Here is a 54,837-nt window from a genome sequence, read left to right on the forward strand (position 1 = left end):
TCCAGCTCGATGGCGCCCTTCTCCATCTTCGACACCCAGCCCTGGGTGTATCCGAGAGCGGCGGCGACGTCAGCCTGCGTGAGCCCCAGCCGGAGACGCGCGCCTCGCGCACGCTCACCGATGGTCTGCGCCTCGTCCATCACGACACCGCTCCGAACGTAGCGGTGTACGCAGACAGGAAGTCCAGCATGATGGCCCCCATGTTCGTCCTGTGGCCGCACTCAGGACGGTAATGCCCCGTTAGCCCCGGGGGCCAGCCATGGCCCCACCGACGGGGGGTAGTTCGCCGTTCGGCCCCGGCCCGGTCTCGCGCGCTGGCATACTCGCGGACCGTGGCGCGTGTCGCCGCCGCGTACGCCGGCCCTGTCCTCGTCACACCACCGCCCGACCTCCACGACGTCGGCGGCCTCCTGACGTTCCTCCACTGGGGGCGGACCGCACGGGCCTCGGCCGCGCACAGCACAGCCGGGGCCCACTATCGGCCACCACCAACCGCTCTCCGCCCGCCGCGCGCCGACATCGGACGGCGGCAGCCACGCGGGCAGCGAGAGGGCGGGGGACGCGGTGAACGCGGTGGGATCGGGCCTGTCGAGCGCCTTCAGGGGCCCTGGAACTCGCCGAGGCCGCACTCGATCGGGCCCGCGGCCTTGGCCCGTGCACCCTGGCCATGTTCGAGGTCACCCGAGCCCGCGCACTCGCGAACGCCGGCCGCCGCACGGAGGCGACCGCGCAACTCCGCGCGGCGCAGGACTCCGTGATCCGTGGCACCGAAGACGACATGCCGCACTGGGTAGCGCTGTGGGGGTCCGCCCGCGCGTGCGTCTCCAGCCACTCGGCGAAGACTTTGAGGGCGATAGGAGACCACGCCGGAGTGGAACGGCACTACGCCGCCGCCCGCCGCCGCCCGGCGCGCGAGTACCAGCGCATCACCGCGCTGACCGTCGCCGCACAGGGTCGCGAGCAGGCCCACCAGGGGCATGTCGAGCAGGCGTGCGCGACGTGGGGCCGCGCGCTGGACTACCTCGACGGGGTGAGGTCCGCGCGCGCGATAGAGGCGGTCGCCGGAATGCGGAACACGCTCCGGCCGCTGCTCCGTCGAGGCGCGCGGACAGCCGCCGAACTCGACGAGCGTGCGCGGGAATGGGAGGCGACGCACGCCTAGGTAATGATTTTGTTCGGGTCACCTACGGACCACAGGAAGACGCCGGCCCCGTAGGGTGACGTCATCCCCTCCATCAGACCAGCTCCCTGCCGGCCCTGCCAACGCGGACGGAAAGGCAGGGCCTCCCGATTTGCGTCACCCGGATGGCGCACTGATCCTGGCAGAGACAAAGGATCGAATGTCGAATTCAGCTTTGTTCTCATATGGAGGGAACGCCATGCCCAACTGGAGTGATGTAAAGCCGGTTCCGGACTGGTTCGGCTGGGAGGACCAGGGTGCCGGTGTGGCGCTCGGTAACATCAGCGGGCGCGGCGATTCGGACATGCTCGTTTTCCACATCGACAATCCGGCGGGGGAGAACCACGGCTACTACCGCATCGGCTGGAACATTCAGGGCGACTCCAGCGTCACGGGGTGGAGCGACGTGAAGCCGATCCCCGGATGGTTCGGCGCCGAGGACCAGGGCGCGGGTGTCACGCTGGGGGACGTCAACCGCAACGGACGGCAGGACATGCTCGTCTTCCACCTGGACAATCCGGGTGGGGACAACCACGGCTACTACCGCATCGGCTGGGACCTCGATCCCAACGGGAACGTGGGCGCGTGGAGCGACATCAAGGCGGTTCCCGACTGGTTCGGATGGGAGAACCAGGGTGCCGGCGTCGCGCTCGCCGACATCAACGGAAGCGGCCGCCAGGACCTGCTGGTGTTCCACGTCGACAATCCGGGTGGTGACAACCACGGTTACTACCGCATCGGCTGGGATCTCGACGACAACGGGAACGTGGCCGGGTGGAGCGACATCAAGCCGGTGCCGGGCTGGTTCGGGTGGGAGAACCAGGGCGCGGGCGTCGCGCTCGGCAACATCAACAACAACGGGCGCATGGACATGGCCGTCTTCCACGTCGACAATCCGGGTGGCGACAACCACGGTTACTACCGCATCGGCTGGGACCTGGACGCCAACGGGAACGTGGCCGGGTGGAGTGATGTCAAGCCGGTGCCGGGCTGGTTCGGCTGGGAGAACCAGGGCGCCGACGTGGCCCTCTGGGACATCGCCGGAAACGGCGGCTCCGACATGCTGGTGTTCCACGTCGACAATCCGGGTGGCGACAACCACGGTCACTACCGCATCGGCTGGGACCTCGAACCGGCCTAGGAGATGCGTTGGACCAGTCGGTCGTCGGTCGGCACGCATGGTGCGTGTGCCGATCGACGACCGATGCGCCGTGGGCGCGGATCGCGGATCGCGGAGCGAGCCGTTGCCGGCGGGGCCGGCTCTGCCGGGCCGGGACGCGCGGCGCCGGGACGCGCGGCCGGCGCCCCGGCGCCCCGCGGCCGGCGCCCGCCCCCGTGGCGACGGCTCACGTGACCAGCTCCGCCGTCGTGCTCGCGACGAGGCGGCCCTCCTCGAAGCCCTCCAGCCGCGCGAAGCGGGCGGAGGCGGCGTCCGGCACCGTGACGTCGACCCGGTCCTCGGCCAGGTCGAGCGACGCCCGTGGCCGCTGGTCGAGGTAGACGTCGATCCGGTCGACGTTCTCCGCCCGCATCTCCAGCCGCAGCGCGCCGTCGGCGGCGGTGGCCCTGGCGAGGGACACGGCGTGCGGCTCCTGGGTCGTCAGCAGCCGGCCGGCCAGGTCGAGGAGGTCGGCGTTGCCCTCCAGCAGGTCCCTGCGGGTCATGCGGTGCAGCCGGTCGGGCACGACCCCGAGGTCCTCCACCGGCGTGCCGGCCAGCAGGCCCACCCGCAGGGTGCGGCGGATCGACACCCGCATCCCGGCGCCCTTGGGCAGCGGCGCGTACGGCGACTCCTCGTCGCCCGCCAGCAGGTCCGACAGCAGCTCGTGGGTCCAGACGTTGGCGCCGCCGGCGCCGGTGTTCTCGTCGGTGCCGAGCACCGGGCCGATCCCGTGGTCCTGGAAGCCGGCCGCGAAGATGTCGGTGGCCGAGTAGCACCGGGCGTTGGTGACGAGCACGACGGGCCCGAAGTACTGCTGTCCGACGGAGTTGGCGCCCTCCTCCGGGGTGATCGGGAAGGCCCCGGAGAAGGCGGCCCCGGTCTCCAGCGCCTGCTCCATCGAGGGCACCCAGGCGCCGAGGTCGATGGCGGGGTCTCCCCGGTGCCTGGCGCAGATCCTGAGGTTCAGCGGGGTGTTGACGAACTGCACCGGCTCGGGGGTGATCCGGTGTGGCGTGAGCGTCTGGAGGGCGAACTCGGCGGCGTGGATGTGCCCGCCGCCGTTGTCGCGGACGTCCACGATCAGCCCGTCCTGCGGCAGCTGGCGGATCAGCCGGACGAACTCCGCGACGAAGCGGCCGGGGCTCTGGACGTTGAACGTGAAGATCCGCACGTGCCCGAAGGTGCCTGACGCGGTGCGGACGGTCCGCGCCCGGAAGACGCCGGGCATCGTCGTGGCGACCTCGCCCTCGCCGAGCGAGGGGGCGGGCTCCTCGGCCGCGGCGGCGTCGCGCTGGGCGACGACGTGGGGGGCGAAGAGCATCACCTTCGCCCGGTTCGTCTCGTCGCCGTCGAGGTCCATGCCCTGGAACACGACGGTCTCGGGGTCCGCGCCGACCAGCGGCGGCAGGTTCTCCACGACCCGCCAGTTCTCGCGCAGCTCGCGCGGCGTGCCGGCCTCGTCGACGTAGGAGACGGTGACCCACTCCTCGAACGGCGGAAGGTGGATCATCAGCGGGCGCACGGTCAGCGACTGCACGCCGCGACTGCGCCGGGCGGCGGTGTTGCTCCCGGCGAAACGGGCCGCGTTCAGGTCGACGGCGTCCGCGATGGGGATGCCGTTCCAGTGCGTGATCTCCACGCCGGGGGTGAACCCGGGCGCGGTGAAGCCCTCGGCGACGCGGGTGACCAGGACGCGGGTCCGGTCCCCCTCCGCGCAGGACTCGACCAGGAACGGCAGGAAGGCGATCCGGCCGGCGAACGGCTCGGGCAGCAGGTAGTTGGTGTGGAGGTCGCGCAGCGAGTGGAAGATCTCCGACAGCTCGGCGTGGAACATCCACTCGCGCGGCATGGTCCGCTCCGTCTGCCGTTCGAGCCGCCGGCGCAGCAGCCGCAGCCGGTGGACGGGGTTGACGGCGTGCATCGCGGCCTTGAGGGGCAGGTGGACGTAGTTCTGCTCCACGAGGACGAGCGCCTGGTCGACCAGGGTGCGGCGGTCCTGGAGCGTCAGGGTGCCGGCGCGCCGCAGGAAGGTGTCGAGCCGGCTCGCCCCGAGGAGGTGGTCGCGGACCGGCTCCGCGGCGTTCTCGACGAACGGGGGAGCGGTCTCCTCGGCTGGGCGGTTCATGGCGTGCCTCCTTCTCGCTGGCCCGGCGAGCGTGGGCGTTCCGGGTCTCTCGGCGGGAGCGCCCGGCCGCCGGTCGGCGCCGTGGGCGTCGCTCCGCGAGGCGTCCGGCGTCCGGCGTCGTCCGGACGTGGGCCGTCCGGTGCGCCCGCCGTGCCCCCTCACGCCACCCCCTGCCCGGGGCCCCGGCGGGGGCCCGGGTGGAGCCGTGAGTGGCAGGGATGCGCGCCCGCCGTGCTGTGCGATGCCTCACGCCCTGGTCACGCTCCGCGTCGCGTGTGCCTCGTCCCGTCGCGGCTCCCGCCTGTGTCGGTTGCGTCCCCTCTTCCGATGGTGGACCCGCCCCGAGTCCTGGCCAAACGGCGGCCGGGACGTCACGTGACGTGCCGGGACGTTGCCCGTGGGGCACCCCCGCCGTCCGGTCCCCTCCCGCGGCGCGGCGCTCGGTCCCGGGCGACGACCACGGGCCCCACAGAATCTGACATGGCGTCATTTCGTGGACATGGGCGCGTGCTTGCCCCGCGAGCGGGGAGCGGCACGGTGCCCGCCCACCCTGTTGACGTGAGCATGTTCGCTCGCTTGGCTTGATTCGGCGCCCCGCTCGGGGAGGCGCCGCTTCAGTATCTGCGAACGGAGAAGCGTGTCCAGAACACGACAGCTCGTCCGACCGAGGCGGCTGGTCACAGCGGCCCTCGCCGGCGCTGCCCTCACCGCTCTACTCGCGTCGACCCCATCCGCCATCGCCATCGCCACCGACAGCCCCGCCGCCGACGCGGCCCCCGTCGCCGCCGCCTTCGAGGCGGCCGCGGCCGAGTACGACGTCCCGCGCGAGCTGCTCGTCGCGGTCGGCTACGGCGAGACCCGCCTCGACGGCCACGACGGCGAGCCCAGCCACGCCAACGGCTACGGCGTCATGCACCTGGTCGACAACCCGACCCACGAAACCCTCCGCACGGCGGCCGCCGAGACCGGCATCCCCACCGCCGAACTGCGCTCCGACACGACGGCGAACATCCACGGCGGCGCCGCCGTGCTGCGTGCCTACGCCGACGCCCAGGGCCTCGACGAGGCGGAGCGGAACGACGTCGACGCCTGGTACCCGGTCGTGGCCGCGTACGGCGGCGCCGACACCGACGCCACCGCGCGGCTGTACGCCGACGCCGTCTACGAACTGCTCGCCGACGGCGTCAGCGCCCCCGTCGAGGGCGGCGAGACCATCGAGCTGACCCCGAGCGAGGTCGACCCGGAGCGCGGCCGGTACGCGACCGCGGACTTCGGGACGCTCAGCACGGACTACGGCCCCGCCCGGTGGGTGCCGGCGGACCCGAGCAACTACACGACGGGCCGCTCCTCCGCCATCACCGCCGTCGTCATCCACGTCACGCAGGGCTCCTACGCCGGCGCGATCAGCTGGATGCAGAACCCGTCCTCCGACGTCAGCTCCCACTACGTCATCCGGTCCTCCGACGGCGAGGTCACCCAGATGGTGCGGGAGCGGGACACCGCCTGGCACGCCCGTGGCGGCAACGCCTACTCCGTCGGCATCGAGCACGAGGGCTGGGTCGACGAACCGTCGTGGTTCACCGACGCCATGTACCGCTCCTCGGCCGCCCTCACCCGGCACCTCGCCGACCGGTACGACATCCCGAAGAACCGGCAGCACATCGTCGGCCACGTCGAGGTGCCGGGCAACGACCACACCGACCCGGGCCCGCACTGGGACTGGTCCTACTACATGCAGCTCGTCGGCGGCTCCAACGACCCCGCCCCGCCCCAGCTGAACTTCACCTCGTACTCGACGCTCCGCGAGGGCTCCACCGGCAACCAGGTGCGCGCGCTCCAGTACCTGCTCAACGCCAACGGCTTCAACGCCGGCACCGTCGACGGCGACTTCGGCCCGACCACGGAGGGGGCCGTCCGCTCCTTCCAGACCAACCGTGGCCTCGGCGTCGACGGCGTCGTCGGGCGGCAGACCTGGACCGCGCTGCTGTCGGCGGGCAGCCGCCCCACCCTCCAGCAGGGCAGTACCGGCGCCGACGTCTCGCGTCTTCAACGCGCGTTGACCGCGGCGCTCGGCCGGTCGATCGCGATCGACGGCATCTTCGGCTCGGGCACCGCCCAGGGCGTCCGCGACTACCAGTCCAGCCGGAACCTCGGCGTGGACGCCATCGTCGGATCCCAGACCTGGACCGCGCTCCAGGCCGGCCGCTAGCCGACCACCCCTCCCGCGGGGGCCGCGTGTCGGCGCGGCCCCCACGGGCCTTCCGCCAGGCTCCGCCCGCTCCCCCGCCACGCCGCCGGGTCAGGAGGTGTAGGCCGTCTCCTGGATGCCGTACAACTCCGCGTAGCGGCCTCGCGCGGCCATCAGCTCCTCGTGGGTCCCCGCCTCCACCAGCCGCCCGCCGTCCAGCACCAGCGTCAGGTCCGCGCCGGTGACGGTGGAGAAGCGGTGGGAGACGATCACCGTGATCGCGCCCGTGCGGCTGGCGGCGGCGCGGACGTGCGCCATGTGCCGCTCGAAGATCTCCTGCTCGCTGGGGGCGTCCAGCGAGGCCGTCGGCTCGTCGAGGACGAACAGCAGTGGCTCGCGTCGCATCACCGCCCGCGCCAGCGCCGTCTTCTGCCACTGCCCCTCCGACAGCTCCACCCCGCCGAGCCGGCGGCCCAGCTGCGTCGCCATGCCGTCGGGCAGCCGCGCCACCACCCGCTCGGCGTCGGCGGCGCGCACCGCGTCGGCGACCCGCTCCTCGTCGGCGACGTGCGGGAGGTCCCCGATGCCCACCACCTCGGCGAACCGCGTCTCGAAGCGCCCGAAGTCCTGGAAGGCGCCGCTGGAGCGGGCCCGCCAGCCCTCGGTGTCCAGCTCGGCCAGGTCCGTGCCGTCCACCCGGACGGTGCCCGCCGTCGGCCGGTAGAACTTCTGGAGCAGCTTCACCAGCGTCGTCTTCCCCGAGCCGTACTCGCCGACGACCGCCACCACCGAGCCGGCCGGCAGCGTCACGGTGACGGAGTCCAGCGCCGGGCGGTCGGTGCCGGGGTAGACGTAGCTGACGGCGTCGAACGTGATGCCCTGGGTGAGCCGCCGCGGGGCGGGCGCCCGAGCGGCGGACCGGGCGCGCTCGCGCTCCGCCGCCACGTACTCCCGCAGCCACAGGTACGGCTCGACCAGCCGGCGCGCCCCCGCCGCCTGCGAGACGCGCTCCACCGTGAACCGCACCGACTGCTGGAGCGTGGTGGCCAGGGTGATGGCGAGCACCACGTCGCCGACGGTGCCGCGGCCCGTCGCCGCCAGGTGCGCCACCAGCGCCAGCGCGCCCACGAAGCCGGCCGTGAACAGCGTCCAGCCGCCGAACTGCCACACGGCGGCGGCGGTCTGCGCCCGGACCCTGCCGCGCCACACCTCGTCCCAGGCGGCGGCCTGCCGCCTGGCCAGCTCCTCGCCCGCCCCGGCGACCCGGATCTCCTTGCCGCTGTCGGCCGCCGTCGCCAGGTCGAACAGGTGCCGCTGGAGCCGGAACGCCTCCGCCGTCTCCGTCTCCGCGCGCGCGACGATCCGGTTCCCGACCTGGTCGCACGCCAGCGGCGCCGCGGCGAACGCGACGAGGAGGAGCAGCCACGGGTTCACCCCGGCCAGCAGCCACAGCGACAGGCCGAGCTGGCCGAGGGTGAAGACGACGCCGACGCCGGCCCAGGCGGCGGCCATCAGGCCCCAGGCGGAGCCGCGCACCACCGTCACCCGGTCCAGGAAGTCGGCGCGCTCCAGGTGCTCCAGGCCCTCCAGCGTGAGCAGGTCGCGGTGGAGGCGGTCCATCAGGTCGGTCAGGCCGACCCGTTCGACGACGAGGATCGTCAGGTTGTCCGTCAGCTCGCGCAGCACCGCCATCACGCCGTACGCCGTGGCCGCGCCGAGCGCGGCGACGACCGCCACGCCCGCGTCGCCGCGCAGCGCCGCGTCGACCGTCTCCCGCAGCGCGACCGCGACGCCCGCCACCCCGCCCACGGTCGCCGCGTGGAGGACGAACATCAGGGCCGTCAGGCCCCGCTGGCGGCGCCACGACAGCGCCATCAGCTCCCGCCACAGTCCCAGGTACCGTCCCACCGGCTACTCGCCCTCCTCGATCCGGTCCTCATAGCCCCGGCGGAAGCGCTCCGCCTGGATCGCGAACAGCTCCGCGTACCGGCCGTCCCGCGCGATCAGCTCCTCGTGCGTGCCCGACTCGGCGATGCGGCCGTCCTGGAGCAGCACGATCCGGTCGGCCTGCCGCACCGTGGACAGCCGGTGGCTGATCAGCACGACGCTCGCCTCGGCCCGGCGCCGAGCCAGCCGGTCGAACACCTCGAACTCGGTGCGCACGTCGAGGTGCGCGGTGGGCTCGTCGAGCACCAGCAGCGAGGAGCCCGTGCGCACCGCGTACAGGGCGCGGGCGAGGACCACCTGCTGCCACTGGCCGCCGGAGAGGTCCACGCCGTCCGTGCGGGTGCGGGCCAGCGGCGTCTCCCAGCCGCGCGGAAGCCGCTCCAGCACCGGGCCGAGTCCGGCGTCGCGGGCCGCCGCCTGAAGCGCCTTCTCGTCGCGGGGCACGGCGGCCTGGCCGAGGACGACGTTGTCGGCGGCGGAGAGGTGGTAGCGCACGAAGTCCTGGAAGACGACGGTGATCCGGCGCCGCCACGCGTCGGGGCCGAGCTCGGCGAGGTCGGTGCCGTCGACGGTGATCCGGCCGCCGGTGGGCCGGTACAGGCCGGACAGCAGCTTGATGAGCGTGGACTTGCCCGCGCCGTTCAGGCCCACGATCGCGAGCAGTTCGCCGGGACGGATGGTGAGGTCCAGGCCGTCGAGCACGGTCGCCGACGCGCCCGGGTAGCGGAACGACACGCCCTCGAACCGCACCTCGGGCGGACCGCCCGCGGCCCGGCCCCGCGCCGAGGGCGCCGGGGACGCTGGGCGTGCCGGGGATGCCGGAGGCGCCGGGGGGCCGGCGTGGCCCTCCCGGGCACGGGCCGGTGGCGGCGGCCCGTCGTCCCCGGCCACCAGCGCGCGCAGCTCACGCCCCGCCCGCAGGGTGGCGATCCCGCCGTGCGTGTTGCGCGGACTGACGTGCCACGTCGACTCGTAGACCGCCCAGGAGGCGGTCAGCACGGCCGTCAGCGCCGCCACCGACTCCGCGCCGTCCGCCGCGTCGCCCGCCACCACCGCGAACGCGGCGGCCAGCGGCCCGGCAACGAGCAGGAACGTGATCCACTGGAGGCGCGCGTTGCGCACCTGCGCGGCCCAGACCGGGGTGAACATGGCGCGGACGTGGGTGCCGATGCGCCGCACGGTCCACTCCTGGAGGCCGAACACCCGCAGGTCCTTGCCCTCGCCCGGCTGGACGACGGCCTCCTGCCAGGTGGCGCAGCGCAGCCCCTCCGCGGACTGCGCCAGCCAGAACCGGCTGAACGCCTCCTGCTGCCTGCCCCGCAGCCACGCGCCGAACAGGGCGGGCAGGGCCACGGCGGGGACCAGCCACCAGGCGTGGCCGGCCAGCACCGCGCACGAGGCGGTCACGCCGCAGACCAGCGAGGCGAGTTGCAGCTGTTCCAGCGCGCCGTGCGCCGGGGTCCGCTCCGTCCACGACTGCGGGTCGGCCCTCGCGTTGCGCACCAGCCGCTGGGCGTGGGGCTGTTCGAGGGCGCCGATGGTGGCGCTGCCGGCGACCGCCCGGACGAGCCCGGCCCGGTGCGCGCCGTTGATCCGCGCCCCGACCAGCGTCTCCAGCGGAGTGGCGGCCGTCCCCGCCGCGTGGCCGACGAGCAGCGCCACGCCGAACGCCACCAGCGGCCCCGCGGCGACGTCGAACAGCTCCTGCGTCGAAGCGCTTGCCACACGCTCCACCAACGTCGCGGTGGTGACCGCCACGGCGGCGGGAACGAGGGAACTCAGCAGGTGGAGCGCGAGAAGCGAGAGAACCAGCGGCCACCCCGCGGTGCGCAGTGCGCGGAGCAACAGCATCCGTCCAGCCAGACGTTGACCCACCCGACCCCCCAGTCGTTGAAGCGCTTCGACTTCACCAGCCTCCCCGACGGGTCATGCTCGGGTCAACCGAATTCGCGCGGAGGACAGGGCCGCCGGCCGCGCGAGGCGGGCGCGGCCGGCGGCCGTGGGTTCCGTGGGGCGGGTCCCGGTCGTGACGCCCGCTCAGGAGGCGGAGAGCTCCGCGCGCACCGTGCGGGCCGCGGCGACCAGGTTCTCCAGGGAGGCCCGCGTCTCGGGCCAGCCGCGTGTCTTCAGCCCGCAGTCCGGGTTGACCCACAGCCGTTCGGCCGGGATCGCCGCCAGGCCCGTGCGGAGCAGGGCCGCCGCCTCCGCCGCGCTCGGCACGCGCGGCGAGTGGATGTCGTACACGCCGGGGCCCGCCTCGCGCGGATACCCGTGCGCGGCCAGCTCGCGGGCCACCCGCATGTGGGAGCGCGCCGCCTCCAGGCTGATGACGTCGGCGTCGAGGTCGTCGATCGCCTGCACGATGTCGCCGAACTCGGCGTAGCACATGTGGGTGTGGATCTGGGTGGCGGGCCCGGCGCCGCCCGTGGTGAGCCGGAACGCCTCGGTGGCCCAGGCCAGGTAGGCGGGGCGGTCCTCGGCGCGCAGCGGCAGGGTCTCGCGCAGCGCCGGCTCGTCCACCTGGATGACCGGGGTGCCGTCCGCCTCCAGGTCGGCGACCTCGTCCCGCAGCGCCAGCGCCACCTGACGGGCGGTCCGCGCGCGCGGCTGGTCGTCGCGGACGAAGGACCAGGCCAGCATCGTGACGGGGCCGGTGAGCATGCCCTTGACGGGGCGGTCGGTGAGCGAGCGGGCGTAACGCGTCCAGCGCACCGTCATCGGCTCGGGCCGCGCGACGTCGCCGACGAGGATCGGCGGGCGGACGTAGCGGGTGCCGTAGGACTGCACCCAGCCGTGCCGCGTGGCGAGGAAGCCGGTGAGCTGTTCGGCGAAGTACTGCACCATGTCGTTGCGTTCGGCCTCGCCGTGCACGAGGACGTCGAGGCCGGCCCGCTCCTGGAAGGAGACCACCTCGCCGATCTCGGCCCGAACGCGTTCCTCGTAGGCCGCGGCGTCGATCCGGCCCGCCCGCAGCGCGCCCCGCGCCGCGCGCAGCTCGTCGGTCTGCGGGAAGGAGCCGATGGTGGTCGTCGGCAGCAGGGGCAGGCGCAGCCGGGCGCGCTGGGCGGCGGCCCGTTCCTCGTACGGCAGCGAGCGGCGGGCGTCGGCCGGCGTGACGGCGGCGGCACGGGCCCGGACGGCCGGGTCGTGGGTGAGGGAGGAGGCGGCGCGGGAGGCCAGGTCGGCGCGGTTGGCGGCGAGTTCGGCGGCGATGGCGTCGGTGCCGTGCGTGAGGCCCCGCGCGAGGGTGACGACCTCGGCGGTCTTCTGGTGGGCGAACGCGAGCCACCGCCGGATCTGTGGGTCGATGTCGCGCTCCACCGCCACGTCGAGCGGGACGTGCAGCAGCGAGCAGGAGGCGGCCACGTCGACCCGGTCCGCGAGGCCGAGGAGGGTGGCGAGCGTGCTGAGGGAGCGGGCGAGGTCGTTCACCCACACGTTGCGGCCGTTGACGACGCCCGCGACCAGGCGGCGGCCGGGCAGCCCGCCCACGGCGGCGAGCGCGTCGAGGGTGTCGGCCGGCGCCTCGGTGAGGTCGAGGGCGAGCCCGTCGACGGGCGTGCCCGCCAGCACGGGCAGGGCCTCGCCGAGCCTGCCGAAGTAGGAGGCGACCAGCAGCTTCGGCCGCCTCGTGAGCCCGCCCAGCGTGCGGTAGGCGCGCCCGGCGGCGGCCAGCTCGGCGGGGGTGCGGTCCTGCACGAGCGCCGGCTCGTCCAGCTGCGCCCAGTCGGCGCCCGCCTCCCGGAGGGCGGCGAGGACCTCGGCGTAGACCGGCAGCAGCCGGTCCAGCAGCGTCAGCGGGTCGAAGTCCGGCGCCACCCCCGGCGCGGGCTTGGCCAGCAGGAGGTAGGTGACCGGGCCGACGAGCACGGGGCGCGGCGTCAGGCCCAGCGCGAGCGCCTCGGCGAGCTGACCGAGCTGCTCGGAGGCGTCGGCGGTGAAGACGGTGTCGGGGCCGAGCTCCGGCACGAGGTAGTGGTAGTTGGTGTCGAACCACTTCGTCATCTCCAGCGGCGCCACGTCCTGGGTGCCGCGCGCCATCGCGAAGTAGCCCTCCAGCGGGTCGGCCGCGACGGCGGCGCGGTGGCGTTCCGGGACGGCGCCCACCATGACGGTGGTGTCGAGCACGTGGTCGTAGTACGAGAAGTCACCGGTGGGCACCTCGTGCACGCCGGCCTCGGCCAGCTGCCGCCAGGTGGCACGGCGCAGCTCGGCGGCCGTGGTCCGCAGGGCGTCCGCGTCGACGCGGCCCCTCCAGTACCCCTCGATCGCCTTCTTCAGTTCACGGCCGGCTCCCTGACGGGGGTAGCCGTACACGGTGGCACGGGCCGCCGCGGCTGCGGGCTTGGCTGTCACGACATCTCCTTCGCGAGACGTTTCCCTGATCCCGGAACGAGACGGGAGCGCGAAGGAGACGGCCGGCGGCGCGGCCCGCGCGCGGTGCCGCGCGGCCGTCCACCGGGTGCGCCTCGCCCGGAACGTCGTCCTCACGCGCGGGGCGCACGGCCCGGACCCGGGGTCCGGGGCTCCCCCGACCCACCCGCGAGGTCCGGGACGTCCGCACGCGGATCGGCCGCGCGCGGGCAACGGGCAGGTCTTCGGACTCGCGGGCGCGTCCCTCCTCGACGGAAGGACACCTACTGGCCGTCGCTTCCCAGGCCCGGCCGGGCCCAGTGCGTGTGACGGCGGTCGTTCCCACTCACCGCTGCGGGGCAGTCCCGGATTCCCACCGGGTTCCCTCTTACGACGCCTCCCGCCTGGCGGACGGGGCGAACCAGCTGCACGGGCAGTGTAAAGGCTGTCCCGCAGTCCCCGGCGGGCTCACGACGCCCTGCGACTTCCTCCCCCAGACCCCTCCGGGGTCCGGGCGGTGCCCCCAGCCGCGTTGTCGTCGAAGCCCCAGGAGGCGGGGTCGCGCCCCGGGCGGAAGGTGTGGCAGGGTCCTCACGCCCGTCGACACCGAGCCAGCCGACCGTCGGAGGTGACCCATGGGCGGCAGCGCGGGGAACGGCGGCCCGGCGAGCGGGGCCGTGTGCGTCGGATCCGCCGTCGGACGCGCCGTCGGGTCCGGCGTCGGGTCGGTCGTCTGATGGGCGCGGCGGTGTCGCCCTCCGCGGGTGCCCCGAGCGGCCGTGCCCCCGCCGCCGCAACGGGCCGGGTCCTCACCGGCGCGCACCGCGCGCTGCTGGTGGCCGGATTCCTCGTCAACATCGGCACCTTCGCGGTCTACCCGTACCTGGCCGTGCTGCTGCGGGAGCGGCTGGACGTCGGGATGGCGCAGGTCGGCGTCGTGCTCGGGGCCGCCACGCTCGTGCAGTTCGCCAGCGCGCCGTTCACCGCCGCGTTCGCCGAGCGCGTCGGGCTCAGGCGCTGCCTGCTGCTGGCCACCGTCCTGTACGCCGTCGGCGCGGCGACGTACCTGGCCGGGGCGGACCGGCCCGCGCTGACGGTGCTCGCGCTCTTCCTCAGCTGCGGCGCCGGGTCGCTCTACTCGCCCGCCTACCGCGGCTACCTGGTGCAGGGCGCGACCCCGGAGCAGCGCCCGCGAGCGGTCTCCGCGGGCAACGCCGCCGGCACCCTCGGCATCGCTCTCGGCCCCGTGGCCGGCGCCCTGTTCCTCGACGACCCCGGCCGGCTGTTCGCCGCGACCACGGTGCTCTACGCCGTGCTGGCGGTCGGTCACGTCCTCCTGCCACCCGAGCGGGCGGAGCCGTCCGAGCCGGCCGGGTCGCCCGAGCCGGCCGGGGAACGGCCGGCCGTCGAGCCGTTCCGGCGGGTGCTCCACGGTCTGGCGGTGACGCCCTTCGCCGTGACCGTTCTCACCCATTACGTGTACATGCAGTTCTACCAGTACCTCGCGGTGTACGCGGAGGGACGGCTGAGCGCCGCCGTCCTCGGCGCGGTCATGATGGGATACGCGCTCGGCCTGGCGGTGCTCCAACCCCTGACGGCCGGGTGGGTCGGCCGGACCCGCCACGCGACCGCGATGGCGGTCGGCTTCTCCTGCATGGCCCTCGCCATGGTCGCCTTCGCCACCGGGCGGACGGCGGGCGTCGCGCTCGGCGCCGTGGCGATGAGCGTCGGCAGCGCGGTGCTGTTCCTGCGCAACGACCTGGAGGCGCTGGCGCGTTCGCGGCGTTCCGCCACCGTCACCTTCGGCCAGCAGCGCCTGGCGGTGGGCGTGGGCGCGCTGCTCAGCGGGGTGGTCGGCGGCACCGTGTACGGCGTGTTCGAACGGGCGGAGCTGCTGGCCGGGTTCTGGCTCGTCGTGGCCGCGCAGTGCGTCCTGCTCCCGCCGCTGGTGCTGGCCGTGGCCCGCGGGGGTGCCCGCCGGGCCCGTCGGGCGGCCCGGCGCTGAGACGGCCGGGCGCCCGGCGCGCGGTGCCCGCCGCGCGGTCCGAACCCCGGTCAGGGCAGGGTCGGCCTCGGCTTCTCGTAGACGGTGACGTAGTTGCCCTCGGCGCGGAACGGCTCACCCCGCCAGCCGCCCCACCGCTCACGGCGCTCCAGCCCTGCCAGACGGGCCATCAGGTCGAGTTCGCTCGGCCAGGCGTAGCGCATCGACGCGGGCGCCAGGCGGATCCCCTCGTTGCTGATCAGCACGTGGTGGCCGTCGAAGCGCTGCTCGACGGGGTCGTGGCGGACGGCGACGAGCCGGACGTGGTGGAGGCCGACCTGCTGCGTCTCGACCGTCTGGTTGCGGCCGTAGCGCGCCACGTCCGGCATCGGGCACTCCAGGACGAACCGGCCGCCGGGCAGGAGGCGGCGGGCGACGTTGGCGAAGCAGCGCACCTGCTCGTCCTGGGTCATGAGGAAGAAGAACGTGGAGAACACCACGAACACCATGGCGAACCGGGCGTCGGTCTCCGGTTCGACGTCCGCCATGTCGCCGATGGTGACCGGAATCCGCTCGCCGCCCGGCTTGGCGCGCATGCGCGCCACCATCGCCTCCGACGCGTCGATCCCCCACAGGTCGACGCCCTCGGCGGCCAGCGGGATCGTCACCCTCCCGGTGCCGACCGCGAGTTCGAGCACCGGCCCCTCGGGCCCCTCCTCGATCAGCTCGACCAGGCGACGGACCGCGTCCGTGGGGTCGAGCCCGGCGTGCCACTCGTCGTAGACGTCGGCGTTCAGCTCGCCGTAGGTCTCCGGTCCGATGTTCTCCATGAGGCGTCCTCCCGGGAGTCGGTTCAGCGGGCGACGTGCGGTGCGGAACCGCGGCGCGCGGCGCCCGCGGCAGTCGGGCGCGCGGTCGGTCACGGCACACCCAACAGGTCGGCCCGCCAGCCGGAGAAGTTCCGCCGCCGGCCGGCACGCGGCCGTCCGACGGGCGCGAACCGGCCACGCGGCCCGGCCGGGGGGAACCCCTCCGCCCTCCGGCACGACCACCGTTGACGACGACGGGAACGCCCTCCGGGATTGGGGACACCTGATGCGACCCACACGTGCGGCATGCCCTTACCCCTTCCGCGAGCCGACCGCGCTGGCGCTGGAGCCCGAGTACGCGCACCTGCGCGAGCACGAACCGCTCAGCCGCATCTCCCTGCCCCACGGCGGCGACGCCTGGCTGGCGCTGCGGCACGAGGACGTCCGCACGGTGCTGAGCGACCCACGGTTCAGCCGCGCCGCGCTGCTGACCAGGGACGTGCCGCGCATCTCGCCGCGCCGGCTGACCGACCCGACGCTGCACACCGTGGACCCGCCCGAGCACAACCGGCTGCGTCGCCTGGTGTCCGCCGCGTTCAGCCCCCGTCAGGTCGAGCGGCTCACCGGATACGCGCAGCGCGTCACCGACGGCCTCCTCGACGCCGTCGAGGAGCAGGGACCGCCCGCCGACCTGGTCGCGGGCCTCGCCCTGCCGCTGCCCGTCGCCGTCATCTGCGAGATGCTCGGCGTCCCCGTGGCCGACCGGGACCGGTTCACCGGCTGGATCGACGTCGCCCTCGCCACGACCGCGTTCTCCAGCGAGGAGATCCACGCCGCGTTCACCCGCCTCAAGGACTACCTGGCCGAACTCGTCGCGGCCCGCCGCCGCGAGCCCTCCGACGACCTGCTCGGCGCGCTGGTCCAGGCACGGGACACCGAGGGCAGGCTCAGCGAGGACGAGCTGGTCGTCCTCGGGGTGACGCTCCTCTACGCGGGCCTGGAGACCACCTCCAACCACATCGGGAACTTCGCCTACGTCCTGCTGACCCGTCCCGACGCGCTCGCCGCGCTGCGCGCCGACCCCGACCTCCTGGACGGCGCGGTCGAGGAACTGCTGCGGTACACGCCGATCGTCACCTCCGCCGGCTTCACCCGCATCGCGCTGGAGGACGTCCCGTTGGGCGGCGTCGTGGTGCGCGCGGGGGACGCGGTCATGGTGCAGATCGACGCCGCCAACCGCGACGAGCGTGTCTTCGACCGGCCCGACGAACTGGACCTCACGCGCCGGCCCAACCCCCACCTCGCGTTCGGCTTCGGCCCGCACTACTGCGTGGCGGCGCAGCTGGCCAAGGCCGAACTGCGCGTCGCCGTGGGCTCGCTGCTGCGCCGCTTCCCCCGGCTGCGGCTCGCGGCCCGGGAGGAGGAGCTGTCCTGGCGGAGCGGCCGGATGGTCAGGGGCCTGGACCGGCTGCCCGTCGCCTGGTGAGCGCCGTGCCGCGGGCCGGAGCGCGGCCCGCCTCGGCCATCTCCCCCTGGCCGGGCGGCCGATGGGAGGATGAGGAGGCCATGGGCGCAGCCGGGAGCCGACCGAGCAGACTGCTGAGGGCCACGATGTTCGCGGCCCTGTGCGTGCTGCTCGCCGCCACCGGCCACATGCTCGCCCTCGGGGCGCCGCTGCCCTGGTGGGCCCCGGCCGTGGCGCTGCCCGTGGTCACGCTGGGCGCCTGGCTCCTCGCCGGGCGGGAACGCGCCGTCCCCGTCGTCACGTCCGCGGCCGTCGTCACCCAGCTGGCGCTCCACCTGGTCTTCTCCCTCGTCACCGCGGCGTGCCAGCCGGCCGGTCACCTCCCCGTCGCCGGGGGCTGGTGGAGCCGGCTGCGGTGCGTCCTCGCCGGCGGCCTCGGGGAGCGGGCCACCGGGACGGCGGCCGTCCCGGCCCAGCACGTCGAGCACGCCGCGCAGGCGCCCTCCGTCTACGGCATGGCCGCCGCCCACCTCGCCGCGGCGCTGCTCTCCGGCCTGTGGCTGGCCCACGGGGAACGCGCCGCCTTCCGCATCGCCCGAGCCGTCGGCGCCCGGCTCGTGGCTCCGCTGCGCCTGCTGTGCCGCCCACCGCTTCCCGTCCAGCCGCGCCGGGTGGCGGCGTCCGGCAGCCGCCGCCGGCCACGCCGCGCGCCCACCCTTCGCGTCGTCAGCACGCGGGGGCCGCCGCCGGGGGCCGCTGTCGCCTGACAGCAGGCGTTCCTGCCGGTCCCACCTCGGCAGCGGCAGCCGGCCCGTCCGTCACGGAGCCGGCTCTCCACCCCCCACGGGCGCGGCACTGCCGCGCAACCTCCGCGGGTCCGCGTCCGGTGACACGAAGGACCTGGTGTGTTGACGATGCCCGCCCCGACCCTGACCACCTCGCCACCCACTCCGCCACCCACTCCGTCGCTCACTCCGTCGCCCACCCCCCAGCCCGTCTCGCCACCGCCCGCCTCCGACCCCTCCGCTCCGCCCCGGCCCTCCACCGCCGGGCGCCGTGCCGACTCCGCCGACGAGCCCGTCACCCTGCTCGCCCTGGCCGCCCGCACCGGCGACCCCGTCGCCGTCGAGTCCTTCGTGCGGGCCCTCCACCGCGACGTGTGGTGCTACGTCGCCAAGCTCGCCGACGACCCCCGACTGGCCGACGACCTCGTGCAGGAGACCTTCCTGCGGGCGCTGCGCGGCCTGCACCGCTTCGAGGGCCGCTCCTCCGCCCGCACCTGGCTGCTGTCCATCGCCCGCCACACCGTCGTGGACAGCCTGCGCCGCGCCTCCGCCCGCCCCCGGCTCTCCGACCGCGAGGACTGGCAGCTCGCGGTCGAACGGTCCCAGCCGCGCGGCCTGCCCGGCTTCGAGGACGGCGTGGCCCTGATCGAGCTGCTGGCCGCGCTGCCGTACGAGCGGCGCCGCGCGTTCGTGCTGACGCAGGTCCTCGGCATGAGCTACGAGGAGGCGGCCCGCACGTTGGGCTGCCCGATCGGGACCGTCCGCTCCCGGGTGGCGCGGGCGCGGGCCTGCCTGGTCGCGCTGCTGGCCGACGCGGAGTCGGCCCACCCCGCCGCCCGGCGCGGCCCGGTCCCGGTCTAGGCCGGGCCTCACCCGCCGTCCGCTTTCGCCCGCCGCCCGTGTGCGGTCACGGACACGGGAGCGCCGCGGGTCAGCGTGCGGCCGGCGGCAGGGGGAAGCGGAACGCCGCGCCGTCGCCACCCAGCTGGAGCCACAGACGCTCCGGCTGGGTGACGACGCGCAGCGCGAGCGCCGCGCAGCCGGGACAGCGCGCCGTCAGCCCCGGCTCGGGCCCGTAGACGTGGAGCTCCGCGACGGTCGACGGGCGCCGGCAGGCGGGGCACATCCGCCACGCGACGGTGGGGTCGACGGCGAAGACGTCGGCGAGCGGGCCCGCCAGGGCGTTGCCGTCCACGTAGGAGTGCGGGCGGGGTTGCTGGTCCATGACGCTCCCTCGGGTCGTGTGGGTCAAGCGGGTCGGGCGTGGGGGCGGAGGTCAGCCGAAGCGCTCCGTGCGGATCCGGTCCGGGGGGTGGCCGTCGCGCAGCAGCAGTCCGCTGACGTGCTCCACGAAGCCGGTCGGCCCGCAGACGTAGCAGCGCGACTCGTCGGGCGGGAGCAGGCCCCGGAGGTCGTCGGCGGTGACGCGCCCCGCCGGCCGGGCCGCGCCGGGCGGCGCCAGGCGGGTGTGGACGACGCGCACGGGCACCTCGGCCCGGAGGACGTCGAGTTCCTCGCGGTACCAGACGTCCGCCTCCCCGCGCGCGGAGTACACCAGGGCGCAGGCCACGTCGGCGCCCGTCCGACGCCGGTCCCTGAGCATGGCGATGAGGGGGACGACGCCCGATCCGCCGGCGACGAGCAGCGCTGGTCGCCGTTCCCGCCGCGGCTGCCAGACGAACCAGCCACCGAGCGGGCCCTTCACCTCGACCAGCGCGCCGAGCGGCAGGACGTCGGCGAGGTAGGGGGAGACCTCGCCGCCGGGCACCGCCTGCACGCCGAGTTCGAGGCGGCGGCCGTCGGACGGCGCGGCGAGGGAGTAGCTGCGGACCGCGTGGTAGCCGTCGGGGGCGGTGAGGCGCACGTCGACGTGCTGGCCCGGCAGGTGCCCCGGCCAGCCGTCCACCTCGAACCGCAGCGTCCGGCCGGTGGCCGTCTGGTCGGTCCGCTCCACCAGCCGGGCCGGCAGCCATCCGCGTCCCACCCGCCCCGCCCGTCAGTCGCCCTGGTGGCGCTGTTCGCGCCAGGGGTCGCCGTAGTCGTGGTAGCCGGCGGTCTCCCAGAAACCGGGCTGGTCGCGGACGGTCAGGCGCAGCTCCCTGACCCACTTCGCGGACTTCCAGAAGTACAGGTGCGGGATCACCAGGCGGGCCGGGCCGCCGTGGTCGGGGGCGAGCGGCTGCCCGTCGAAGGTGTGCGCGAGCCAGGCCCGCCCGCCGGTGACGTCCCGGAGGGGGAGGTTCGTGGTGTAGCCGTCGTAGGACCGTGCCAGGACGAACTCGGCCGCCGTCTCCCTGCCGTCGAGGAGGGCGCCGAGGAAGACGTCGAGGGAGACGCCCACCCAGGTGGTGTCGAACTTCGACCACCGCGTGACGCAGTGGATGTCGGCCGTGGGGCTCTCCTGGGGCAGGGCCATCATCTCCTCCCACGACCAGCTGAGGCCGCGTCCCGTCTCGTCGGAGACGGTGAAGGTCCAGCTCTCGAGCGGCACCTGGGGGGTGGGGCCGGCGCTCAGCACGGGGAAGGACTCCGTCGGGTACTGGCCGGGCGGGAGCCGTTCCTGGAGCGTGCGGGCGCGTCCCTGGAAGCCAGGGGAGTAGGTCTCCATCGCCTCACTCCTCGCGTTCGGTCGTGGTCGTGGCGGGCGTGGCCGTGACGGACGTGGTCGTGACGGGGTGCCGAGCGCCCGGGCACGGGCCCTCCCGACCGATGGTCCGGGTCCCGGGGCGCACCGCAACCCGGGCCACGGGGCGCCGAGGCCCCGTGGCCCGGGAGGCGTCCGGGCGGGGGCCGCCGACCGATCGGCCGCCGAACGGGTGAGGACGCCTCAGCCCGTGGGCTCGGGCCGGCGCGTCGTCCGTCGCAGCTCTCTCATCTCCCGCGTCACCGCCCAGGCGTCCGCCACCGGACCCATGTGGCCCAGCTTGTCGGGGTTCATGACGGAGCGGATCGCCCGGACCCGGCCGTCGGCCACGTCCAGCGACAGGGCGCAGAGGATTCCGCCGTCCCGGTCGCGGAGGAGCGCGCCCGGCTCGCCGTTGAGCCGCCGCGGCTCCACCGCGACGCCGATCCCGAGGAACGGCGGGACGACCGCGGCGAGCAGCGTCGCGACGTCGTCGGCGCCGACGATCCGCCCGGCCCACCGGGGGCCCTTGCCGCCGCCGTCGCCCACCAGGTGCGCGTCGGCGGCCAGGAGCGCCCGCAGCCCGGCCACGTCCCCCGCCGTGTAGGCGTCGAGGAACCGCCGCGCGAGCTCCTCACGCTCTCCGCGGTCCGCCACGAACCGGGGGCGGCCGGCCGCCATGTGACGGCGGGCCCGCACCGCGAGCTGACGGCACGCCTCCGGGGAGCGCCCCACGGCGGCGGCGATCTCGGGGAAGCCGAAGCCGAACGCCTCCCGCAGCACGAAGACCGCCCGCTCCGGGGGGCTCAGCCGCTCCAGCAGGAGCAGCGCCGCCGTCGACACCGTGTCCGCCAGCTCCGCCGAGCGCTCCGGGTCCTCGTAGGGGTCGGTCAGCAGCGGCTCGGGGAACCACGGGCCGACGTACTCCTCCCGCCGCACGCGCGCCGACCGCAGCACGTCGATCGCGACCCGGGTGACGACGGCCGACAGGAACGCCCTGGTGGAGGTGGGGCGGGTCGCGGTCGCCTCCCAGCGCAGCCACGTCTCCTGGAGGGCGTCCTCGGCCTCGCTCACGCTGCCGAGGATCCGGTACGCGATCGCGAACAGCAGCGGGCGCAGCTCCAGGAACTCCTCGGTCCGCCTCGTCACCTCCCCGGCCGCCCTCGTCGTCCGGCTCACGCGAGTCCCTCCCGGAAGCCCTGCCGCCACGACGGGTAGTGCGGCTCCCAGCCGAGCTCACGCCGGGCCTTGGCGTTGGAGAAGCCGCGTCCCTCGGTCATCATCGTCACCGCCACCCGACCGGCCACCAGGCGCGCCAGCCACCGGGGCACCCGCACCGGCGGCTTCGCGCCCGCGCAGCGCGCGAGGTGGGGAAGCCACTCGCTGGCCGGCGCCGGCTCGTCGTCCACGATGTTGAACACGCCCGTGGCCCGCTGCTCCACGGCCAGGACCGTCGCGCTCGCCGCGTCGTCAAGGTGCACCCACGAGCAGTAGCCGGTGCCGCCGCCGACGAGCGGGAACTGGCGTCGGCGGACCATCTCGACCTGGTCGTCGCTCGCGCCCGGCCCGTAGAACCCGCCGTAGCGCAGCACCGCGCCCCCCGCCCCGACGACCACGTCCTCGACGTGGCGGATCGCCTCCGCCACCGCCTGCGCGGCCGTCCCCGTCTGCGGGTCCAGCGGGTCCTCCTCGGTCTTCACCCACCCGCCCTCACGCAGGCCGTTCCACGCGGCGTAGCTCTGCGCGACGAGCGTGGTGACGCCGCTGGCCTCGGCCGCCGCCACGAGGTGGTCGGTGCCCTCGATCCGCAGTCGGTTCGTGGTGGCGAACCAGCGGTCGATGTGCCGCAGGTCGGGGGTGCCGGCGATCGCGGTCATCTGGTGGACCACCGCGTCCGGCCGGGCGAGGGCCACGGCCTCGCCGACCGACGCCGCGTCCAGCCCGTCCATCACGACGGCGTCCGCGCCGAGCCGCCGCAGCAGCTCCAGCCGGTCGGTCCCCGTCGTCGTCGCCGTGACGTGGTGCCCCCTGGCCACCAGCAGTGGCACCAGGCGCCGCCCCACCACCCCGCTCCCGCCCGCCACGAACACCCGCACGACCCTCACCTCTCCCGTTCGACGACCGCCTGTCGTCCCGAGGACGAGACGGCCGGCGTGTCTGTGACACGGGGGACGAGGACGGCGGGGCCACCCACACCTCGTCCACGCCCCCATCATCTCGCCGCCGTGCCGACCGGGCACCCCGGACGGCTCGGACGGGGACTGGCGTGGGATGGGATGGGATTGGATGGGGGGATGCGGATCGTTCCCCTCGAGGATGGCTTCGTGGAGCAGGCCGCGGCGCTGCTGAGCCGGGCACACGCCCCCGCCGCGGCGGGGGCGGAGGAGGGCGCGGGCGGCTGGGACATCGCGGACGCGGAGGTGGCCCGTCGTGCGGTGGCGGGCTGGTGGGGAACGGGGCCGGCGGTGGCGGCCGTGCGGGACGGCGGGCTCGTCGGCTTCATGGCGGCCGTGGCACCGGCGTTCCCCGGCGAGCCGACGGCCCGCGTCCGCCTCACCCAGCACGCGAGCGTCGTTGCCGACCGGCGCGCGATCTACCGCGCCCTGTACGAGGCCCTGTCCGGTCAGCTGACCGCGATCGGCGCGTTCAGCCACACCGTCGCGGTGCCGGCGGGCGCGCGGGACACGGTCACTTGCTTCTTCGAGCTCGGCTTCGGGGTCGACCAGATCAGGGGCTTCCGGCCCGTCCCCGACGCGCGCACGCCCGAGGCGCGCCCGCCCGCCCCGCGAACGCCCGACGGGGCCGCCGCCGTCCCGGGGGTCCGCCTGCGCCCGGCGCGCGGGGCGGACGTGGACCGGCTGCTGGAGCTGACCGTGGAGCTCCAGCACTTCCACGCCCTGCCACCGGCCCTGCGCCCCGCGCTCGTCGATCCGCGGGCGATCCGCGACGGCTTCCTGGCGGCGCTGGGGGACGACCGTCAGCTGCTCCTCGTCGCCGAGCGGCGGGGCCAGCCCGTCGGGATGATGCAGGCGGGTCCTGACAGCAGCCACACCGACGCGGCGACGATCGGCATCGCGGTGGTGACCGCGTCCTCCCGCCTGGCCGGGGTGGGCAGCGCGTTGCTGTCCGGCGTGGGGGAGTGGGCGAGGGAGCGGGGCTTTCGCCGGTACGGCGCCGAGTGGACCTCGGCGAACCGCGTCAGCGACGCGTTCTGGCGCGGCCGGGGCATGGTGCCCACGCAGCTGAAGCTCACCCGGCTGATCGACTCCCGCGTCGCGTGGGCCGACGCCGCGATGACGTACGACACTTCACCCCGGGCCCGCCCGCGTCGCGCCCGGCCGAGGACGGCAAGGACGGCGTCGCCGGCGCAGGCGGCGAAGGTGACGTGGCCGGCGCGGCCGGGGAGTTCGGTGTGGACCGGGCGGGCGGCCGGTGAGGCGGGGGCGCGGGCGCGGGCGCTCGGGCTCACAGCGCGAGCGGCGCGTCCGGGGGGTCGGCGAGCTCCGGCTCCCTGGCCGACAGCGTCCAGCTGACGGCGCGGAAGAAGCGGGTGTGGTCGGTGCCCAGGTCGTCCTCCTCGGGCCCGGGGGGCAGCGGCGGCCCGGCGGCCGGGGGATCGGCGGCGGCCTCCTGCCAGTAGGGGGAGAAGTACGCGAGGAGGCGCTCCTCGACGGCGGCGACCAGCTCCGGCTCGCCGGCCTCGGCGGCCTCGGCGAGCCGGGCGCGCAGCGTCCCGCACACGTCCGCGTACATCTCCCGCGTGTACTCGTTGGGGAACTGCCGCCCGGTGTCCTCCTGCCGCACGTGGTACACGAGCGCGTGTAACGCCGCCCGCGCGTAGCGGTCGAAGGCCCGCGCGCGGTCGCCCTCGTGCCAGGCCACGTCGCCGTAGGTGCGCGTCACCAGCACCCGCAGCTCGTAGTCGTCGGCGAGCTCGGGGACGACGGCGTCCAGCAGGCGCCGGGCCCGCGCCGGGTCGGCGCCGCCGTCGGCCCACAGCGCGGCCTCCTGCCAGACCGCCCAGGCGCCGATCCACAGCTCGTCCTCCTCCGTGGCCACCTCCGCGCCCGTCCGGTACCACTCGGCCGCGACCCGCCGGTCGCGGTCGCCGCCGTCGCCGCCGCACCACACGACGTCGCCCATCAGGCAGCACATCAGCAGGTGGACGCGGCGCAGGTCGGGGTCCACCGGCACCCGGCCCCGGCTGATGCCGAGCTGGAGGCGGATGCTGTTCATCGCCTGGGCCGCCTGGCGCCAGCGCTCGGGGTCGCGGCCGGGCCGCTGGTTGCGCCGGCCGGCGACGTAGCCGCGGCGGAACGTGTCGAGCCAGTCGATCCAGCGGGCGGGGAAGCGGTCGGCGACGGCGGCGCGGTAGCCCATGACCAGCTGCTCGCAGTTGCCCGAGGGGCCCTCGACCTCCATGTCCCACCACCAGAACGCCTCGAAGAACAGGCGGATCATGGCCCGTTGGGCGCCGGGGAAGGCGTCGCGGTCCAGGTGCGCGGCGTAGTACAGCCACTCGCGGGCGTCGCGCCGCCACTCGGGGTCCTCGTAGCGGGTGCCGGAGGCGTGCGGGGACACCGGGTCGTACGGCTCGTCGAAGTTGAGGCCGCGGCGGTAGTGGCGCTCCGCGACGGCGTGCAGCCGGGCGTACCGCTCGGGCCGCTCGGCCGCGAGCCGGCGGGCGTGGTTCTCGCGGAGGTAGTCGTGCAGCCGCCAGCCGAGTTCGAGGTCGTCGTCGAAGCGGGTGATGACGGTGGACCGCGCCAGCCAGTCGTGGACGCGCCGCGCCGCGTCGGCGTCGATCCCCTCCTCCGACAGCACCCCGAGAAGCACCTTGACCGTGCAGCGGCGCAGCACGACCAGCAGGTCGAAGACCTCCACGGGGCGGCCCACGAGGTCGGAGGCGGCCTGGTCGACGAAGGTGCGGACGGCCTCGATCGACCCGCGCCGCGCGTCGCCCTCCCACGCCGTCTCGCCGCCCAGGACGCGGGCGCGGACGGCGTCGGGGTCCGCGTCGGTGGGCAGCGAGCCGGCGACGATGTCGGTGCAGGTGCCCACGCCCAGCGGGTGTCCGCCGGTCGCCCGGTGGACGGCGTCCGAGGCGGCCGTGGCCGCGTCGGGGGACCAGCCGGCGGACGTCAGGCGCTCGGTGACGTGGGCGCGGGTCTCGCCGGGCTCCATCATGCCGAGGCGGACGGTGGTCATCCCCGGCGCGGTCACCCGCTGCTCGGCGACCGGACGGCGGGCGTGGACCACGACGGCCGTGGGCAGGCCGTCGAGGACGGTGGTCAGCCAGACGCCGGTGGCCGTGTTGAGGATCTCCTGGAGGTCGTCGACCAGGAGGGCGAGCGGGCGCTGCCGGGCGACGCCGTCCAGCACGGCGAGCAGCTGGTGCTGCATCAGCGCCAGCCGGTCCAGCGGCGTGGCGACCTGGAGGTTCACGTTGCCGACGTTGTCCAGCGCGGAACGGCGGGCGCCGCTGATCCTCACGCGGCTCAGGCCGTCGATGCGCACGGGCGTCAGCCGCGCGCTCCGCGCGGCGAGGACGGCCTCCTCCAGCTCCTCGCCGTACTCCGGGGTGATCGGGGGAGCGATGTCGCCGTCCGGGAGCGAGGCGGCGCGCACGTCCGCCGCCATGGCGTCGATCAGGGCGCGGCAGGCGCTGTAGTCGGCCATCTCGCGGACCGATCCGGCGGTGATGCCGACGCCGAAGGCGGGCGCCTGGGCGGAGATGAACAGGGTGAGGAAGCCGGCGCGCCGCAGGTCGTTGGCGAGGCTGCTCAGCAGGATGGTCTTGCCGCAGCCGCTGTCGGCGACGACGTCGACGCGGGCGCCGCGGCCGGGGGTGCGGGCGGCGTCCAGCACGGCGTCGCGGGCGGCGCGTTGGGCGTGGGACAACGGCAGCTCGGCCGGTGGCGGCGGGTCGGCCGGAGGGTCGGCTGGCGGGTCGGCCGTCGCGTCGGCCGGCGGGTCGGTCGGCGGGTCGGCCGGCGGCCGGCCGGGCGGCGTCGGGTCCGGCGCGGGCCCGGTGGTGGAGGGTGCCGCGCCGGCCGCCGGCGCGGAGCCCGGCGTGGCCGTGGGCACGGAGTCCGAGGTGGCCGCCGACGGGGAGGCCGGCCCGGTCGTCGGCGCCGCGCCGGCCCGTTCCTCGGGTGCCCCCTCGGCGCCCGCCTCGCCGCGCCCCACCCCCGCGAGGCCGACGCGCCGCAGCACCCGCCCCGCGACGCGGCGCAGCCGCACCCGGATCACCCCGCCCCCGGGCCCGGTGCGGCCCACGTCCTCGATCCGGCCGCCGGTGACGCGGCTGACGGACACGTCGACGCGCCCGCCCGGCCCCTCGGCCACGCCCACGTCCGACACGTCCGTGTCCCGTAAGCGGCTCAGCGAGACGTCGACCCGCGGCGCCGTCGGGGCCGCCGACGCCCGTGGCGAGCCGGCGCCGCCGCGGACGTCCGTGAGCCACCACGCGCCCAGCGCTATCAGCAACACCGCGCCCACCGCGCCCGCCACCAGCGGGAACGCGGCGCCCGTCAGCACGCCCGCGGTGCCGAGGACGATGCTGGTCCCCAACGAGACCAGCAGCGCGGGATACCCGCGCAGACCCCGGGCCACCTCCTGGAGGCCGCCCCCCAACTCGGCCGCCGGCTCGGCCACGGCCGGCAGGGGCGCGGCGCCCGCCGCCGCCCGCGCCGCCGCGTCGGCGAGCGCGGCCGACGCCGGTTCGGGAACCGCGGGCTGACCCGGCGTCGGTTCCGGGGTGGACGCGGGGGGTGTGGTTCCGCCGTCAGACGTGGGCATGGCCGCCTCCTCGGGAGTACCGAGCCGAGTGTGCCGACGCGCGGTGGTGGTCCCGGTTTCCCCCCCGGGATGTCTCGCGCCTCACGCGCCCGACGCCACCCACCGTATCGAGTGGGGGACTTGTGCCGCTACGGTGAAGGACGAACCCCTTGCCGGAATCGGGTGCTCCTGGGAGCGTTTTCCGGAACAGCCTCGGGGGCGAGGCGGCGGCGCGGAAGGGCGGCCAGGGGTGGGAGAGATCGCGGACGTCGGCACGGGCGGGGAGCCCCACGTCAGGCCACTCGACGGCGCCGGCCGGGAACTGGACGCCGTCTACCGGGAGTTACTGGAGCCGTCGTTCCGGGCGGACGAGCTGGACCCCCTGGAGGAGGTGCGGGAGGCGGTCGCCTCCGGTGACACCACGGGGTGGGTCGCGGTGGACCCCGACGGCCGTCCGCTGGCCGCCGCGCTCGGCGAGTGGGACCCGGAGTTGCGCGTCGGGCTGCTGGCCTGGGTCGCGGTGCGCCCGGGGCTCCGAGGACACGGCGCCGGAGGCCGGGTGCTGGACGCCGCGCTGCGGGCGTGGCGGGCCGCCTGGGACCCGTGCCTGATCCTGGCCGAGGTCGCCGACCCGGCGCACCACGCCGCGGGCGAGGCGGCGCACGGCGATCCGACGGCGCGTCTGCGGTTCTACCTGCGGCGCGGCGCCCGCGCGTTGGACGTGCCGTACTTCCAGCCGGCGCTCGGCGCCGGCAGGCGGCGCGTGGACGGCATGCTCCTGCTCGTCCTCCACGCCCACCCCGACCTCGGCGGCGCGCGGCCGGACACGGTGGACGGCGCCGTGCTGCGGGCGTACCTGGAGAGCTACCAGACCTCGGCCGAGGGTGCCGTGGCCACCGACGAGCGCGCCCGCCGCCTGTGGCGGGCCGTCGACCGCCCCGGCGGCGTCCCCTTCCGCGACGACCTCGGTGACCTCGGCGGCCCCACTCCGCCGGCCCCTTAGCGGCCGACGGCGGCCCGCCGGAGAACGGGCTGTTTCAAGTCCGCGCCTCCGGTTACCCGTTGTGCGCGGACAACGGAACAGGGAGAAGACCAATGGCTACTCACGTCTTCGAGGAAGTACACATCAGCAAGGGTGTGCGGCCCCTCGCCCAGCACGGGTACGTGGCCGTTGAGGACGGAAGGCTCCACCTGCTCGGCTCCGACCGTCGTCTGATCGCCAGCTCGCGGGTGAGCCATGTCAGCGCGTCACCGGCCCGGTTCTCGGGCGGCAGGACGGTCGCCGTGCGTGTCAACGGCACGCGGTACAACGTCTCCCCGCGGTGGGGCGAGCGCGCCGGTCACCTGGTGCGCCCGGGACGTCCGGAGCGGGTGGAACGCGCCTCCGAGGAGCTGCTGCGCGTCGTGGAACGCGAGGGCGGCACGGTGGCGGACCACTGACGCCGGGAGCGGACGGCCGCGTCGAGAGTGCCCGCGGGTGACGACATCCCCCCGCCGGCACGGCGCGCCCGAGGCGTGGATCGACAGGAGGCCGTCACGGGTGGACAAGGACACACCCGCCTCCCCCGGCGATGCTGGACCCGTCCGAGAGTGCAGGGCCTGACCCCACCCGGGGTCGGGCCCCGCGCGTGCCGTCGGAACGCCCCGGCCTGGGAGCCCGTGGTGCCCCGGCCGGTGGCGCGTCCGGTGGTTCGCCACCGCGCCACCGGCCGGGGTCCGTGGTCGGTCGCGCCCTTCCCCGCAGGGCGTCCCGGCGGCGGCGGTTAGCGGCGGCGGGCGGCCGGCTCCAGCGCGGACGTGCTCGTCTGCCACATGTTGTCGGCGACGTTGACGGTGTGTCCGGGCGGCACGATCGCGTCGACGCGGTCGAGCAGCTCCGTGGACAGCTCCACGCCGTCGGCCGTCAGGTAGGACTCCAGGTGCTCGATCGTGCGCGGGCCGACGATCGCGGAGCTGACGGCCGGGTGGCGGATGACGAACGCGAGCGCCAGCTGGATCAGCGACAACCCGGCCTCGTCGGCGAGCGCGCCGAGGGCGTCGGCGGCGTCGAGCTTCGCCGCGTTCGCCGCCGAGGTGGCGTCGTAGGCGGCGGCGAAGAGGTTCCTGCGGGCCGCCGACCCGGGGCCGGCGATCTCCCGGCCCCTGCGGTACCCGCCGGCGAGCCAGCCGCCGGCCAGCGGGCTGTAGGTCAGCACGCCCATGCCGTACCGCTGGCAGGTCGGCAGCACGTCGTACTCGACGGCGCGGGTCAGCAGGGAGTACGGGGGCTGCTCGGTGCGGAACCGTTCGCGGCCCCGGCGCTCGGCCGTCCACTGGGCCTCGACGATCTCCGAGCCGGCGACCGTGGAGGCGCCGATCATCCGGATCTTCCCCGCGCGGACGAGGTCGGAGAGCGCGCCCAGGGTCTCGTCGACGTCGACGGACGCGTCGAGGCGGTGGATCTGGTACAGGTCGATCCAGTCCGTCCCGAGCCGGCGCAGGGAGTTCTCGACGGCCTGGGTGATCCACCGCCGCGAGGTGCCGCGCTGGTTGGGGTCCTCGCCGAACGGCAGGCCGCCCTTGGTGGCGAGGACCACGCTCTCGCGCCGTCCGCCGGAAAGGGCCCGGCCCACGATCCGTTCGGACTCCCCCTGGGAGTAGAAGTCGGCGGTGTCGACGACGTTGATCCCGGCGTCGAGGGCGCGGTGGATGATCTTCACCGCGTCGTCGTGGTCGGGGTTGCCGAAGGCGCCGAACATCATCGCGCCCAGCGACAGCGGGCTGACGACGACGCCGGTGCGTCCGAGAGGTCGGTGCTCCATGAGGGCTCCTCGAAACGCCGCGCTCCGTGCGCGGCGGACAGGTGGGTAGAATCAGGCCGACCAGAAACGGAGAGCCTGTCCGTTCAGCGTAACGGATAACCTATCCACTTAGGAAGTCGATGCCCCAGGACCCCAGGCCCACGCCGCCCCGGCGCGCCGACGCCGAGCGCAACCGCGGCAGGATCCTCACGGCCGCGCGCGCCGCCTTCGCCGAGTCCGGCGCCCAGGTCTCGATGGCCGAGATCTCGCGCCGCGCCGGCGTCGGCATGGCGACGCTCTACCGCAACTTCCCCGGCCGCAGGGAGCTTCTGGAGGCCCTCTACGTCGACGAGGTCGACGCCGTCTGCGAGGCGGCGCGGACCGTCGAGGGCGAGAGCCCGGGGGAGGTGTTCGTGGCCTGGCTGCACCGCTTCGTCGCCTTCTCCGCCAGCAAGCGCCACCTCGCCTCCGAGCTGCTGGCGCAGGCGGACAGCGACGCCGCCGTCTTCGCCGACAACCGCTCGCGGGTGCTGGCCGCCGGCCGGCCGCTCCTCCTCGCCGCCCAGCGGGCCCACGACGTCCGCGACGACCTCACGTTGGAGCAGATCCTCGACATGATCATCGCCGTCGTCCGGATTCCCGGGGAGCCCGACTACGTCGACCCCATCCTGCGGGCCGCGCTCGACGGCCTCGGCGCGGCGGACCACGGGGACCGCTAGCCTCGGGGACCCACCCCGCCGGCCCGGTGCCGCCCCGCCGGCCCGGGGCGCACCGACGGGAGGAACCGCATGGAGCACGCCGAACTGACCCGACGCTTCGCCGGACTGACGACCGCGCACCTCGCCGACGCCTGCATCCGCGCCCGCGTCCCGGTCCGCTGCGCGCCCACCGCCGTCCGGGCCGTCGTGCCGGGCAGCCGGCTGGCCGGCCGGGTCCTGCCGGCGCGGCACGCCGGCAGCGTCGACGTCTTCCTGGAGGCGTACGAGAGCGCCGCCCCCGGTGACGTGCTGGTCGTCGACAACGGCGGACGCGTCGACGAGAGCTGCGTCGGCGACCTCGTGGTGCTGGAGGCCCAGGCCGCCGGGCTGAGCGGCATCGTGATCTGGGGCCTGCACCGCGACACCGCGGACCTGCGCGCCATCGGCCTGCCCGTGTTCAGCACCGGCACGCTGCCCACGGGACCGCGGCGCCTCGACGCCCGCGCGGCCGACGCCCTCGCGTCGGCGACGGTCGGCGACTGGACGGTGGACCGCGCCGACCTGGCGCTGGGCGACGACGACGGGGTGCTGTTCGTGCCGGCCGCCCGCGCGGAGGAGGTCCTCACCCTCGCGGAGGGCATCCGCGACACCGAGCGCCGCCAGGCCGACCTGGTCCGCTCCGGCCGCACCCTGCGCGCCCAGCTGTCCTTCGCCGACTACCTGACGCTCCGCCGGGAGAGTCCCGACCTGACCTTCCGCGCCCACCTCCGCTCGGTCGGCGGCGCCGTCGAGGAGTGACCGGTCGATCCGGGCCCGGCGATCCGGGGCCGGAGGCGGTCGGTCAGCCCGCCGACCCCCCGGCGATCGGCTCGACGCTGTCCAGGCAGTCGTCGACGAGCTGCCGGTCCGCGTCCGACTGGGCGACGCCGAAGACGAACGACAGCCTGCCGTCGGCGAGCTGGAGCAGCAGGAGCCGCAGGTAGGCGGCCGTCCCGTCGTCCTCGTCACCCGCGAACCGCGCCCACACGCCGGCCGCCGGACGGCCGTGGACCGTCATACGCCGCGCGCGGAACTCCCTTCCGTGGACGGTCGGCGGCGCCAGGTACTCGAGGTTCACCGACTGGTCCGCCAGCCACTCGGCGGCCTCCAGCAGCCCGTCCTCGTCGGGCGGGTCCTCCGGCAGCCCCTCCCACAGGCCCACCCAGATCCCCCGCTGGTCCAGCATCCCCGCGAACCAGGCGTCGGCCTCGGCCTCGGCCTCGGCCTGGTGCTCGTGCTCGTGCTCGTGCCCCGGCCCGGGGCCGTCCTCGTCGGTGTCGAAATGCGGGTCCCACGGGTCCCGCGCCACGGCGATCCCCTCCCCGGAGGGCGACGGGATCGCCGTCGTGGTCGGAGACCAGCCGTCTTCGTACCCGCCCTCGCCCTCGCCCTCGTCCTCGGGATCGTGAGGGACGATCCGCCACCGTGGCGGGGCGACGAACCGAAGCCCGGCCCGACGGTCCTCGTGCCCCGTACCGCCCGCCCCGCTCATCCGCTGCCTCCTCGTGCCACGACTCGGTGTGCGAACGACCACCGTCCAGCCCAGCACCCCACGCGGTCAACAGGCGAGTCGACGGGAGGAGCGGGCGGCGAGGGAGGCGAGCGGCGCGTCACCGGGTGGCGGGCCGCCCGTCGGCGAAGAGGCGGGCGAGGGTGTGGAAGGCGAGCTTGGGCTCCCAGTGCCAGCCGTGCTCGAAGCCGTCGGGGGAGTGCCACAGGGCCTTGACCAGGGTGTAGTTCGCCATGTCGAGGTCGTAGCGCGGCTCGGGCCAGTGCGGGCACTCGGGGTTGACGAACGTGTAGACCATGGCGGCGTACAGGTCCATCGTCGCGAAGGCGCCGAAGACGTCGGTGAGGTAGCGGGCCTGCGTCTCCTCACTGCGGACCAGGCCGCCGACGATCTCCGGGCGGGGCTTGCTGTAGTCCACCACGTTCCACCCCATGCCGCCGTCCTCGGTGGCGCCCTCGTACGCGCAGGCCCCGAACTCGGCGATGGCCAGCGGCTTGCCGAGGCGGCGGAACGGCGCGAGGTCGCGGACGTAGTCCTCCCGGCGGGGATGGTGGGCGTAGTAGTCGAGGCTGACCAGGTCGAACAGGTCCCAGTCGACGATCTCCGCCGCCTCACCGGGCTCCGCCGCGTACGTGAGCGCGCCACGGAAGACGGAGCGGCCGGTGGCCGCGGCCTGCCCGATGACCTCGTGCAGCCGCCGCACCATGTGCTCCGGATCGAAGTTCCCGGACATGAGGTTCTCGATGCGCTCCATCACGTCGGCGCCGGGCACGATGCCGGGGACGTAGAGCAGGAACTCGCAGCCGACGCTGAGGTCGACCGCCGCCCCCTGCCGGCGCAGCCGCTCGGCCTCCCGGCCGGCCTCCGCGAGGTGGTCGAGGATGTCGGCCAACGGCACGTCCCCGAGCCGTGGCTGTATCCACACGTGCAGCCCGCGCTCGGCGGCCTCGGCGGCCGTGGCCGCCAGGCGTTCCACGCCGCTGCCGAAGACCGACACGGAGGTGGCGTGCAGATCCTCCGCGATCACCCGCAGGTCCGTGCACATCCGCCGCCGGCTCCAGCCCACGCTCACGTCGTACGTCACGCCCCGGTACCGAGGTCCGGGGGCCGGGGCGGGGTCGGGGTCGGAGGCCCCCGCCGTCGCCCCGGCCGTCGCCGCCGTGACCCCGACCGCCCCGGCCGCCACACCGGCCAGGCCCGCCACGCCCGTCAGGAACCGTGCCCTGCTGATCTCTCCACGCGTCATGTCAGCAGTCTGCGAGGCGGCGACCGGCCGCGTCGTCTCCCGAACGTCCAGAACAGGGCCGACCAAAGTCGACGGTCCGTCAGGGCGGGGCAGTACCAAAGACCCCACGCCGGGGTGGGTGATAGGTCTACTGCCGTGACCGAAGAGACCGAGCCGCTTCCCGGCCTGGAATCCACCGAGAGCCAACAGCTGCCCCCGGTGGTGTGCCGCCTGTGCGGCCGCCCCCTCCACGACCGGGTGGCCCGCCAGTGGCGCCTCGGCCCCGAGTGCAGGGAGAAGCTCGGCGTGAGACTCGCCCTGGATCCGGCGGCACACGAGGTGGAGCAGGAGGCCCTACCCGGCATGACGTAGGGATTGGCGGAGGCGGTGGACTTCCTCGCGCCTGGCCTGGATCTCCGCCTCGGTGATGGGACCGTGCTCGGCTTCGGCGGCGGTGATGAGCTCGTTGAGGTGGTCACGCTCGATCTGCCGGGCGACCGCCTCGGCGACACCACGCGGCATGCCGGTCGAGGACATTGCGGTGGGCTCGCTCATGGCTCTCTCCTACCGGATGACGCTCCGACGGGCGTCGAATCACTACGGCGCACCCTCGCGGGCGCCGTGGGTTGTGGGCCGGACCTACAGGAGGTGGTCGGCCTTGCCTGCCTTGATGTCGGTGATGAGGGCGCGGAGGGCGTCGGTGGTGTCGGTGAGGTGGTGGTCTTCCTGGCCGTTGACGGCGATGTAGGCGTTGCCGTCGGTGTCGGTGCCCACGCGGAAGCAGGAGCTTCCCTCGGCGCAGAAGGGAGCTTCCCAGGTGATCTCGGGCATGAACGTCTCCTCACAGTGGACGTGCGGCTTGGTGGATGAATCCGCGCGGGCGCCGTGGGTTGCGGGCTGGACCTACAGGAGGTGGTCGGCCTTGCCTGCCTTGATGTCGGTGATGAGGGCGCGGAGGGCGTCGGTGGTGTCGGTGAGGTAGTGGTCTTCCTGGCCGTTGACGGCGATGTAGGCGTTGCCGTCGGTGTCGGTGCCGATGCGGAAGCAGGAGTTCCCTTCGCCGCAGAAGGGAGCTTCCCAGGTGATCTCGGGCATGGGTCTGTCCTCACAGTTGGTTTGCGATTTTACGAATGAAGTCGCGGGAGGAGGCCGGGGGCAGTGCCAGCTCTTCCAGCCAGTCGAACTGCTCGCGGTACTTCGCGAGCTGACTCTCGGCATACAGGAACGTGGGCCCGTGCATGGTGTCGACCTGGACCGTGTCGAGTTGGGGAACAGCACCTTCTGTGTACATAGCATTCTGTCCGGCGCCGGGGAAGGCGCCATGTTCGAACGGCAGCACCAGAACGGACACGTTGTCCCGCTCGGACATGGTCAGGAGATGTTCGAGCTGGGCACGAGCGACCTTGGGGCCCCCGAACTGCATACGAAGAGCGGCCTCATGAACGATGGCCACATAGGGGGTTGCCGCTTCGCCCGTGATCACCTGCTGGCGTTCTGAGCGGTGTGCCAGTCTCAGCGCGACCTCGTGCTCGGGGAGTCTGGGGACCACGACGCGGAAGATGGCCGTCGCGTGTTCGGATGTCTGGAGCAGGCCAGGGATGTGCACCGTGTTCGCGACCCGCATCCGCGTGACGAGTGATTCCAGCTCGGCGATGTCGAGCATCCCCTGCGGAAGGCTGCCTCGGTAGCGCTCCCACCACCCCGACGTGGGCTGGGACATCGCGACGAGCGCTTCGACGTACGTCTCATCCCTCACGCCACAGTTGCAGGCAAGGGTGCGCAGCCGGTCTGCGTTGATGTTCCGGACGCCCGACTCCATGTTGGAGATCTTGCCGCGGTCCACGCCGAGAAGGCCGGCCGCGAACTCGGCGGACATTCCGGCTGCGACACGCATACGCCGCAACTCGCTGCCCAGCCGCTTCTGCCGCTCGCTCGGCGTCCTTTTCGTGGACATTCCGCCCTCCTTCTCAGGTCACGGCGTCCCCTCACTCGGGCGCCAGGTCACCCATAAGAGGGTAATGCGCCATGTGGGGATGGTTAATTTACCATGACGCCTCTACGGTCAGTATCGAGCACGCTACACACGCCAGTGCCGGAAGTGCACCGCGCGAGCCTGCCCGTTCGCCCTGGGACGGGTGTGCCCGCGTTCAGGGCGGCGAGCCACCGGCATCTGGAGCACCGAGCCCCCCTTCAAGCGCACACGGAGTTCGCCATGCCCGACATCCCGCCCCTGCCCGTCCACTGGCAGTTCCCGGCCCGGCCGGCCTCCGTCGGCCTGGCCCGACGTGCCGTCGTGCAGGCGCTGCCTCCCGGCCTGCGGCCCTGCCTGTCCGACGACGTGAGGCTGTTGACGTCCGAACTGGTCGCCAACGCCGTCCAGCACGGCAGCCGGCGGGCCGACGACGTCGTCGAGCTCGTCCTGTGGTCCGCCGACGGCCACTGCTGGCTCGCCGTGTCCGACACGGGCGCCGGGCTTCGCACGCCCACGGTGACCCGTCCCGGTGCCGACGCGGAGACGGGGCGGGGCCTGCTGCTCGTGGACCGGCTCGCCGCCGCGTGGGCGGCCAGGCCCCGTGCCGTCGGCGGCACGTCCGTCGTCGCGGGGCTGCCGTTGCACCGGGAACGGTGACGCGGAGACGTGGTCACGTCCCTACGCGGCGGGACGTGACGCCCGACCGTCGGGCGGGTAGTCGGCGGGGGGCGCCCGCGCGGGCGACGCGCGAGGCTACCGGTGAGTCGCTCGTACTGATAGACGAAGAGACCATGAACCGATCATCCGCCGCACGGACCCTCGTCGTTCTCGCGTCCACCGCCCTGCTCGCCGGGCTCACCAGCACCGTCTCCGCCCAGGCGGACCCGGAGCCCAAGGCTCCCGAGGACTTCGTCGTCCTCTCCGACGTCGACCCGACGATCCTGCACGACATCCGTTACCGCACGGCGTACAACTTCATCGGCGAACCCATCGACGGGTACCGGCAGCCGCTGTGCATCCTCACCGAGGACGCCGCGAACGCGCTGGTCGAGGCGCAGGAGATCTTTCTGGAGCAGGGGTACAGCCTGAAGGTCTACGACTGCTACCGCCCGCAGCGCGCCGTCGACCAGTTCGTGGCGTGGGCGCAGGACCTCGACGACCAGCGCATGAAGGAGGACTTCTATCCCCGGGTCGACAAGTCGAGGCTCTTCGCGGACGGTTACATCGCCGAGCGCTCAGGGCACAGTCGCGGCAGCACGGTCGACCTCACCCTGGTCGAACTACCGGCGGCCGAGCAGCGCCCGTACGTGCCCGGGGAGCCCCTGACCGACTGCGCCGCCCCGCGGGACGAGCGCTTCCCCGACAACTCGATCGACATGGGGACCGGCTACGACTGCTTCGACACCCTCAGCCACACGCTCGATCCCCGGATCCAGGGAGAACAGCGGGCCAACCGGCTCCTGCTGCGCGAAACCCTCGAAGCCGTGGGCTTCGTCAACTACGAGCACGAGTGGTGGCACTACACGTACCAGCCGGAGCCCTACCCCGACACCTACTTCGACTTCCCCGTCCACCGGCGCTCGGTGACGCCCTGACCGTTGGCGCCCTGACCCGGGGGCGTCCGGATGCCGGTTCGGCTGGCCCTGGCCGCCGCTCGTCGGCTTGCCGTGTCTGACACTGGCGCCCGGTCCCGCCCGTCCACGGTGGCCCGTCCCGGTGCCGACGCCGAGACGGGACAGGGCCTGCTGCTCGTGGACCGGCTCGCCGCCACATGGGTGGCCAGGCCCCGTGCTGTCGGCGGCGGCACCTCCGTCGTTGCGGGGCTTCCGTTCAGCGAGACGGATGACCCGGCGCGGTCGCGGAGCCGGGCTCGTCAGGCGTGACGGCGTTGACAGGTCGTTCGTCAGACCTTCTCGACGCGCACGGGACGGTCCACGAGCAGCTGGGTCATGTCGTCGGTGTCAGAGGTGAAGAGGGTCGTCTCGGCTCCCTGCTCCGCTTCCCGTCTGGCGACGGCCGCCAGGACGGCGTCGATGGCGTACTTGTGACCGTGCAGGCCGGCGTTTCTCAGCATGTCGCGCGCCATCGAGAGCGTCTGGTCGTCCGTGTGGACGACGCGGATCCGGGACAGCGTCCAGCTCCACAGTGCCTGTCGCGACCCTTCGCGTGGGTTCCACGCCTCCAGGGTGGTGAGCGCCGAGGTGACGATCGGGATGTCGAGCTGTGGAGCCGTCTTGATGAGTGCGGCCATCTCCCGGTCACCTCGCACGGCTTGGGAAAGAGCCTCGGAGTCGAACACGAAGACGCGCTGTCGCGCCCTGCGCACTCCTGCGCGGCCAGTGCGGCTCACGCGGCTGCACCCGGCCGCAATCGCTGCTGGTCGTGCCAGTCGTCGATGGCGGCGATACGGTCCAGAGCTGCCCGCTGCTCGTCATCCGACACAGCGCCGTGCTCCTCCTCAAGGCGCTCCGCCAGTTCGCGCAGCCGATCCATGGCGTCCTGGTGGGCGGCGGCGGCCGCGATGTAGCTGGACACCCCCCGTGCGTGGACGCGCTCCTTGATCGATTCCACCAGCTCTTCCGGCACGGTGACGGTGATCTTCCGAGTTGCCATATTGCAAGTATGGCAGCTGTTCCGTAGTCCGGCGGTCACGGCGGCGACGAACGGCCGCCGCTCACCGCCTGGCGGCGCTCAGGGGTGCGCGCCGCCCGCGCCGCCCGCCGCGCGTGCCACGCGGGCCGCGTGGACGCCCGCGCCGTAGCCGTTGTCGACGTTGACGACGACGATGCCGGCCGAGCAGGAGTTCAGCATCGACAGCAGCGCCGCGCGCCCGCCCGCGCCGGTGCCGTAGCCCGTGCTCGTGGGGACGCCGACCAGCGGCGTGCCGCTGAGGCCGCCGACCACGGAGGGCAGGGCGCCCTCCATGCCGGCGACGACCACGAGGCAGTCGGCCTCGTCGAGGCGGTGGGCGACGGCCAGCAGCCGGTGCAGGCCGGCGACGCCGACGTCGTCGATCCGTTCGACGCCGGCGCCGTGGACCCGGGCGGTGGTCGCCGCCTCGGCCGCGACGGGGCCGTCGGAGGTGCCGGCCGCGACCACGAGGACCAGCCCACGGGGCTGGGGCAGCGGGCCGAGCACGGCGGTGCGGGCGACGTCGTCCACCTCGGCGTCGGGCAGGTGCCGCCGCACCTCGGCGAGCGCGGCCGGGTCGAGCCGGGTGGCGAGCACCGCCCGGTCCGGGTGCCGGCGGTGCAGCTCGCCGAGGGCAGTCGCCACCTGGTCCGGCGTCTTCCCCGGGCCGTAGACGACCTCGGGGTCGCCGGTGCGGCGTGCCCGGTCGAGGTCGAGGCGGGCCCAGCCGAGGTCCGCGATCGAGGCGTCGGTCGGGGCGCCGTCGGTCGGGGTGGCCGGGCCCGCGGTCGGGCCCGAGGCCGGGCTCGCCGTCCGGTCCGGGACGGACCCGGGGAAGACGTCGTGACTCATCTCACTCCTCGGTGGCCGTGAGGTGGAAGGCCGGGCTGGACAGGCGCGGCACGGCCAGCACCCGTGGCGCGCGGCCGAGGATCGCCGTCGCCTCGGCGAGCGCCTCCTCGACCGTCGCCGTGGTGCGCGCGCCCATGCCGCGCGCCAGGCCGGGCCGGCGGGCCCCGGCGACGTAGACGGCCGCGCTGTGCTCGCGCGCGATCCCGCCCATGTAGATCATCGAGAACGCGTGGAAGGGGTGGTAGCCGTAGTGGTGACGGTACCGGTAGATCCACTCCGGGTCGGTCGCGAGCTGCTCCTGGCGCTCGCGCATGTCGGCGGGGTGCTGGCACTCCTGGAGCAGCTCGTAGGCCGCCGCGTACGGCGGGAACTCCAGGTCGTTGAACCACCCGTCGCAGACCGAGGCCGCGATCACCACGGGCTTCTCCACCAGCGCGTTCTTCGCCCGCACGACGCTGGCGCCGATGGCCTGCATCATCAGGATGGGGTTGGAGCCCATGCCGGCGCCGTAGTGGAAGTTCCGCGGCACGCCGATGACCAGCACGTCCGCGCGCGGCCCGGGGATCCTCAGGTCGGTCCGCGCGGTGGCCAGCGGCCATGACGCCCGCTCGACCTCGGGGATGGAGCCGGCGTAGACGCCGAGCTGCCGGGAGCGGCTGTCGAGGACGGCGTCGACGGAGAAGAACGGCCGGGGCATGGCCGCCTCCATCCGCTGCCCGATCGCGGTCAGCTGCTCGCGGAAGCGGCTGGTGGTCGACGCCGGCACGAAGTCGTCGCGGTAGAGGCTGCGGGGCGCGTGGTGGCTGGCGATGGAGCGCCAGGTGGTCAGCCCGGTGCTGGGCATCTTGTAGCCGCCGCTGAACCCGCCGTAGGGGTTGCCGGCGGTGTGGCCGACCAGGATGGACAGGTCGGACTCCGCCAGCGCCGTGTTCATGCCGACCGGGTCGCCCAGCTCGGAGGTGCCGAGGTCGAGGATGCCGTTCGGGTCCTCGGCGTCGTGGTTGACGAGGTTGGCCTCGGGCACCGCGTCCACCACCGCGCGGCCGAGGTAGTCGACGAACTCCTCGCGGCGGTTCTTGCGGTGCAGGCCGATCGCGCAGACCAGCCGCACGTTCTCGCGGCGCACGCCGGCCTTGTCGAGCTGCTCCAGCAGCGCCGGGAGCACGACCTTGCGGTGCGCGGTGGCCTGGGTGCCGCCCTTGACCCGGTCGGGGAAGGCGATCGTGACGGTGCTGCCGGGTCCCACGAGCTCGCTCACGGGCTCGGAGCCCAACGGCGCCGCGAGGGCCTCGCGGGTGGCCGCGACCGGATCCGGCAGCGGGTCGGGCTCGTGGGTGGCGGTCTCGGGCCGCACCACGACCGTGTCGTCGGGCAGTTCGGCGGTCAGGTGGCCGTCGCCGTACTCGAACTCGACCTGCATCCGTTCGACTCCTTTGCGCAATGGGTTGCCGGATCTACACATTACATGTAATTGTCGTCGCCGCCGGCGCTGACGCCGACTGCCCGACCGAAGGACCTTCCCCGTGACGAAAGTGTTGAGCCGGATTCTGTTGCCGGCGAGTGGATTCGCTCTCCTGCTGGCCGCCTGGTACGTGGTCGCGTTCGCCGACGTGCTGCCGGAGGGCCAGATGCCCCGCCCCGACGAGGTCCTCACGGTCCTCGCCGACCGATTCGCCGAGCAGGACCTGTGGCGTGATGTTCAGCTCAGCGTGCTGCGCGTGCTGATCGGCGTCGCGGCGGGCAGCGCGATCGCGCTGCCGGTCGGCTTCCTGCTGGCGTGGTACCGCCCGCTGCGCATGATGTTCGACCCGGTGATCAGCTTCTTCCGGGCGCTTCCGCCCATCGCCCTGATCCCGCTGGTGATCGTCTACCTCGGCATCGGCGAGCAGGCGCGCCTGTCGATCCTGATCTACGCGGCGTTCTTCGCCTCCGTGGTCGTGATCTACGAGGGCATCGCCGCGCTCGACGAGATCTACATCCGCGCCGCCCGCGCCATGGGCGCCTCCCAGTGGGAGCTCTTCTCGCGGGTCGTCGTCCCGCTGGCGATCCCCCAGGTCCTCGTCGGCATCCGCGTCGCGCTCGGCGTGTGCTGGGCCACGCTCGTCGCCGCCGAACTCATCGCGGCACGTCGCGGCCTCGGCGCCACCATCCAGGACGCCGCGAACTTCTTCCAGATCGACATGGTCTACGGCGGTGTCGTCCTCATCGGCATCTGTGCCCTGGTCATGGACCGGGCCCTCGCCCTCGTGATGAAGCGCGCCGTCCGCTGGCAGGAAAGGGTGGCCTGATGGCTGCGAACCACAACGACAAGATCCGCTTCTCCGACGTCCGGATGGGCTTCGGCGCCGGGAAGACGCGCAAGGAGGTCCTCGACGGGGTGTCCTTCACCGTCCGCGAGGGCGAGTTCGTGAGCGTTCTCGGCCCCAGCGGCTGCGGCAAGTCCACCCTGATGACGATGGCCGCCGGCTTCTCCCGTCCCGACGGCGGCGACGTCGTGGTGGACGGCCGCGAGGTCACCGGCCCCCACCGCGACCGGGGCGTCGTCTTCCAGCAGTACGCCGTCTTCCCCTGGCTGACCGTCCGCAGGAACATCGCCTTCGGCCTCACCCTGCGGGCCAACAAGCACGACAGGGCGGAGATCGAGACGATCGTCGACCGCTACGTCGGCCTCATGGGCCTCAAGGGCTTCGAGGACACGCTGCCCAAGGCCCTCTCGGGCGGCATGCGCCAGCGGGTGGCGATCGCCCGCGCCTACGCCACGAACCCCAGCGTGCTGCTGATGGACGAGCCCTTCGCGGCGCTGGACGCGCAGACCCGTGAGTTCATGCAGGAACTGCTCCACACCGCCAACCAGGAGGAGCAGCGCACCGCCATGTTCATCACCCACTCGGTCGAGGAGGCGATCTTCCTCAGCCACCGGATCGTCGTGCTCTCCAACCGGCCCACCCGGGTCCACGAGATCATCGACGTTCCCGTGCCGATGCCTCGGGACGCGTCGTCGCGCACCTCGCCCGAGTTCATCGAGCTCCGCCGCCACCTGGAGGAGGTCATGCGCGGCATGTCCAGCTTCGCCCCCGCCGAGGTGGCCAAGTGATGCGCCGGCGCCTTCGTGCCCGCGCCGCCCTCGCCGCGGCGCTGGCCCTGCCGCTGGCCGGCTGCGGGCTCCTCGACGAGGGCGGGCTGAAGTCGCCCGACGCCCCCGCCGGGGCCGAGACGGTCAAGATCGGCTACCTGCACACCATCGCGGTGGACGACAAGCTGACCTACGGCGTCACCGAGGGCCACTTCGCCGAACAGGGCGTCAACGTGGAGGCGATCGAGTTCGACACCGGCATCGCCGTCAGCCAGGCCCTGGTCAGCGGCGACATCGACGTCGCGATCATGGGCGGCGTGACCTCGAACTTCCCCGCCCGGGGCCAGGGCCGGATCTTCATGGTCAACTCCTTCGAGACGGCCACCGCCCGGCTCTACGTCCAGGGCGACTCGGGCATCGAGAACGTCGAGGACCTCAGGGGCCAGACCCTCGCGCTGACCGAGGGCACCACCGCCGACGTCTACCTCCACGCCGCACTGGAGAACGCCGGCGTCGACCGGTCCGAGGTCGACATCGTGAACGCCACCATGCCCAACGCCCTCCAGGCGTTCGTCTCCGGCTCCGTCGACGCCGTCGCCCTGTGGGTCCCGTTCGACCTGCGGCTGCGCGAGGGCGTGCCCAGCGCGGTCGAGATCGACCACGCCGGCAACTACCCCGAGGCGGCCGTGGCGGACGGCTGGATCGCCAACAACGAGTGGTATGACAAGAACCCCGACCTGGTGCGCGACCTGATCCGCGGCTGGCTCGCGTCCAACGAGGCGTTCCGCGCCGACGACGACGCGCTCCAGACCGTCCTCGACACGGCGTACGCCGGTCAGGCGACCCTGGAGGACCTGGAGTACCAGGTGCAGTTCCAGCAGGACTTCTCCAACGAGGAGTGGCTGGAGAAGTACCGCAGCGGCGAGGTCCTCGACGTCGTCGGCCAGGCCGAGCAGGCGTTCGTCGAGCTGGGGGGCGTGCCCGAGTTCGTGCCCCCGGAGGAGTTCTTCGACACCGCCCCGTTCATCGAGACCGCGGAGGAGTACCTGAATGAGCAGCGGTGAGCGCCCGGCCGTTTCCGCCGGTTCCGCCGTCCCCACCGTCGGCGTCGTCGGCCTGGGGGTGATGGGGGCCCGGCTGGCCGCCGGCATCTCCGGGCCCGACCGCCCCGTCCTCGTCCACGACGCCGTCCCGGCGGCCGTCGAGCGCGCCCGGGAGAGCGGGCTCGTGCCGGCCGACGGGCTCGCCGACCTCGTCGCGCGCTCGGAGGTCGTCGTCCTCTCCCTGCCCACCCCGGCCATCGTCCTCGACGTCGTCGCGCAGATCGCCGACCACGCGGCGAAGGCCGCCGACGGCCGCGCGGTCACCGTGCTGGACACCAGCACCGTGGACCCGGCCACGGCCCGCGCCGCCGCCGCCGCGATGGCGGCCGGCGGCGGCCGGTACGGGGACGCCCCGATCCTCGGCCGGCCCGGCTCCGTCGGCTCCTGGACCATCCCCGTCGGCGGCGGGGAGGAGCTGGCCGCCCTCGCGGCCGACGTCCTCGCGCCGGTGGCCCAGCGGGTCGTGAGGGTGGGCCCGACCGGCTCCGCCGCCGCGACGAAGGTCCTCAACAACCTCATGCTCGGCACCATCAACGCGGTCACCGCCGAGGTGCTCGTCCTGGCCGAGGCCGCCGGGCTCGACCCGGGCGCGTTCGTCGACGTCGTCGTCGACTCCGGCGCCGCGTCCGTCAGCCCGATGTTCCGCGACGTCGCCGCCCGCGCCGTCGACGGCGACTTCAGCCCGACGTTCTCCGTGCGCCTCATGCACAAGGACAACGCCCTGGCACTGGCGCTGGCTGACGAGCTGTTGGTGCCGGTCGCCACCGGGCGCGCGGCGCAGCACCTCAATACGATGGCGCTTGCCTCCGGCCTGGGTGACGAGGACTCCATCGCGGTGGTGAAGACCCTCGAACACCTCACCGGACGGCGAGCGCGGCGACATGACGCCCGCTGAGAGCCGCACGACCGGCGCGCCGCGCCGGCCGTCCTCGCAGGGGAGACATCGGTGACATCGGTGAGCAAGACGATCCACAGGTCCCGTCTGGCCGACCAGGCCTACGAGCTGATCAAGGACCGCATCCTGAGCCGCCAGCTGCTGCCCGGGCAGCGGCTGAGCGTGCCCGCGCTCGCGCAGGAGCTCAACCTCAGCCGCAGCCCCATCCGCGAGGCCGTCCAACGCCTGGTGCAGGAGGGCCTGAGCACCGAGCGCCCGCACCAGGGGGCGGTCGTCGCCTCCGCCGACCTGTCGGCGCTCGTCGACCTCTACCAGGTCCGCGCCGAACTGGAGGGCCTGTCCGCCGAGCTGGCGGCGACGCGCGGCGACGCGGAGCTGGCCGCCAGCCTCGAACGCATCCACGCCGACCACCGGACGGCGTACGAGACGAACGCGGCGGCCGAGGTGATCCGCGCCGACACGGCCTTCCACGCCCGCGTGCTCGCCGCCTCCGGCAACCCCGAGCTGGTGCGGATACTCCAGCCGGTCCTCCAGCGTATGTCGCTGGCCATGGTCGCCGGCGGCGAGAGCTGGCCGGCCCACGCCCTGACCGAGCACCAGGCCGTTCTCGACGCCATCCGCGCCGGGGACGGCGCCCTGGCCCGCGCCCGGATGACCGACCACGTCGCCCGCGTGCGCGAGCGCCTGCTGTCCCGACTGCACGAGGAGGAATCATGAGCGGCGCGCCACCCGCCGAAGCCAGCCGGACCCTCGACCCGCGGGCCGCCCTCACCGGCGAACTCGCCGCCGCCGCCGAGCGCTTCCGCGCCGCCCTGGCCGGCGCGTCGAGCGTCGCGGTCGCGTTCTCCGGCGGCGTCGACTCCTCGCTCACCTGCGCCCTCGCGGTCCGGTGCCTCGGCGCCGAGGCGGTGGTGGCGGTGCTCGGCGTGAGCCCGAGCCTGGCCGCCGCCGAACGCGAGCAGGCCCGCCGCACGGCGGCCGGCCTCGGCGTGCGGCTGGTCGAGGTGACGACCTACGAGATGGACGACCCGCGCTACGTCGCCAACGCCGGCAACCGCTGCTACTTCTGCAAGCACGAGCTCTACACCCGGACGTTCGCCGAGGCCGTGGCGGGGACCGGCAGCGAGCTCCTCCTCAACGGCGACACGGCCGACGACCGGGCCGCCGGCGACCGCCCCGGCGCGCGGGCGGCCGTCGAACTCGGCGTCCGTTCGCCCCTGGCCGAGGCCGGGATCGACAAGGCGACGGTCCGCGCCCTCGCCCGCGCGCTCGGCCTGCCCGTCTGGGACAAGCCGTCGGCCCCGTGCCTGGCCAGCCGCATCCCGGTGAACACCCCCGTCACGATCGAGGGCCTCGGCCGCGTCGAGCGGGCCGAGGCCGACCTGCGCGGGCTCGGCCTGCGCGTCCTGCGCGTGCGCCACCACGGCGCGACCGCCCGCGTCGAACTGGGGCCCGAGGAGCTGCGGTTCGTCCGCGAGCACGACCTGGTCGGGCGGGTGCTCGCCGCGGGCCGCGCCGCCGGGTACAGCGGCGTCGAACTCGCCCCCACCCCCCTGCGACGGACCTGAGGACGGTCCGGAAGGAACGGAGACGACATGGTGGACGCGTGGTTCCAGTGCGCGAGCGGGGCGAGCGGCGACATGCTGCTCGGCGCGCTGCTCGACGCCGGGGCTTCCCTGGACGCGGTCCGCGAGGCCGTGGGCGCGGTGCGGACCGAGGGCATCGAGATCACGACCGAGCCCGTCCGGCGCGCCGGGCTGGCCGCCCTGAAGGCCCACGTCCACACCGCCGACAGCCACCACCACCGCGGCTGGAGCGACATCCGGCGCCTGCTTCAGGAGGCCGGCCCCGGCCTCGCCGCGCCCGTCCGCGACCGTGCCCTCGCCACCTTCCACCGCCTCGCCGAGGCCGAGGCCCGCGCCCACGGGCTGCCGCTGGACGAGGTGCACTTCCACGAGGTGGGCGCGCTCGACGCGATCGCCGACGTCGTCGGCGTCTGCGCCGCCCTGCACGACCTCGGCGTCGACCGCGTCGGGGCCGACACCGTCGCCGTCGGCAGCGGCACCGTCCAGACCTCCCACGGCCGGCTGCCCGTCCCGGTGCCCGCCGTCGTCGCGCTGCTCGGCGGGGTGAACGCCCCCGTGACGGGCGGTGGCGTCGAGCGGGAGCTGTGCACCCCGACGGGGGCGGCCCTGCTCGCGACGTTCGTCCAGGACTGGGGCCCGGTGCCGGCGATGCGCCTGACCGGCGCCGGTGCGGGCGCCGGCACGGCCGACATCCCGCGGGCGCCGAACGTGCTGCGCGTCGTCCTGGGCGACCGGCTGGACCGGCCCGCGCCCCGCGCCCCCGAGGCGACGGTGGTCCTGGCCGCCAATGTCGACGACCTCGACCCGCGGCTGTGGCCCGTCGTGCTGGACCGACTCCTCGCGGCCGGCGCCGACGACGCCTGGCTCACCCCGATCCTCATGAAGAAGGGCCGCCCGGCCCACACCGTCTCGGCCCTCGTGCGCACCGACCGGCGGGCGGCGGTGCGCGAGACGATCTTCCGCGAGACCTCGTCCATCGGCGTCCGCGAGACACCCGCCACCAAGCACGCCCTCGACCGCACCGAGACGACGACCGAGGTGGCGGGCCACCCCGTGCGGCTGAAGGTGGCCTGGCTGGCGGGCGAGCCCGTCAACGTCCAGGCCGAACACGACGACCTGCTCGCCGCCGCGACCGCGACCGGCATCCCCGTCAAGGAACTCCTGCGCCGGGCGACCGCGTCGATCCCTCCCGGCGGCTGAGCCCGGCGGAGAACGCGCCGTCCGCCGCAGAGCGGCGGGGCCTCAGCCGAACGCGCTCCGGCGCCGCGCGTCGCGGGGACGGCGGCGCCGGGTGGGTGCGCGGCGGTGGGAGCGGGGCCGCCGTCGGGTCGACCGCCCTGATCGGCACGAGCCGGTTCCTCGCCATGGCGGCGACGTACCTGCCGCGGGGAGGGACGCGGCACTCGTCGTGCGCGTCGATCGTCGAACAGGTCGGATGGCCCGTCGCGTATCCGAGCGCCGTGACGGCCCTGTTCGTCCCAACGCCCTGACCGTCGTGTGATCCGCGTGCGCCGCGTGACGCGCGTAGTTTGCCGAACGCCCGGACGTGGCATGCACACCTCATCCCCCACAAGCGAGAGGTTCCCCCATGCACCGGACCCTGTTGACCGGCGTCCTGACGGTCGCGCTCGTCGCGCCGGTGGGCCTCGTCACCACGAGCGCCACCGCCACCGAGCCCTCGTCCGCCGCCGCCGACGCCCAACCCCTCGACGTCGAGGACTACTACGCCGACGCGGCCGGCCTCACGGGCGACGCGCTGCGGGACGCGCTGCACGACATCATCAGCACCGGCACCACCACGCTCACCTACAGCGAGGTCTGGGACGCCCTGAAGGACACCGACCAGGACCCGGCCGACCCGAACAGCGTCGTCCTCTTCTACACCGGCGAGTCCCGCGACGCGGACCTGAACGGCGGCGACGTCGGCGACTGGAACCGGGAGCACGTCTGGGCCCAGTCGCACGGCGACTTCGGCACCTCGCCGGGGCCGGGCACCGACGTGCACCACCTGCGCCCCACCGACGTCCAGGTCAACAGCCGCCGCGGCAACCTCGACTTCGACGACGGGGGCTCGCCGGTCACGGGGGCGCCCGGCAACTACGCCGACGGCGACTCCTGGGAGCCGCGCGACGAGGACAAGGGCGACGTCGCGCGGATGGTCCTCTACATGGACGTCCGCTACGAGGGCGGCGACGGGTTCGCCGACCTGGCGGTCAACGACGACGTCGACAACGGCGGCAGCCCGTACATGGGCCGGCTGTCCACCCTGCTGGAGTGGCACGAGCAGGACCCGCCGGACGCGTTCGAGGAGCGGCGCAACGAGCTGATCCACGCGCAGTACCAACACAACCGGAACCCGTTCATCGACCACCCGGAGTGGGCGGCGGAGATCTTCGGCTGACCCTTCCCATAGCGGACGTACCGACGCGAGCCACCCGCTGACCACGGTCAGAACGGGTGGCTCGCGTCGCGTTCCTCGCACCTTCGAGGCGTGGCCCGTGGCAGGCGGACGCGCAGGCCGCGAGGCGGGGACGACCCTTCTGGGGCCGGCCGGAATCCCGGTCGGAGAAAACCATGCGGGGACTGGCGAACGTGGCGCTTTTGCGCCCGCTTTCCGGGCGAGACGCGTGATCCGTTCACCTCCCGGTTAATCTTCGACACGGGCCCTGCACAAGAACTGTCGTTCTTCCACAGAAGGGGAAACTGATGCCACGTCTGCGCACCGCGACGATCGCCGCACTCGTCCTCGCCGCCGGAATCGCCGGGACGGGACCGGCCATGGCAGGACCGGGTGCATGGGACCACGTCGGAACGAAACCGTTCATCAACGGCATCACGTACGACTACACCGAGCCGGTGCACTCCGCCGGAGGCGACTTCCGGGCCTGCGTCACCACGAGCGGCTACTACCGCCTGCGCGAGGACGACACGGACCTGGACGACCTCGTCCACTACGACTTCGAGTACTTCCCCGCGGGTGCGTGCAGGGACTACCTCAGCATCGGCGGCTGGGTCGACGGCAGCAACAACCGAGCGGAGTTCTACCTGGAGCGCAACAGCGTTGGTGCCGGGTCCGCGGTCTACTACGACTGACCCCCGAGCCGGGTGGGGGCCGCATGCGCACGGCCCCCGCCCTCCAGTGATCACGCAGGGCCAAGGGGCCAACGCCACGGGCGTCCTCCGCGGACGCCCCGCGTGGCCTCGGACGAAAGGCAGGGTTCATGGCACGCACACAACGGACACTCGTCGCGGTCACGGCCGCCGCCGTCGCGATTCTGGCGAGCGGCGCATCACCGGCGCTGGCGCACGACGATCGGGAGCCCGCGAACGCGGTGGACTCCTCACCCCTGACGGCCGAGTTCATCGCGGCGGGACCCGGTGAATGGGACCTGGTCGCCGAGTCGGGATTCGTCCAGACCTCGGGATACAGCATCACGAAACAGGCCCTCTCGGCCGGAGGTGACTTTCTCTTCTGCGTCACCGAGGGAGGCCACCACCGCCTCAGGGAAGCCGACACCAACGGCGACGACTTCGTCGACACGAGTTTCCGGAGCTATCTCCAGCCCGGGGGGTGCGAACTCTACGAGAACATCGGCTCCTATGTCGACGGCAGTAACAACAGAGCGGAGTTCTACGTGGAACGCATCGAGACGGGCGGCGGAACCGTGAGCTTCTACGACTGACCCGCTGACCCGCTGACCCGCCGCCACCCGGGCGGCGGGTCATCCGCCGCCCCCACCGGAACCGTCCCGGCGCGCGGCCGAGCGCAGGGAACGCAGCCACGCCTCGCACGCGAGGGTCCGCACCAGCGGGCTGAGAATCCACGGGGTGGGGTGGGGCGCCAGCAGCGCGGCACGCAGCGCCGATGCGTCGATCAGTCCGCGGTCGGCGAGGAGGGAGTCGGCGAGGAACGCGACGAGGTCGGCCCGGTGGTGGTGCAGCGACGCGTAGAAGTCCGCCGAGTAGTCCCCCTTGGAGGCTCGGGCCAGGAGCGGGGCGGCGCCGAGGCCGCGGCGACTCCCGCAGCAGGGGCCCCAGCGGCTGCCGGTGATGCAGGCGGTGGGCGCGGACGCGGGGCAACGCCCGCAGGGGGTGCTCGCGCACCAGGGCGTGGAGGTGGCGGGGACTGACGCGGAACAGCTCGGCGCCACCGTTGCCGAGCAGGTGCGGGTGAGGGCCGGTCGCCGTCAGCCGGCTCGCCAGGTCGGCCAGCCGCCGCGCGCGGCGCGGCCAGGTGCCCGGCGTCAGCAGCCGGGCGGCCAGCATCCGGACGTCCACCGGCACGTCGATCGCCGCGGCGAGGACGTCGGCGCGGCTGGCGGCCACGGTGACGCCCTCCAGCCGGGCGTGGTGGACGCGCCGCACTCCCGAGGCGCTGCCCCGCACCCGGACCCGTCCGCCGACCGAGGCGGCGAGATGGAAACTCCCCGCCAGCCGCCCGGCGATCACTTCCACCCGCTCGACGAGTCGATGGTGCGCACCAGGCGCGCGAGCTCCTCGGCGGTGACAGGGCACCGCCCGATCACCGCCACCCGCGCGGCACCCGCCTCGGCCGCACGACCTGGTCGCGGGGCCAGCGGCCCAGCAGCCACGGCCGTCCGGAGCCGTGGGCGACCACCCGGTCGACGCGCGGTCGCAGCGCGCGTGCCGCGGCACGCCCCGCCCGCCCGTCCGGCAGCACGGCGAACCACGCGTCGCCCAGCGGGTCTAGCACCACCAGCGCAGGCCCTCGCCGCCCTCCTCCAGCCTGTTTCCCTCAGACCATCCGAGGGTCAGCTCGGTGAATCCGCCCACCTCGACCCGGACGGCGGCTCGTACAGCGAGTCGTCGCCGTCCGGCCTCGCGGACGGGGCCGTCCCGAAACCGACCATCGTCGCCTCCTGCCTTCCGTCTCCTCCACGGCGGCGATCGCCGCCGCCCTCCTGTGGATGTCCGCCGGGGGAGGCCCGAACGCGACGAGGGGAAGCGGGCGTTGGCGTGCACGACCGCGCACACGGCGCGTGTCCGCGAGGCCGCTCCGGGGCCCCGCCCGCGCGGGGACGGCGGCCGGGTGGTGGGTTCCGCGGGTGTGGGCCGCAGCGCGCGCCACCGACGACGCAACGTCAAGAAGCCGTGCACCAGCCGTCAACGACATCCGAGCCTCCCGTGACCATCCTGTGAAGGAACGGTTTTCGCCCTTCCTGACCTGGAGGAACGACAGTGATGCGACGCCTTCTCGCCACCGCGCTGGTCGCGCTGGGAACCGCCGCCACGCTCGGTTTCGCGCCGAACGCCTCGGCCGCCTCGGCCGCCCCGGCCGACGCGGTGGAGGAGCTGCGGCCGGCCGCCGCCGTGGAGGGCCGGTTCTGGATCTTCGAGTGGCCCGAGTACACCGGGAACCAGAAGTCCTACAACGGCACCGACCGCTACTTCGCCAACGACGAGTGGGACGGCACGAACACCTCCGTCGACAACCTCACCTCGTCGGCGCAGAACCTCACCAACCAGTGGGGCACCCTCTACCAGTTCGGCAACTCCAGCGGCGGCGCCTGCTCCGGCGAGTACTTCGGACTGGCGCCCGGTTACGGCGTGCGCGACCTCGGGCCCTTCGCCTTCAACAACCAGGCCAGCTGCATCGTCATGGGCTGAACCCCGACGGGGCGGTGCCGCGCGACCCGCGGGCACCGCCCCCCGGCCCGCCGACCCTGGCGGCGCCGCCCCCCCAGCACCGACCCCCCCGGCCTCAGCCCCCAGGAAGGAACACCGTGGCGACTCCGCGCCGACTCATCGCCCCCCTCGCCCTGTGCGCCGCCCTGGCCCTCGCCCTCGGCGTCACGGTCACCGTCTCCGGCGCCCCCGCCGACCAGGCGCCGGCGCCCCCGACGCGGGCGGACACCCGAACGCCGCCACCCGAGAACGACGCCCAGCCCGGCGCCCTCCTCCTGCCGCTGGACGCCTACAAGTTCACCGCACTCGACACGCACACCATCGCGTCCGCCGAGGACGTCCTCATCCGCGCCTGCATGCGCGAGCGTGGCTTCGACTGGGAGGCGCTGCCACCGCCGTCCGCCCGCCACGCCGACCCGCCGAACCTCCGCCGCTACGGCCTGACCGACCCCGCCGACGCCTCCCGCTACGGCTACCACCTGCCGCCGCCCACCCCCGCCCAGGAGCGCCGCGAGGCCGTGTGGGACGCCCGCGACGAGCTGCCGCCCGAGCAGCGGCTCGCGGCGTTCGGGGAGAACGGCGCCACCGGCGGCTGCTGGGGCGAGGCCCACGCGGAGCTGCAACGCGGCGTGACGGCCCCCGACATGTCGGTGCTCGTCCGGTACATCTCGCAGGCGTACGATGAGGCCCGCCGCGCCCCCGAGGTCGTCGCGGTGCTCGACGCGTGGCGCGCCTGCATGGCGGGCGCGGGCTTCGACTACGCCGACCCGCTCGAAGCGTTCAACGACCCGGCGTGGGGGGAGTCCCCGCGCCCCTCGGCCCGGGAGCGGGCGGTGGCGGAGGCGGACGTGCGGTGCAAGCGCGAGACGGACCTCGTGGCCGTCTGGTCCGGCACCGAGGAACGCGTCCAACGCGAGGTCATCCGCGAGAACCCTGGGGACCTCGCGTCGTTCGGGGCGTGGAAGGACGGGTGGCTGGCCGCCGCCCGCGCCACCCTGGACCGCGACTGACCCGCCGCGCCCGCCCACCGGCGCCGCTGTCGCCGGGCCGGCCCTCCGGCCCCGTGCCGCCGAGGAGTCCCCACGCGCACCCCACGCGCACCCCACGCGCACCCCGCGCGGCCGACGCCCGCCGTGCCCGGACGTCACCTTCCGTTCACCAGGTGTGGGTCTCCCGTACGGCCTGACGACGGATGCACAGCTCCCGGCGGGGGAACCGTTCACGAGGGACCGTGGGACGGGGAGGGCTCGATGCTGGCCGACGGGGTGTTCCGTACCGGAGACGTCGCGGTGGCGTCCGACCGCTTCGAGTACTGGCGCGACCTCATGGCGCGGATGCTGTGCCCCATGGAGATGGGCAGCGCGTACGCCGCCGACTTCCGCGCGGAGACCCGTCTGCTGCGACTCGGCGAGGTGCGGGTGTGGCCGACCAGGCTTCAGCCGATGAGCTGGGCCCGCACGCCCCGGCTGATCCGGCAGGCGGACCCCGAGTTCTACCACCTGACGCTCGCCCGGCGCGGCACGGTCGCCATCAGCCAGGCCGGCCGCGAGGCGCGGTGCGAGCCCACCGGGATGTACGTCGTCGACACCTCCCGCCCGTGGGAGTGCGTCACGGACGAGCTGACGGCCATCGGCCTGGAGGTGCCCAAGCGGCTGGTGCCGCTGCGCCCGGCGGCCGTCGACCGGCTGCTGACACGGCGGCTGTCCGGCCGGGACGGCGTGGGCGCGCTGCTGGCCGGGCTCCTCACCGGCCTGGCCCGGCAGGCCGGCGGCTTACGGTCCGCCGACACCCTCCCCCTGGAGACCGTCGTGGTCGACCTGTTCGCCTCGACGCTCGCCCAACACCTCGACGCGGAGGACAGCCTCCCGCCCGAGACCCGCACGCGATCCCTGAAGCGGCGGGTGTGGGCCTTCATCGAGCGGGAGTTGGGGGACCCGGAGCTGGGCCCGCGGGTGGTGGCGGTGGCGCACCACATCTCGGTGAGCTACCTGCACCGGCTGGTCCGGGAGGAGGGCACGACGGTGGCCGCGTTGATCCGGGAGCGGCGGCTGGAGCGGGCGCGGGGGGACCTGGCCGATCCGGCGCTGCGGCGTGTGCCCGTCCACGTGATCGCGGCGCGGTGGGGGTTCACCCACCACGCGACGTTCACCCGCGCCTTCCAGGCCGCCTACGGCACCACCCCCCGCGACCACCGGCTCCAGGCGCTCGCCCCGGCCCCCGAGGCGGCCTGAACGGCCCGGGGCACCGCGCCGCGGGCTGCCGGAGTCGGCCTGCCGGAGTCGGCCTGCCGGAGTCGGGCTGCCGGAAGCCGACGGTCGGCGGCCGAGGCTCATCGAATGTCGGAGGACGCCATCGCTATGAAGCGCTCCAACGCCTGCCGCGCCCGGTTTGCGAGCTCGCCCAGCTCGGCGTGACTGGAAGCCTTGTGAGCACCGGAGGTCAGCTCGTAGGCGAGCTGTGCCGCGTCGAAGAGCGCCTGGCTGCTGGCGATGAGCTGGACGCGGAACAGCGCGTGGAGCGCCACGCCGCGCAGGCGGTAGGCCTCCAGCCGCGCCTCGAAGCAGGCGCTGCCGTCGGGGTCCTCCGCCCTGCGGTGCCACCGGTCCTGCTGGCCCCGCCTGAAGTCGGTCACCGCCCCGGCGAAGTCGCTGTACACGGTCAGGCGCTCGGAACGGAGCTGCTGGAGAGCAGCGAAGCTCTGGGACTGCCGGGCCGACGCCCGCTGGAACAGGTGGGTCACCACCACGCCCAGCAGGGTTCCCAGCACCGCCGTGAGGGTCGAGAGGACAACAGTCACCCGGGCAGGACATCACACGATCCGCCCGCCCGAGGACTCGATGGACACGGTGGACTCGGCGGGACCGTTGCTCCAGCGGCCCCACCGGCCCCACCGGCCCCACCGGCCCCACCGGCCACACCGGCCCCGCGGGGCGCGGGACGCGTGGGCGAACGCCTCAGGAAGGCCGGCGAAGGCCCGGCGAACGCTCGGGCGAACGTCACCGAGGCCGCACCCGAGTCCCTGGACTCTTGTCGTGCGGGGGAGTCGGGTGGCACCGTGCAGGCTGACAGGAGAGGCACGTGGCACCACCAGACACACCGCGCGGCGGCCGAAGCGCGGAGGAGCGGGCGTTCGACGCCTTCTACGCCGCGAGCGTCAGCCGGCTCATCGGCCAGCTGTACGCGATGACAGGCGACCTCGCCGAGGCGCAGGACGTGGTCCAGGAGGCCTTCGTCCGGGCCTGGGAGCGCCGGACCGAGCTGGACCTGGACGGCGCCCCCGAGGCGTGGGTCCGCACGGTGGCCTGGCGGCTTGCGGTCAGCCGGTGGCGTCGGGTGCGCACCGCGCTCGCCTTCGTCCGACGGCAGGGCGCGCCGGCCACGGTGCCGCCACCGGAACCGCACCACGTGCTGCTCGTCCAGGCGCTG

General features: G+C 74.2%; 55 protein-coding genes and 1 riboswitch (2 of these 56 only partly in view). Of the genes, 29 read left to right on the forward strand and 26 right to left on the reverse strand.

Going from position 1 to position 54,837, the window contains the following annotated elements:
- Positions 1–143, reverse strand: the beginning of a protein-coding gene (locus tag ACTWP5_RS11100; RefSeq protein WP_443220669.1) for a helix-turn-helix domain-containing protein. 1,078 nt of this gene lie to the left of the window's left edge; 143 of the gene's 1,221 nt are visible here — the first part of the coding sequence; its start codon is at positions 141–143; its stop codon lies beyond the left edge, outside the window.
- 728 nt (positions 144–871) lie between these two features.
- Between ACTWP5_RS11100 and ACTWP5_RS11105 the strand changes: the two genes are divergently transcribed.
- Both ACTWP5_RS11105 and ACTWP5_RS11110 read left to right on the forward strand, forming a co-directional pair.
- Complete coding sequence (locus tag ACTWP5_RS11105; protein WP_443220670.1) at positions 872–1,162, forward strand: hypothetical protein; 291 nt, start codon at positions 872–874, stop codon at positions 1,160–1,162.
- 217 nt (positions 1,163–1,379) lie between these two features.
- On the forward strand, positions 1,380–2,321 hold the full coding sequence (locus ACTWP5_RS11110) for a hypothetical protein (protein ID WP_443220671.1): 942 nt from the start codon (positions 1,380–1,382) through the stop codon (positions 2,319–2,321).
- A 205-nt stretch (positions 2,322–2,526) separates the two neighbouring features.
- Here the strand turns inward: ACTWP5_RS11110 and ACTWP5_RS11115 are convergent, their stop codons facing one another.
- A complete protein-coding gene (locus ACTWP5_RS11115) occupies positions 2,527–4,467 on the reverse strand; it encodes a S41 family peptidase (protein ID WP_443220672.1) in 1,941 nt (646 codons plus the stop codon).
- 637 nt (positions 4,468–5,104) lie between these two features.
- On the opposite strand from ACTWP5_RS11115, the gene ACTWP5_RS11120 reads away from it, so the two are divergent.
- A complete protein-coding gene (locus tag ACTWP5_RS11120; protein WP_443220673.1) occupies positions 5,105–6,676 on the forward strand; it encodes a peptidoglycan-binding protein in 1,572 nt (523 codons plus the stop codon).
- A gap of 90 nt (positions 6,677–6,766) precedes the next feature.
- Here ACTWP5_RS11120 and ACTWP5_RS11125 read toward each other — a convergent pair whose 3' ends face one another.
- The 3 genes from ACTWP5_RS11125 to metE form a co-directional block, all read right to left on the reverse strand.
- Positions 6,767–8,563, reverse strand: coding sequence for an ATP-binding cassette domain-containing protein (locus ACTWP5_RS11125; protein WP_443220674.1), 1,797 nt, complete (start codon positions 8,561–8,563; stop codon positions 6,767–6,769).
- Positions 8,564–8,566: 3 nt separating this feature from the next.
- Positions 8,567–10,453, reverse strand: coding sequence for an ABC transporter ATP-binding protein (locus ACTWP5_RS11130; RefSeq protein WP_443220675.1), 1,887 nt, complete (start codon positions 10,451–10,453; stop codon positions 8,567–8,569).
- A gap of 186 nt (positions 10,454–10,639) precedes the next feature.
- Positions 10,640–12,958, reverse strand: coding sequence for a 5-methyltetrahydropteroyltriglutamate--homocysteine S-methyltransferase (metE, locus tag ACTWP5_RS11135; RefSeq protein ID WP_443220676.1), 2,319 nt, complete (start codon positions 12,956–12,958; stop codon positions 10,640–10,642).
- Positions 12,959–13,174: 216 nt separating this feature from the next.
- Positions 13,175–13,396, reverse strand: a riboswitch (cobalamin riboswitch).
- 295 nt (positions 13,397–13,691) lie between these two features.
- Here metE and ACTWP5_RS11140 point away from each other — a divergent pair.
- The gene (locus ACTWP5_RS11140) at positions 13,692–14,960 is read left to right on the forward strand and encodes an MFS transporter (RefSeq protein ID WP_443220677.1); all 1,269 of its coding nucleotides are present in this window, start codon (positions 13,692–13,694) and stop codon (positions 14,958–14,960) included.
- A 50-nt stretch (positions 14,961–15,010) separates the two neighbouring features.
- Here the strand turns inward: ACTWP5_RS11140 and ACTWP5_RS11145 are convergent, their stop codons facing one another.
- Positions 15,011–15,769, reverse strand: a complete 759-nt coding sequence (locus tag ACTWP5_RS11145) for a class I SAM-dependent DNA methyltransferase (protein ID WP_443220678.1) — start codon at positions 15,767–15,769, stop codon at positions 15,011–15,013.
- A 265-nt stretch (positions 15,770–16,034) separates the two neighbouring features.
- On the opposite strand from ACTWP5_RS11145, the gene ACTWP5_RS11150 reads away from it, so the two are divergent.
- The 3 genes from ACTWP5_RS11150 (at position 16,035) to ACTWP5_RS11160 (ending at position 18,859) form a co-directional block, all read left to right on the forward strand.
- A complete protein-coding gene (locus ACTWP5_RS11150) occupies positions 16,035–17,234 on the forward strand; it encodes a cytochrome P450 (protein WP_443220679.1) in 1,200 nt (399 codons plus the stop codon).
- An 80-nt stretch (positions 17,235–17,314) separates the two neighbouring features.
- A complete protein-coding gene (locus ACTWP5_RS11155; protein WP_443220680.1) occupies positions 17,315–17,980 on the forward strand; it encodes a hypothetical protein in 666 nt (221 codons plus the stop codon).
- Positions 17,981–18,127: 147 nt separating this feature from the next.
- Positions 18,128–18,859: a sigma-70 family RNA polymerase sigma factor gene (locus ACTWP5_RS11160; RefSeq protein ID WP_443220681.1), complete on the forward strand. Its 732-nt coding sequence runs from the start codon at positions 18,128–18,130 to the stop codon at positions 18,857–18,859.
- A gap of 70 nt (positions 18,860–18,929) precedes the next feature.
- Here the strand turns inward: ACTWP5_RS11160 and ACTWP5_RS11165 are convergent, their stop codons facing one another.
- From ACTWP5_RS11165 to ACTWP5_RS11185, 5 genes are all read right to left on the reverse strand, one after another.
- On the reverse strand, positions 18,930–19,223 hold the full coding sequence (locus ACTWP5_RS11165; RefSeq protein WP_443220682.1) for a DUF6510 family protein: 294 nt from the start codon (positions 19,221–19,223) through the stop codon (positions 18,930–18,932).
- A gap of 51 nt (positions 19,224–19,274) precedes the next feature.
- Positions 19,275–19,982 carry a ferredoxin reductase gene (locus ACTWP5_RS11170; protein WP_443220683.1) on the reverse strand — a complete coding sequence of 236 codons (708 nt, stop codon included), beginning with the start codon at positions 19,980–19,982 and terminating at the stop codon, positions 19,275–19,277.
- A gap of 12 nt (positions 19,983–19,994) precedes the next feature.
- Entirely contained in the window at positions 19,995–20,606 is a 612-nt protein-coding gene (locus ACTWP5_RS11175) for a sulfite oxidase-like oxidoreductase (protein ID WP_443220684.1), read from the reverse strand.
- Positions 20,607–20,825: 219 nt separating this feature from the next.
- Positions 20,826–21,800 (reverse strand): RNA polymerase sigma-70 factor, encoded by a 975-nt coding sequence (locus tag ACTWP5_RS11180; protein ID WP_443220685.1) that lies wholly within the window; start codon positions 21,798–21,800, stop codon positions 20,826–20,828.
- Complete coding sequence (locus ACTWP5_RS11185) at positions 21,797–22,726, reverse strand: NAD-dependent epimerase/dehydratase family protein (protein ID WP_443220686.1); 930 nt, start codon at positions 22,724–22,726, stop codon at positions 21,797–21,799. The genes ACTWP5_RS11180 and ACTWP5_RS11185 overlap by 4 nt, the downstream gene beginning before the upstream one ends.
- Before the next feature lie 189 nt (positions 22,727–22,915).
- Here ACTWP5_RS11185 and ACTWP5_RS11190 point away from each other — a divergent pair, with 189 nt between their 5' ends.
- A complete protein-coding gene (locus ACTWP5_RS11190; RefSeq protein ID WP_443220687.1) occupies positions 22,916–24,154 on the forward strand; it encodes a GNAT family N-acetyltransferase in 1,239 nt (412 codons plus the stop codon).
- On the opposite strand, the gene ACTWP5_RS11195 is transcribed toward ACTWP5_RS11190, so the two are convergent.
- Positions 24,087–27,422: a hypothetical protein gene (locus ACTWP5_RS11195; protein ID WP_443220688.1), complete on the reverse strand. Its 3,336-nt coding sequence runs from the start codon at positions 27,420–27,422 to the stop codon at positions 24,087–24,089. The two genes, ACTWP5_RS11190 and ACTWP5_RS11195, sit on opposite strands and share 68 nt — an antisense overlap.
- A 229-nt stretch (positions 27,423–27,651) precedes the next feature.
- Here ACTWP5_RS11195 and ACTWP5_RS11200 point away from each other — a divergent pair, with 229 nt between their 5' ends.
- The gene (locus ACTWP5_RS11200; protein ID WP_443220689.1) at positions 27,652–28,404 is read left to right on the forward strand and encodes a GNAT family N-acetyltransferase; all 753 of its coding nucleotides are present in this window, start codon (positions 27,652–27,654) and stop codon (positions 28,402–28,404) included.
- Between the two features lie 92 nt (positions 28,405–28,496).
- A complete protein-coding gene (locus ACTWP5_RS11205; protein ID WP_443220690.1) occupies positions 28,497–28,841 on the forward strand; it encodes a hypothetical protein in 345 nt (114 codons plus the stop codon).
- A gap of 323 nt (positions 28,842–29,164) precedes the next feature.
- Here ACTWP5_RS11205 and ACTWP5_RS11210 read toward each other — a convergent pair whose 3' ends face one another.
- Positions 29,165–30,202: an aldo/keto reductase gene (locus tag ACTWP5_RS11210; protein WP_443220691.1), complete on the reverse strand. Its 1,038-nt coding sequence runs from the start codon at positions 30,200–30,202 to the stop codon at positions 29,165–29,167.
- Positions 30,203–30,321: 119 nt separating this feature from the next.
- Here ACTWP5_RS11210 and ACTWP5_RS11215 point away from each other — a divergent pair, with 119 nt between their 5' ends.
- Positions 30,322–30,900 carry a TetR/AcrR family transcriptional regulator gene (locus ACTWP5_RS11215; RefSeq protein WP_443220692.1) on the forward strand — a complete coding sequence of 193 codons (579 nt, stop codon included), beginning with the start codon at positions 30,322–30,324 and terminating at the stop codon, positions 30,898–30,900.
- Positions 30,901–30,969: 69 nt separating this feature from the next.
- Positions 30,970–31,677: an RraA family protein gene (locus ACTWP5_RS11220; protein WP_443220693.1), complete on the forward strand. Its 708-nt coding sequence runs from the start codon at positions 30,970–30,972 to the stop codon at positions 31,675–31,677.
- Between the two features lie 43 nt (positions 31,678–31,720).
- On the opposite strand, the gene ACTWP5_RS11225 is transcribed toward ACTWP5_RS11220, so the two are convergent.
- Positions 31,721–32,410: a hypothetical protein gene (locus ACTWP5_RS11225; RefSeq protein ID WP_443220694.1), complete on the reverse strand. Its 690-nt coding sequence runs from the start codon at positions 32,408–32,410 to the stop codon at positions 31,721–31,723.
- A 118-nt stretch (positions 32,411–32,528) separates the two neighbouring features.
- Complete coding sequence (locus tag ACTWP5_RS11230; protein WP_443220695.1) at positions 32,529–33,674, reverse strand: abortive phage infection protein; 1,146 nt, start codon at positions 33,672–33,674, stop codon at positions 32,529–32,531.
- Positions 33,675–33,809: 135 nt separating this feature from the next.
- Between ACTWP5_RS11230 and ACTWP5_RS11235 the strand changes: the two genes are divergently transcribed.
- A complete protein-coding gene (locus tag ACTWP5_RS11235; protein ID WP_443220696.1) occupies positions 33,810–34,025 on the forward strand; it encodes a DUF6011 domain-containing protein in 216 nt (71 codons plus the stop codon).
- Here ACTWP5_RS11235 and ACTWP5_RS11240 read toward each other — a convergent pair.
- The 4 genes from ACTWP5_RS11240 to ACTWP5_RS11255 all read right to left on the reverse strand — a co-directional run bounded on the left by ACTWP5_RS11240 (position 34,008) and on the right by ACTWP5_RS11255 (position 35,607).
- On the reverse strand, positions 34,008–34,208 hold the full coding sequence (locus ACTWP5_RS11240; RefSeq protein WP_443220697.1) for a CopG family transcriptional regulator: 201 nt from the start codon (positions 34,206–34,208) through the stop codon (positions 34,008–34,010). The two genes, ACTWP5_RS11235 and ACTWP5_RS11240, sit on opposite strands and share 18 nt — an antisense overlap.
- 84 nt (positions 34,209–34,292) lie before the next feature.
- Positions 34,293–34,484, reverse strand: a complete 192-nt coding sequence (locus ACTWP5_RS11245; protein WP_443220698.1) for a hypothetical protein — start codon at positions 34,482–34,484, stop codon at positions 34,293–34,295.
- A gap of 72 nt (positions 34,485–34,556) precedes the next feature.
- Positions 34,557–34,748, reverse strand: coding sequence for a hypothetical protein (locus ACTWP5_RS11250; protein WP_443220699.1), 192 nt, complete (start codon positions 34,746–34,748; stop codon positions 34,557–34,559).
- A gap of 10 nt (positions 34,749–34,758) precedes the next feature.
- On the reverse strand, positions 34,759–35,607 hold the full coding sequence (locus ACTWP5_RS11255) for a helix-turn-helix domain-containing protein (protein WP_443220700.1): 849 nt from the start codon (positions 35,605–35,607) through the stop codon (positions 34,759–34,761).
- A 258-nt stretch (positions 35,608–35,865) separates the two neighbouring features.
- Between ACTWP5_RS11255 and ACTWP5_RS11260 the strand changes: the two genes are divergently transcribed.
- Both ACTWP5_RS11260 and ACTWP5_RS11265 read left to right on the forward strand, forming a co-directional pair.
- A complete protein-coding gene (locus ACTWP5_RS11260) occupies positions 35,866–36,282 on the forward strand; it encodes an ATP-binding protein (protein WP_443220701.1) in 417 nt (138 codons plus the stop codon).
- 134 nt (positions 36,283–36,416) lie between these two features.
- Entirely contained in the window at positions 36,417–37,220 is an 804-nt protein-coding gene (locus ACTWP5_RS11265; RefSeq protein WP_443220702.1) for a M15 family metallopeptidase, read from the forward strand.
- Between the two features lie 308 nt (positions 37,221–37,528).
- Here ACTWP5_RS11265 and ACTWP5_RS11270 read toward each other — a convergent pair whose 3' ends face one another.
- From ACTWP5_RS11270 to ACTWP5_RS11285, 4 genes are all read right to left on the reverse strand, one after another.
- A complete protein-coding gene (locus ACTWP5_RS11270) occupies positions 37,529–37,975 on the reverse strand; it encodes a PIN domain-containing protein (protein WP_443220703.1) in 447 nt (148 codons plus the stop codon).
- Positions 37,972–38,238 carry a hypothetical protein gene (locus ACTWP5_RS11275; protein ID WP_443220704.1) on the reverse strand — a complete coding sequence of 89 codons (267 nt, stop codon included), beginning with the start codon at positions 38,236–38,238 and terminating at the stop codon, positions 37,972–37,974. Before ACTWP5_RS11275 ends, ACTWP5_RS11270 begins: the two co-directional genes overlap by 4 nt.
- 78 nt (positions 38,239–38,316) lie before the next feature.
- Positions 38,317–39,108 carry a nickel pincer cofactor biosynthesis protein LarB gene (gene larB / locus ACTWP5_RS11280; protein ID WP_443220705.1) on the reverse strand — a complete coding sequence of 264 codons (792 nt, stop codon included), beginning with the start codon at positions 39,106–39,108 and terminating at the stop codon, positions 38,317–38,319.
- A 1-nt stretch (position 39,109) separates the two neighbouring features.
- Positions 39,110–40,528 (reverse strand): lactate racemase domain-containing protein, encoded by a 1,419-nt coding sequence (locus tag ACTWP5_RS11285; protein WP_443220706.1) that lies wholly within the window; start codon positions 40,526–40,528, stop codon positions 39,110–39,112.
- Between the two features lie 103 nt (positions 40,529–40,631).
- Between ACTWP5_RS11285 and ACTWP5_RS11290 the strand changes: the two genes are divergently transcribed.
- From ACTWP5_RS11290 to ACTWP5_RS11335, 10 genes are all read left to right on the forward strand, one after another.
- A complete protein-coding gene (locus tag ACTWP5_RS11290) occupies positions 40,632–41,396 on the forward strand; it encodes an ABC transporter permease (RefSeq protein ID WP_443220707.1) in 765 nt (254 codons plus the stop codon).
- On the forward strand, positions 41,396–42,202 hold the full coding sequence (locus ACTWP5_RS11295) for an ABC transporter ATP-binding protein (protein WP_443220708.1): 807 nt from the start codon (positions 41,396–41,398) through the stop codon (positions 42,200–42,202). The genes ACTWP5_RS11290 and ACTWP5_RS11295 overlap by 1 nt, the downstream gene beginning before the upstream one ends.
- Positions 42,202–43,245, forward strand: a complete 1,044-nt coding sequence (locus tag ACTWP5_RS11300) for an ABC transporter substrate-binding protein (protein ID WP_443220709.1) — start codon at positions 42,202–42,204, stop codon at positions 43,243–43,245. Before ACTWP5_RS11295 ends, ACTWP5_RS11300 begins: the two co-directional genes overlap by 1 nt.
- Positions 43,232–44,179 (forward strand): NAD(P)-dependent oxidoreductase, encoded by a 948-nt coding sequence (locus tag ACTWP5_RS11305; protein ID WP_443220710.1) that lies wholly within the window; start codon positions 43,232–43,234, stop codon positions 44,177–44,179. The genes ACTWP5_RS11300 and ACTWP5_RS11305 overlap by 14 nt, the downstream gene beginning before the upstream one ends.
- A 51-nt stretch (positions 44,180–44,230) precedes the next feature.
- Entirely contained in the window at positions 44,231–44,896 is a 666-nt protein-coding gene (locus ACTWP5_RS11310) for a GntR family transcriptional regulator (protein ID WP_443220711.1), read from the forward strand.
- Positions 44,893–45,747, forward strand: coding sequence for an ATP-dependent sacrificial sulfur transferase LarE (larE, locus tag ACTWP5_RS11315; RefSeq protein ID WP_443220712.1), 855 nt, complete (start codon positions 44,893–44,895; stop codon positions 45,745–45,747). The genes ACTWP5_RS11310 and larE overlap by 4 nt, the downstream gene beginning before the upstream one ends.
- 27 nt (positions 45,748–45,774) lie before the next feature.
- Positions 45,775–46,965 carry a nickel pincer cofactor biosynthesis protein LarC gene (gene larC / locus ACTWP5_RS11320; protein WP_443220713.1) on the forward strand — a complete coding sequence of 397 codons (1,191 nt, stop codon included), beginning with the start codon at positions 45,775–45,777 and terminating at the stop codon, positions 46,963–46,965.
- Positions 46,966–47,353: 388 nt separating this feature from the next.
- Positions 47,354–48,166, forward strand: a complete 813-nt coding sequence (locus ACTWP5_RS11325) for an endonuclease I family protein (protein WP_443220714.1) — start codon at positions 47,354–47,356, stop codon at positions 48,164–48,166.
- Positions 48,167–48,471: 305 nt separating this feature from the next.
- On the forward strand, positions 48,472–48,858 hold the full coding sequence (locus ACTWP5_RS11330) for a hypothetical protein (protein ID WP_443220715.1): 387 nt from the start codon (positions 48,472–48,474) through the stop codon (positions 48,856–48,858).
- A 128-nt stretch (positions 48,859–48,986) separates the two neighbouring features.
- On the forward strand, positions 48,987–49,448 hold the full coding sequence (locus tag ACTWP5_RS11335) for a hypothetical protein (RefSeq protein ID WP_443220716.1): 462 nt from the start codon (positions 48,987–48,989) through the stop codon (positions 49,446–49,448).
- A gap of 39 nt (positions 49,449–49,487) precedes the next feature.
- Here ACTWP5_RS11335 and ACTWP5_RS11340 read toward each other — a convergent pair whose 3' ends face one another.
- Both ACTWP5_RS11340 and ACTWP5_RS11345 read right to left on the reverse strand, forming a co-directional pair.
- Entirely contained in the window at positions 49,488–49,916 is a 429-nt protein-coding gene (locus ACTWP5_RS11340; protein ID WP_443220717.1) for a hypothetical protein, read from the reverse strand.
- Positions 49,917–50,287: 371 nt separating this feature from the next.
- Complete coding sequence (locus tag ACTWP5_RS11345) at positions 50,288–50,482, reverse strand: hypothetical protein (RefSeq protein WP_443220718.1); 195 nt, start codon at positions 50,480–50,482, stop codon at positions 50,288–50,290.
- A 485-nt stretch (positions 50,483–50,967) separates the two neighbouring features.
- On the opposite strand from ACTWP5_RS11345, the gene ACTWP5_RS11350 reads away from it, so the two are divergent.
- The 3 genes from ACTWP5_RS11350 (at position 50,968) to ACTWP5_RS11360 (ending at position 53,642) form a co-directional block, all read left to right on the forward strand.
- Positions 50,968–51,393 (forward strand): peptidase inhibitor family I36 protein, encoded by a 426-nt coding sequence (locus tag ACTWP5_RS11350; protein WP_443220719.1) that lies wholly within the window; start codon positions 50,968–50,970, stop codon positions 51,391–51,393.
- Positions 51,394–51,509: 116 nt separating this feature from the next.
- A complete protein-coding gene (locus ACTWP5_RS11355; RefSeq protein ID WP_443220720.1) occupies positions 51,510–52,421 on the forward strand; it encodes a hypothetical protein in 912 nt (303 codons plus the stop codon).
- Between the two features lie 240 nt (positions 52,422–52,661).
- Positions 52,662–53,642: an AraC-like ligand-binding domain-containing protein gene (locus tag ACTWP5_RS11360; protein ID WP_443220721.1), complete on the forward strand. Its 981-nt coding sequence runs from the start codon at positions 52,662–52,664 to the stop codon at positions 53,640–53,642.
- Between the two features lie 98 nt (positions 53,643–53,740).
- Here the strand turns inward: ACTWP5_RS11360 and ACTWP5_RS11365 are convergent, their stop codons facing one another.
- Complete coding sequence (locus ACTWP5_RS11365) at positions 53,741–54,208, reverse strand: hypothetical protein (protein ID WP_443220722.1); 468 nt, start codon at positions 54,206–54,208, stop codon at positions 53,741–53,743.
- 281 nt (positions 54,209–54,489) lie between these two features.
- Here ACTWP5_RS11365 and ACTWP5_RS11370 point away from each other — a divergent pair, with 281 nt between their 5' ends.
- Positions 54,490–54,837, forward strand: the 5' portion of a protein-coding gene (locus ACTWP5_RS11370) for a SigE family RNA polymerase sigma factor (RefSeq protein WP_443220723.1). It continues 207 nt past the right edge of the window; only the first 348 of its 555 coding nucleotides appear in the window; it begins with the start codon at positions 54,490–54,492; its stop codon lies off the right edge, out of view.

The sequence above is a fragment of the Streptomyces sp. 4N509B genome, assembly GCF_052245655.1.
Taxonomy (GTDB): Bacteria; Actinomycetota; Actinomycetes; order Streptomycetales; family Streptomycetaceae; genus Streptomyces.

Bases quoted from the DNA above. Each gene is read 5' to 3' on its own strand.
- ACTWP5_RS11195 (WP_443220688.1), bottom strand. From the start codon at position 27,422: ATGCCCACGTCTGACGGCGGAACCACACCCCCCGCGTCCACCCCGGAA.
- ACTWP5_RS11250 (WP_443220699.1), bottom strand. From the start codon at position 34,748: ATGCCCGAGATCACCTGGGAAGCTCCCTTCTGCGGCGAAGGGAACTCC.
- ACTWP5_RS11130 (WP_443220675.1), bottom strand. From the start codon at position 10,453: ATGCTGTTGCTCCGCGCACTGCGCACCGCGGGGTGGCCGCTGGTTCTC.
- ACTWP5_RS11155 (WP_443220680.1), top strand. From the start codon at position 17,315: ATGGGCGCAGCCGGGAGCCGACCGAGCAGACTGCTGAGGGCCACGATG.
- ACTWP5_RS11140 (WP_443220677.1), top strand. From the start codon at position 13,692: ATGGGCGCGGCGGTGTCGCCCTCCGCGGGTGCCCCGAGCGGCCGTGCC.
- ACTWP5_RS11215 (WP_443220692.1), top strand. From the start codon at position 30,322: ATGCCCCAGGACCCCAGGCCCACGCCGCCCCGGCGCGCCGACGCCGAG.
- ACTWP5_RS11255 (WP_443220700.1), bottom strand. From the start codon at position 35,607: ATGTCCACGAAAAGGACGCCGAGCGAGCGGCAGAAGCGGCTGGGCAGC.
- larB (WP_443220705.1), bottom strand. From the start codon at position 39,108: ATGAGTCACGACGTCTTCCCCGGGTCCGTCCCGGACCGGACGGCGAGC.
- larE (WP_443220712.1), top strand. From the start codon at position 44,893: ATGAGCGGCGCGCCACCCGCCGAAGCCAGCCGGACCCTCGACCCGCGG.
- ACTWP5_RS11295 (WP_443220708.1), top strand. From the start codon at position 41,396: ATGGCTGCGAACCACAACGACAAGATCCGCTTCTCCGACGTCCGGATG.
- ACTWP5_RS11350 (WP_443220719.1), top strand. From the start codon at position 50,968: ATGCGACGCCTTCTCGCCACCGCGCTGGTCGCGCTGGGAACCGCCGCC.
- ACTWP5_RS11175 (WP_443220684.1), bottom strand. From the start codon at position 20,606: ATGGAGACCTACTCCCCTGGCTTCCAGGGACGCGCCCGCACGCTCCAG.
- ACTWP5_RS11145 (WP_443220678.1), bottom strand. From the start codon at position 15,769: ATGGAGAACATCGGACCGGAGACCTACGGCGAGCTGAACGCCGACGTC.
- ACTWP5_RS11160 (WP_443220681.1), top strand. From the start codon at position 18,128: ATGCCCGCCCCGACCCTGACCACCTCGCCACCCACTCCGCCACCCACT.
- ACTWP5_RS11245 (WP_443220698.1), bottom strand. From the start codon at position 34,484: ATGCCCGAGATCACCTGGGAAGCTCCCTTCTGCGCCGAGGGAAGCTCC.
- ACTWP5_RS11305 (WP_443220710.1), top strand. From the start codon at position 43,232: ATGAGCAGCGGTGAGCGCCCGGCCGTTTCCGCCGGTTCCGCCGTCCCC.
- ACTWP5_RS11360 (WP_443220721.1), top strand. From the start codon at position 52,662: ATGCTGGCCGACGGGGTGTTCCGTACCGGAGACGTCGCGGTGGCGTCC.
- ACTWP5_RS11115 (WP_443220672.1), bottom strand. From the start codon at position 4,467: ATGAACCGCCCAGCCGAGGAGACCGCTCCCCCGTTCGTCGAGAACGCC.
- ACTWP5_RS11265 (WP_443220702.1), top strand. From the start codon at position 36,417: ATGAACCGATCATCCGCCGCACGGACCCTCGTCGTTCTCGCGTCCACC.
- ACTWP5_RS11325 (WP_443220714.1), top strand. From the start codon at position 47,354: ATGCACCGGACCCTGTTGACCGGCGTCCTGACGGTCGCGCTCGTCGCG.
- ACTWP5_RS11165 (WP_443220682.1), bottom strand. From the start codon at position 19,223: ATGGACCAGCAACCCCGCCCGCACTCCTACGTGGACGGCAACGCCCTG.
- ACTWP5_RS11225 (WP_443220694.1), bottom strand. From the start codon at position 32,410: ATGAGCGGGGCGGGCGGTACGGGGCACGAGGACCGTCGGGCCGGGCTT.
- ACTWP5_RS11150 (WP_443220679.1), top strand. From the start codon at position 16,035: ATGCGACCCACACGTGCGGCATGCCCTTACCCCTTCCGCGAGCCGACC.
- ACTWP5_RS11230 (WP_443220695.1), bottom strand. From the start codon at position 33,674: ATGACGCGTGGAGAGATCAGCAGGGCACGGTTCCTGACGGGCGTGGCG.
- ACTWP5_RS11190 (WP_443220687.1), top strand. From the start codon at position 22,916: ATGCGGATCGTTCCCCTCGAGGATGGCTTCGTGGAGCAGGCCGCGGCG.
- ACTWP5_RS11285 (WP_443220706.1), bottom strand. From the start codon at position 40,528: ATGCAGGTCGAGTTCGAGTACGGCGACGGCCACCTGACCGCCGAACTG.
- ACTWP5_RS11275 (WP_443220704.1), bottom strand. From the start codon at position 38,238: ATGGCAACTCGGAAGATCACCGTCACCGTGCCGGAAGAGCTGGTGGAA.
- ACTWP5_RS11300 (WP_443220709.1), top strand. From the start codon at position 42,202: ATGCGCCGGCGCCTTCGTGCCCGCGCCGCCCTCGCCGCGGCGCTGGCC.
- ACTWP5_RS11220 (WP_443220693.1), top strand. From the start codon at position 30,970: ATGGAGCACGCCGAACTGACCCGACGCTTCGCCGGACTGACGACCGCG.
- ACTWP5_RS11210 (WP_443220691.1), bottom strand. From the start codon at position 30,202: ATGGAGCACCGACCTCTCGGACGCACCGGCGTCGTCGTCAGCCCGCTG.
- ACTWP5_RS11330 (WP_443220715.1), top strand. From the start codon at position 48,472: ATGCCACGTCTGCGCACCGCGACGATCGCCGCACTCGTCCTCGCCGCC.
- ACTWP5_RS11205 (WP_443220690.1), top strand. From the start codon at position 28,497: ATGGCTACTCACGTCTTCGAGGAAGTACACATCAGCAAGGGTGTGCGG.
- ACTWP5_RS11240 (WP_443220697.1), bottom strand. From the start codon at position 34,208: ATGAGCGAGCCCACCGCAATGTCCTCGACCGGCATGCCGCGTGGTGTC.
- ACTWP5_RS11260 (WP_443220701.1), top strand. From the start codon at position 35,866: ATGCCCGACATCCCGCCCCTGCCCGTCCACTGGCAGTTCCCGGCCCGG.
- larC (WP_443220713.1), top strand. From the start codon at position 45,775: ATGGTGGACGCGTGGTTCCAGTGCGCGAGCGGGGCGAGCGGCGACATG.
- ACTWP5_RS11110 (WP_443220671.1), top strand. From the start codon at position 1,380: ATGCCCAACTGGAGTGATGTAAAGCCGGTTCCGGACTGGTTCGGCTGG.
- ACTWP5_RS11335 (WP_443220716.1), top strand. From the start codon at position 48,987: ATGGCACGCACACAACGGACACTCGTCGCGGTCACGGCCGCCGCCGTC.